A 57326-nucleotide genomic window follows, 5' to 3' on the forward strand; every position below is an offset into this window, starting at 1 on the left:
CCGCGCCAAGCAGGTCGGACAGGTGTCCGGAGGCAATCACCGCAACAAAAGTGCTGAGCATCGCCGCCGAAATCACGCTGCCGGCATCGTGCTCGTTACCCCCGCGCGAGCCGATCAGCAGGGACAGCAAAAAGGTCGAACCGTAGGACAGCGAGAGCAGGTAACTGGCCAGGCAAAACAGGCCGAACAACTTGCCGGAGACGGGGGGTGTTGCGGTAGACATGACGCGGTTCCTTGACCTGATAAATGCACAGGTCATCTATCTATCATGCAAGGCGCTTATGTTAGGTCCGAGGTTCACGATTTCAGGATTAGCGCAGGCCGGAGTATTCCCCCTGTAGGAGCCAGCCTGCTCGCGAAAAAACGCAAGGACACCGCGCTTGTTCAGGCTGCAACTGTAATCGTTGACGACCATCGCGAGCGAGCTCGCTCCTACAAATGCGGAGCCATCTCGCCACAGATCCCGCGCCGACTTAGTATGGCGTTTTCCATTTCTGACAAGGCACGTCCATGACGATCGAAATCCGCCCGGCGACCCCCAGTGATGCCCCGCAAATTCTCGCGTTCATCACCGAATTGGCCGACTACGAACGTGCCCGCCATGAAGTCATCGCCAGCGTGGCCGACATCGAACGCAGCCTGTTCAGCGAAGGTGCCACCGCCCATGGCTTGATCTGCCTGCGTGAAGGCGTGGCGATCGGTTTCGCGGTGTTCTTCTTCAGTTATTCCACGTGGCTTGGCAGCAACTGCCTGTACCTCGAAGACCTCTACATCACCCCTGAACAGCGCGGTGGCGGTGCGGGTAAAACCTTGTTGCGGCACCTGGCCAAGATCGCCTGTGCCAATGACTGCGGCCGTTTCGAATGGAGTGTGCTGGAGTGGAACACCCCGGCCATCGAATTCTACAAATCCCTGGGCGCGCAGCCGCAGGAAGAGTGGGTTCGCTATCGCATGGACGGGAAGGTGTTGCGCGAGTTCGCTGAAGGAAACTGATCGGCTTTAAAAGATCGCAGCCTTCGGCAGCTCCTACAGGGGAACGCATTCCAAATGTAGGAGCTGCCGTAGGCTGCGATCTTTTTTGTCTTTATCTCAATATATGGGATTGATATTTATATATTGAGATTTTTCTTTTTCGAGGTTTATAGTCCCCTTCACACACTGCCAAAAAAACAGAACAGGTGAAGCGATGCTGGCGCATTTGATCGCGCTCGATTGGGGGACAACCTCACTACGCGCTTACAAACTTGCCGCAGATGGCCAGGTGCTCGAACAGCGTTCGCTGTCGTCGGGGATCATGCAGTTGCCCAAGGCGCCGCGATTCATCGCCGGTCGTGAATGCACCGACGGTTTTGAATTGGCCTTCGATGAGGCCTGCGGTGACTGGCTCGACGCCCAACCCGATTTGCCGGTGATCGCCTGCGGCATGGTCGGCAGCGCCCAGGGCTGGCGCGAAGCGGCCTACCGCGATACACCGGCGAACGTCGCCAATCTCGGAACCTCCCTACAAATTGTTCGTAGCCTTCGCGGTGTCGATGTGCACATCGTGCCGGGGGTGATACAGCGTTCACACCTGCCCAATGTGATGCGCGGCGAAGAAACCCAGGTGCTCGGTGTGCTGCAAACCCTGTCGAGAGAGGCGGGTACCGATCTGTTGATCGGCCTGCCGGGCAGTCATTCGAAATGGGTGGAAGTGAGCGACGGCTGCATCGTGCACTTCGACACCTTCATGACCGGCGAAGTCTTCGCCGTCCTCAGTGAACATAGCATCCTGGGGCGCACCCAGCAGCGCGGCGGGTCGTTCGATGGCGAAGCTTTCGATCGTGGCGTGCAGGTCGCCTTGTCGGCGGACGGCGAAATCGGCGTGCTGTCGACCCTGTTCAGCGCCCGCAGTCTGGGCTTGACCGGTGAACTGAGCGCTACGGCGCAAGCGGATTATCTGTCCGGTCTGCTGCTCGGCCATGAGCTCTCGGCCCTGGCCAGCGTTCAACGCCGCCGACGCAACAGCATGCACCTGCCTTCAATCATCCTGATCGGCAATGCCCAACTGTGCAGCCGCTACAGCCGTGCCTTGGGCGCCTGCGGTTTTGCCCGGGTAACCTTGGCCGAGCAGGCCACCGAACGCGGGCTATGGCAACTGGCGGTCGCCGCCGGACTGGTCGCCGCAATGCCATCCCGTTAACCCTGACTGGAGTCCTGACATGCTCAAACAAGCACTGGCGCAAAACGGTCTGATCGCGATCCTGCGCGGCTTGCATCCGCAAGAAGCCGTCGCCATCGGAGAAGTCCTGTACGCGGCCGGATTTCGCGTCATCGAAGTACCGCTCAATTCCCCCGAGCCGTACGAAAGTATCCGCATCCTGCGCAGTACCTTGCCTGCCGATTGCCTGATCGGCGCGGGCACGGTGCTGACGCCGGAGCAGGTCGAGCAGGTGAAGGCGGCGGGTGGCCAGGTGATCGTCATGCCCCACAGCGATCCCAAGGTGCTGCGCGCGGCGAAAGCGGCCGGTCTGTACCTGTCGCCGGGTGTCGCCACGCCGACCGAAGCCTTCGCGGCTCTGGCCGAGGGCGCGGACGTGCTGAAGATGTTCCCGGCCGAGCAAATGGGGCCGGCGGTCGTCAAGGCCTGGCTCGCGGTGCTGCCGGCGGGAACGATCCTGGCGCCGGTCGGCGGCATCACCCCGGACAACATGCAGGCGTTTATCGACGCTGGCGTCAAAGGTTTCGGCCTCGGTTCCGGTCTGTTCAAGCCGGGCATGACACCGGAGCAAGTGGCGGCCAATGCCAAGGCCTACGTGGCTGCCTGGAAAGCCCTTCGCTAAGACTTTTCCGGCGATTACCTATGTCTCGGTTCTGGCATTGATCGGTGCGCTTTCCTACATCTTGTTGGTGGGCAAGGTCGAGCGTATCAAGTTGTAGTGGCAACGGTAGGCCGACCATAATGCCGCCCGTTCACTCGCTCAACGGTAAAGGCTGGATATGCAGGAAGACGCCCCAAAAATCGCCAAGGAGACCGCGCCGACCGGCACCCAGACCCTGCTTCGCGGCCTGGGTGTGGTTCAGGCCGTGGCCAGCGGCGCCCGCGATCTCAAGGAAATCGCCCGGCTGATCGGCACTACGCGCAGCACCACCCATCGCCTGGCCAGTTGCCTGGTGGATGAGCGTTACCTGCGGGTGGTGCCGCAAGTCGGCTATTTGTTGGGACCGAAGCTGATCGAACTGGGGTTTCAGGCGCGGGAGGAGTTACCGCTGGTGACCCTGGCCGGGCCGTACCTCGATGAGTTGTCGGCGTTGACCGGCGACACCATTCACCTGGCGATCCGCGAAGGCGATGAGGTGTTGTACCTGCACAAGAATCCGGGGCGCAACGGTCCGGAAATGCGTTCGCGGGTCGGCCATCGCATGCCGTTGGCGCGCACCGGGATCGGCAAGGCGCTGATGCTCGACGACACGCCGCAAGAGTGGCAGCGGTTGTACGAAATCAGTCTGCCTGCAGGTGGGAAAAATCAGTTCTGGCCACAGCACCTGGAGCAGTCCTGGGAGCAGTTTCAGCAGCGCATGCTCGAGTACGTGGCAGGTGGCTACGCTTTCGACCTGGAAGATAACGAACCCTCGATCCGCTGTGTGGCGGCGCCGATCCGCGACGCCAGCAAACGCATCGTCGCCGGCATCAGCATCGCCAGCACCGTGCCGTATATGCCGCTGGAAAAAATGGCCGAGCTGATTCCCTTGATCAAAGGGGTCACGGCCCGGCTGTCGGCGGAGCTTGGTTTGAAGGTGTAATCCTGGTCAGCTTTCGGTTTTCTTCTCTGCCGCTCCCAGCTCTTTCAGGCGCTGATCGATCAGCTGGCACTTGTCCGGCAGATCCTTGGAGGCAGTTTTCAGGTCCATCTTCTGTAACTCATCGTTGATCTCCTTGGCTTTAGCCGGGTTCTGTTCGGTGAGCTTGCTGACTTCCTGGGCCAGCTGTTCGCGCTTGGCGGTGGCTTCGTCTGGGGTACAGGCCCAAGCGGGCAGGGCACAGGCAAGGGTGGCGACGAGAGTGAGTTTCAGCAGGTTTTTCATTCTTCAGGCCTCAGTTCCGGTTAAGGCGGGTTAACCGGTTGAGGGTTCAAGGACTGAAAAAGTTCAGCGATCCTTGTAGGCGTGAGCCTGCTCGCGATAGCGGTGCATCAGTCGCAAACAATGTGCAGACACTCCGTTATCGCGAGCAGGCTCACTCCTGCAAAGGCCCGGCAGTGCGAAATATTATCCGCTATGGCAGCAACTGGATTTCACTGCTTCCTCATACTTATCGTGATGCCTCACCCACTCCATGATTTCCTCTTCATTCCTGCCCTTTGGCGTCAGATCAAGGTAGTTATAGGCGCCAACCAGGAGGTCCAGGCCACGGGCGTAGGTCGAGTAAGTGTGGAAAATCTCGCCGGCCTCGTTGCGATAAAACACGCTGAGGCCTGGGAGTTCTTCTTCGGAGCCGTCGGTTTTTTCGTAGTTGTAGGTAGCCTTGCCGGCAGCGACGTCCTCGGCGCGGGCGGTGACGCCAAAGTCGTAGTTGAAATCGCTTCCCGCCGATGACACCCAGTCGAATGTCCAGCCCATGCGCCGTTTGAAGGCCTGGAATTCGGCGAACGGTGCGTGGGAAACCGCCACCACGGCTACGTCGTGGTGGGCCAGATGCTGGTTGGCGCCGTCGATGTGATCGCTGAGGAACGAGCAACCAGGGCAACCCTCATCCCAGCCTTTTGCGAACATGAAGTGGTAAATGACCAGTTGGCTGCGGCCGCCGAACAAGTCAGCGAGTTTCAGTTCGCCCTGTGGGCCCTGGAAGCGGTAGTCCTTGTCGATTTTCACCCAGGGCAAGGCGCGGCGTTCGGCGCTCAGTCGATCTCGCTCCTTGGTGAACGCCTTTTCGTGGGCCAGGTGCTGTTTGCGGGCGGCGAGCCATTCTTCCCGGGACACGACGGGATGATTCTGAATGTTCATGATGATTTCTCCTGCGTGGGGCTGGGAGGTGATTTACACAGCCTAGTCGTTTGGTCACTGCGTAATTCGACATGCCGCCGGTCGGTATCAGTAAAAACCTGAGCTGAACGGCTGCCGGGTGCGCCGGTCACAATCTATGAAGGCCCTATCAATCACGGGCACCGGAGGTTGAATCAGGATGACGACTTATAACTGGGATTTGATTGAACGCTTGCTGCACGAAGTGCAGAACGGCGAAGCCAGCTTCACGCCACGACCTTATGCCGAACGATACGCGGCTGAAAAAGCTGCGCAGGGCGAGGTACCTGAAAACCTCGACCACTTGAAAGCGGTGGCCGGTGAGTACGAAAAATTACTGTTGGCACGAGGCTATATCGAACCCCGGCCCGAGGAGCAGGGCGGCACTGGCTCCAACTACATTCTGACCCTGCGTGGCTCGAGGCTGTTGAGCCTGATTGACAGCAGCATTCCCGGTAATGACCACCCGCGTCAGGTGCTCGATGAGCAGCAGGATGCGCTGGATGAAGTGACGTTTGATGAGGTGGCTTCGAAGGCGCAGATTGCCTGACTTCACGCAAATCCAATGTAGGAGCTGGCTTGCGAGCGAAGTCGGTGTCACTGACACACCGAGGTGTCTGGATTCGCTGGCAAGCCAGCTCCTACAAGTCATGTGAATTGCCATCAACCCTTTTTTGCCGCCTTCAGGCATTTCAAATCGCTGAAATCCTTCCTCACACCCTCGATTTTTATCAGCAATCGCTGACGCTGCTCCGGCGTGCTTTCGGCCATCAAATCCACAAACAGCGAACGCGCCTGCGCTTCAGTCTTGGCGAAAGCCTGGCGGTATTCCGGTGTCCACAAGCGCTCACGATTCACCAGAAGTGTCTCGATTCGCTGTGGGAATTCAGGGCCGTGACGTTGCGCCACCGCCGCACTGAACTGTTTCTGCCAGTGGACACGGTTGGCGATCCATTGCGTATTCTGGTCACCCAGGGCATTGGACCACGCGACGACACGCTGTTGTTGCGTGGGGCTGAGTGGCCCGAGCCAATCACCCAGGCGTTTCTCCATGCGCTCGCCACGGTCTTTGATCTGCTGCTCGAGGGGCGGCTTGAGGTATTGCGCCTGGCGTTTGCGCTGGTCCTTGGCGAAGGCCTCGTTCATTTCAGCGACCTGCCTGTCATCCAGTCCTTGCAGCAACTCGATGGCCGATGGGGTGATTTCCCGGGCGGTCTCGGCGATGGCCTGTTCGGCCTCTTCGGTGCGCGCTTGCAGGGCGGCATCGGTGACCTGGTTGGTTGCGACCATGGTCTGCAAGCGGTCCAGCCAATCCAGATAACCCGGCAATTGCGTGGTGCAGTGCCAGGTCAGGTGTTCCTTGAGACGTTCATTCAACCAGCTTTTTTGTTCGCCGTTCATGTCCAGGTAGTCGCTGAGCGTCCAGGGAATGATGACGTCGAGGTTGCGGTAAGCCAGGCCCATTCGACTGCATGCGCCGAGGGCGAGGATGAGTGTGAGCACGAAGGCAATGTGCCTTAACCAGCGAGACATGGGCGAATCCTTGCGAAAGCCTGGCTTCTGGATCTGATTCTCATGTGAACGCAGGATGAGCCCGGCAGTTCAGCCGATCAAGGGAAGGCGAGCAAGAAGAGCACGTGGCCTGATGGCTGAGCAGGTTTTTATGAGCGTTGGGGTATGGGGAGGGGGTATTGCGGGGAGGGTTCCAGTCCAAGCGCTTCGAAGCTCAAAGCGCTTGTGGACCAGGTGATGCCGAGGGTTGCTCTTATTTCTTGCCCAGGGTGATCTGCTTGGACGGGCCGAATGTCTGACCGCTGACGCCTTTGGCAATTTGCTGGATTTCACCGCCGGACTTGAGGAACGCAGCAATCTGGTTATTGATCGATTCGCTGGTTTCGACGGCTGGAGCTGGCTTTGCTTTGCTGGTGGATGCTTTTACGCGCATGGCGGCCATTAACCTGTAGAAAATTAACTTGGCCAGGCATCGTACAGGAATTACCTGCAATTTGCTTGGCAAATATCCCGTGGAGGTTTCACAGCGGGTGCAGGATAAATGGCGGATTATTATTGGAAAATATCCCCTAAGTCGCTGTTTTAAATAAAAACATGGATCGACAAAATAACGATTTTGACCGGGCCGAGAGCGTCGAAAATTGTCGGGGTGGTCAGACGAGCGGCCACTCGGGTGCGGCGAAATCCAGGAAAATTAAGGCCTTCGGAGGATTTTCTCGCGCCACCGGCCCGGCCGCCGAACGCGGCCGGCAAAAACGGGTAGAATGCCGCCCACGCAATGAGGGTATTGGACATGGCTTTAGTCGGGCGTTACAACAGTTTGCAAGTGGTTAAACACACTAACTTCGGTTTATATCTGGACGGTGGCGCGGATGGCGAAATACTTTTGCCTAATCGTTATATTCCAAAAGATATTCCCAGCGAAGATGAAGACTGGCTCAATGTTTTTGTTTATCTGGACAGTGATGACAAACTTATCGCGACGACAGAAAAACCGAAAGTTCAAGTCGGTGAATTCGCCAGCTTGAAAGTTGTTGAAGTCAACAGCATCGGTGTGTTCCTCGATTGGGGCCTGCCGAAGGATCTGTTGCTGCCGTTTTCGGAAGAAAAGCGCCAGATGACGGCCGGCGAATACGCCGTGGTGCATGTCTATCTCGACAAGCACACCCGCCGCATCACCGCGACGGCTCGCCTGGACCGCTATCTGGACAAGACCCCGGCCAACTACACCCCGGGCCAGGAAGTCGACCTGCTGGTTGCCGAAGCCACCGACATGGGGTTCAAGGCGATCATCAACAACAAGCACTGGGGCCTGATCCACAAGAACGAAATCTTCAAGTTCATGCGCGCGGGCAAAGAAGAGAAGGGCTTCATCAAGGAAGTTCGTGCCGACGGCAAGATCAGCCTGAGCCTGCAGCCGGTCGGCCAGGAAGCGGCCACCAGCCTGAACTCGAAGATCCTCGCCAAGTTGCGTGAGAACAATGGCACCCTGGCGGTCAGCGACAAGAGCGACCCGACGGTGATCAGCAGTATGTTCGGTGTCAGCAAAGGCAACTTCAAAAAGGCCATTGGTGCGTTGTACAAGAATGGCCAGATTGTCATTCATGCCGATCGCATTGAACTGAGCTGATAAGCTCGCTCCTACCGTGGGTAATTTCTGTACATCTGGTTAATAATCGATATTTTCGCCCCGACCTTGTGTCGGGGTTTTGCTTTTACTGCCGAGTCACTGCCATGGATCGTGTTGTTGTCGAGGTTTTCCGGTGAGCGCCACCCGGCGTAGCGCCGATGGATTCGCCTTGCAGGTGATGTTGGGGTTGTGCCTGGTCTGGGGCGTTCAGCAGGTCATGATCAAGTGGGCGGCGCCCGACATCGCGCCGGTCATGCAGGCGGCCGGGCGCTCGGGCATGTCTGCATTGCTGGTGGGATTGTTGATCTGCTGGAAGGGCGGTTGGAGTCAGGTTGGCAGCACCTGGCGCGGCGGGTTGTTGGCCGGTGCGTTGTTCGGTCTGGAGTTCTTCTTCATTTCTGAAGGCCTGCAATTGACCACGGCCGCGCATATGTCGGTGTTCCTCTACACTGCGCCGATTTTCACCGCACTGGGTGTGCACTGGCTGCTGCCGAGCGAGCGTTTGCGGCCTGTGCAGTGGCTGGGGATTTTCCTCGCATTCGTCGGGATTGCCATCGCATTTGCCGGTGGCGTGTCCTGGGACAATCTCGATTACCGCATGTTGATGGGCGATGCGCTGGGCGTGCTGGCCGGGGCGGCCTGGGGCGCGACCACCGTCGTGGTGCGGGCTTCGCGGTTGTCGGAGGCGCCGGTGACGTTGACACTGTTTTACCAACTGATCGTCGGCTTCTTCGGTTTGCTGTTGATCGCGCTGCTCAGTGGTCAGATCACCCACGTCAGCCTGACCCGCGTGGCGGTAGCCAGCGTGCTGTTCCAAGGCGTGGTGGTGTCGTTCTTCAGCTATCTGATCTGGTTCTGGTTGTTGCGCCGCTATCTGGCGGCGAACCTGGCGGTGTTTTCGTTCATGACGCCGTTGTTCGGCGTCACGTTCGGGGTGGTGTTGTTGGGCGAAAAACTGAGCCTGAACTTCGTCATTGGCGCGATTCTGGTGCTTTTGGGCATCACGTTTGTCAGCGCCGAGCAGTGGGTGCGTCGTCGTTTGCGCAGAGCGCTTGGGCAGTCCTGAGCACCGTCCAGCCTGGGTCGATTGACATTCTCTAGAAAAGAATAATAGTGGGTAACTTGTTCTTTTTTGGAGAATGCCATGGAATTCAGCCAATTGCGGATTTTCCAGGCGGTGGCGCAGGAAGAGTCCATCACCCGTGCCGCCGAGCGGCTGCACCGGGTGCCGTCCAATCTGTCGACCCGGCTCAAGCAGCTTGAAGAACAATTGGGCGTTGAACTGTTCGTTCGCGAGCGTCAGCGTTTGCAATTGTCGCCCGCGGGAAAAGTCCTGCTGGACTACACCGCCAGGCTGTTTGCCTTGCACGACGAAGCCCATGCAGCGGTCCAGGGTGGACAACCGGCCGGCGACTTCGTACTGGGCACCATGTACAGCACCGCCGCCATTCACCTCCCGGCGTTGCTGGCGCGCTATCACAAGCGTTACCCGGCGGTGAACCTGCAAGTGCAGTCCGGGCCCAGTGGTGAGTTGCTGGAAGGCTTGCTCACCGGCCGGCTCGATGCGGCGCTGGTGGACGGACCACCGGAACTGGCCGTGCTCGATGGCGTGTTGTTGTGCGAGGAGCGGTTGGTGCTGATCAGCGAGTCTGATCATCCTCCCGTGCTCAGTGCAAGGGATGTGGAAGGGCGCTCGGTGTTCACCTTTCGTCAGGGCTGTTCCTATCGCATGCGCCTGGAGTCCTGGTTTTCTCATGATCATGCGGCGATGGGCCGGGCGATTGAAATCGAATCCTATCCGGGAATGCTCGCCTGTGTGATTGCCGGATCGGGCGTGGCGTTGATGTCGGAGTCGATGCTTGCCAGCCTGCCGGGACGCGAAAGCGTGGCGGTCCATCCGTTGCCTGAACCGTTTGCCAGCGCGACCACCTGGCTGATGTGGCGCAAGGGCATGGTCGGCGCCAACCTGAACGCGTGGATCGAGGAGCAACAGGCGCTCTTTCCGTCGGCGCAAAGCCTGGTCCGCGCGATTGCATGATTTAATGCCATCGGATTGTGATCGATTCAGTAACAGATCATTGCCACTTTGGGCGAGCATTGCTCAGGACTTCGGACTATTATCAGTTCCAAGCGGCTACAGAATTCCGGTCGCTCGGCACTACCCTGAAGGGGGCATCATGAAAGAGAAAATCCAAAACTGGCTGCATGACCTGGGTGTCGCGCTCGGTTTGATCGAACCGCCTCTGCAACCTGTGCCCATTCGCACCGACGACGAGCAACGCCGACGCCAGCAGCGTCGCCGGTAAGCGAACAAACCGTTGAGAGGGTGCTTTTTTGTGGCGAGGGAGCTTGCTCCCGCTGGGCTGCGAAGCAGCCCCTCTTGATACCAAGGTTTCAGTCGTGGCGCTTTGAGAGGTTTTGCGAGGACTCCGCCCTCGAGCGGGAGCAAGCTCCCTCGCCACAAAGGGTATACCTGCTCTGGTGGCGTAAGTTTTCAATGCCGCCCAATCTTCATCAAAAACCGACTCAAGTCGTTCGCCGTCCTGGCTGTCTTGAGCATCCGGTCTTCCTCGGCGGTGAACGCCGTCAAGCCGAGTTCGTCTTCCAGATGGAAGATCAGCTCTTCGATATCCGATTTGTCCAATCCCAACTGCACCAGACTGGTGTTGTCGTCGAAGTCATCCTGACCTTCCAGCAGGCGGCTGATGTAGCGATGCACGGCGGCACGAACGGCAGCTTTTTTCATGGCGATCTTCGAGGGCGTTATTGTTTTGGTCGCCCCGGGCTTGAGTACAGCAGGCTTCAGCCGTGTGAGCGCTGCCACTCGTCAATCATGTGGCGCAGATGTTCCCCGGAAAAGCTGCCGAAATGCCCGCCATGCACCGTGCGGATCGGCAGGGCGCGCAAGCGTTGCAGGCTGCGTGCATAGTCGTCGAGGTTGGAGTGATAAGCGTCTTCGATCAGCGGCCCGTCGTAAATGATGTCGCCGCTGAACAGGGTCTCGGTGGCCGCTTCATACAGGCTGATGCCGCCCGGTGAGTGTCCCGGCGTGTGCAGCACTTGCAGCACCCGGTTGCCCAGGTCCAGTACATCACCTTCTTCGATCGTACCCGTGGCCGGCGCGGCCTTGACCCGATATTCGGCGTAGCACAACGGGCAATCGGGGTGCGCCTCGAACATGTCGTCGCCGACAAACATCCGGCTCAAATCGTTTTCACCGTCCGGTGCGGCCAGGATTTGCGCTTCGGCCGGGTGTACCAGGCGTTCGGAAAACTCGTGATGCCCGGCAATGTGGTCGAAATGGCAGTGACTGGCCACCGCCACCAGGGGGCGCTCGGTGATCCACGGCAATTGCTCGCGCAGGCTGACCAGCCCGGAACCGCTGTCCAGCAGCAGGTCCTTGTCGCGACCTTGCACATGCCAGAGATTGCAGCGGTAGAAAGGGCGAATGTAAGGCTCGTGAATCAAACGAATGCCGTCGCTGAGTTGTTTGACCTCGAACCACTGATCGCGGGAAACAATTTTCATCAAAGGTTTTCTCCAGGCGAAAAAAAACGGGTGTGGCAACCGACGCCACACCCGTCGAAGAAAAGCATCAAGTCGTTATGTTCAGCTTAGGCGGCGCTGGTCACCAGTGCCGGACGACGGGACATCAGGCTGACCACCACGAAGCTCACCAGACCTGCTACCAGGCTGTAGTAGATCGGGGTATTGGCGTCCAGACCGTCCTTGACCATGAACAGCAGGGCAGTGGCGAAGCCCACGCTCATGCTGGCGATGGCGCCGGCGGTGGTGGCGCGTTTCCAGAAAATCGCACCCATCAGCGGGATCAGCATGCCGCCAACCAACAGGTTGTAGGCCAGGGTCAGGGCGCTGATCACATCGTTCACTACCAGAGCGATGCCCAGTACGACAAGACCGGTCAACAGAGTCACCAGGCGGTTCAGGCCCAGGCTCGATGCTTTACCGCCGCGCAGTTTCGGCAGCAGGTCTTCGCTCAGGGTGGTGGCGGCAGCCAACAGGCCGGCGCTGGCGGTGGACATCATGGCGGCCAGTGCGGCAGCGATGACCAGGCCACGGATACCGTCCGGCAGGGACAGTTTCACGATGGCGGCGAATGCGTTGTTGACGTTGTCCAGATCCGGGATCAGTACGTGAGCGGCCATGCCGATCAGGGCGCACGCCAGACCGTAGATAATGCAGTAGATACCGGCAGCGGTACCGGCAACCTGAGCCACTTTAGCGGTCTTGACGGTGAACACCCGTTGCCAGATGTCCTGACCGATCAGGATGCCGAAGAAGTAGATCACGAAGTAGGTGATGATGGTGTCCCAGCCGATGGTGGTGAAGCTGAAGCTCGCCGCCGGCAGTTTGGCCACCAATTGATCCCAGCCGCCAACGCGGTACATGCAGATTGGCAGCAGGATGAACATCAGGCCAACGGTCTTGATCACGAACTGGACGATGTCGGTCAGGGTCAGCGACCACATGCCGCCGATGGCCGAGTAGATCACCACGACGCCACCACCGAGCAGTACCGAAATCCAGAACGGCAGGCCGAACAGCACTTGCAGCACGGTACCAATCGCCAGGATCGAAACGACGCCGATCATCAAGGCATAGGCCAGCATGATGACCGCGCTCGCGGAGCGGGCCATCGGGTTGTAGCGTTTTTCCAGCACCTGGGTAACGGTGTAGATCTTCAGTTTCAACAGCGGTTTGGCGAGGAACAGGTTCAGCGCCACGATTCCGCAACCCAGTGCGGCGCAGAGCCAGAAACCGGAGATGCCATGCACGTAGCCCAGGCGCACGGTGCCCACGGTGGACGCGCCGCCGAGGACGGTGGCAGCCATGGTGCCCATGTACAGGGTCGGGCCGAGGTTACGACCGGCGACCAAAAAGTCTTCGTTGGTCTTGGCCTTGCGCATGCCGTAGTAGCCGAGTATCAGCATCGCGGCGGCGTAGATGAGTACGACGAATAAATCCAAAGCCATTATGGCGTGTCTCCGATTGTCTTTTTTATGTGGAACTAAAAATCAATTCCTGAGCAAACATCGATCCCTGTGGGAGCGTGGCTTGCCCGCGAAGGGCGCGCCGCGGTCCGTCAGGCAAACCGCTTCATCGTTCATCGCGGGCAAGCCTCGCTCCCACAGGTCATGCGTTGACCACAGGTAATGCGTTTATCAGGCGACTTGTCGCATCGCCGGTTTAACGAGCGAATCCTTGCTCATGCTGCGTGGATCGTTCGGGCCGAACACCGCAGTCGGTTCCGGGAACAGACTCAGCAAGACCAGGTAAACCACCGAGGCCAGGCCCAGGGTCACCGGCAGACTGATATCGATACCGCCGGCCATTTCGCCCAGTGGTCCGACGAATTGCCCCGGCAGGTTCACGAAGCACAGGCCGACGGCCGCGCTCGGGATCCAGGCACCCAGGCCACGCCAGTTCCAGCCATGGGTGAACCAGTAACGGCCACCTTTCTCGCCACGGGTGAACACTTGCAGGTCATCCGGGCAGTAGAAACCGCGACGTACCAACAGGCCGATGATCATGATCACCATCCACGGAGTGGTGCAGGTGATGATCAGTACGGCGAAGGTCGACACGCTCTGCACCAGGTTCGCCGCGAAGCGTCCGATGAAGATGAAGGCAATCGACATCACCCCGATCAGCAGCGTGGCCTTGACCCGCGACAGCACCCGTGGGAACACGCTGGACATGTCCAGCCCGGTGCCATACAGCGAGGTGGTGCCGGTGGACATGCCGCCGATCACCGCAATCAGACACACCGGCAGGAAGAACCAGCTCGGCGATACCGCCAACAGGCCGCCCACATAGTTGTTGGCCGCGATGTAGTCCGGCGCCTTGACCGCGACGATGGTGGCAGTGACCAGGCCGAACAGGAACGGGATGAAGGTTGCGATCTGCGAAATCACCACAGCGGCCATGATGCGGCGCTTGGAGGTATCACGCGGAATGTAGCGCGACCAGTCGCCCAGGAACGCCCCGAAGGAAATCGGGTTGCTCATGGCCACCAGCGCAGCGCCGATGAACGCCGCCCAGAACCCCGGTTGCCCCATGTTCACGGTGCCGGCGTAGTTCACATCGAAGGGACCGGCAAAAGCGAAAGCCCCCAGCAGGAACAACAGGCTGGCGCTCCATACTGCGATCTTGTTGACCCACAGCAGGAAACGGAAGCCATAGATGCACACGGTCAGCACCAGAATCGCGAACAGACCGTAGGCCAGGCCCAGGGTCAGGTCGGTTTCCGGCAGGCCGATCAGGCGTTTGGCACCACCGATCAACGCATCGCCCGAACTCCACACCGAGAGGGAGAAGAAGGCGATAGCGGTCAACAGCGACAGGAACGAACCTACGATCCGCCCGTGCACGCCGAAGTGCGCACCGGAAGATACGGCGTTGTTGGTGCCGTTGATCGGGCCGAACAGGCCCATCGGCGCGAGGATCAGCGAACCGAGCAACACGCCCAGCACAATCGCCCAGGCGCCAGCCTGGAAAGACAGGCCGAACAGCACCGGGAAACTGCCGAGAACGGCGGTGGCAAAGGTGTTCGAACCACCGAAGATCATCCGGAACAGGTCCGTCGGGCCTGCGGTGCGTTCGTTGTCCGGGATCTGCTCGACCCCGTGGGTTTCAATTTGCGTAAGGCTTTGGTCTTTGTTGTTGTTATTCATGATCAGCTCCGATCATAAAGGCGCGCTCATCGTGCGTGAGCGTCACCCGTGTTGGCTAAGGGGTTGGCAGCCCTTCCGGCATCGCGGACAAATGTTCGTGGCAGGCCAGCCATAGGCCTTGTTGTTCTTGGCCAGACGCTTGTTTCTTGAAAACAATCGTCTCGCGCTCCTGGCTGAAGTGTTGCTCCCCTTGCATGCGCAGCTCGGTGGCCACGTCATGGATAAAAATCGCTACATCACCCTGCAGGCTGACGAAGGCGTTGCTCGAGGTGCATGACAGCACTTCGAAGCCGTCCTCGGCACGCCAGCTGTCCCACAAGGCCTGGTAGGCATCGCGCGACAGCAGTGGCTGTTCGAGGGTGTAGAAAACGAAGCTGGCATCGGCGCTGAACGCGCCGAAGTAGGCTTCGCGATCGTTGCGGGCGAAGGCGGACACCAGATCGGCGGCCGCTTTCAAGACCTGATCGCGTTCGGTCATGACCAATCCTCAGCGGTGGACTACGCCAGGCAGTACGCAGAGCATTTCGTACAGCAGGTTGGCGGCCAGCAGCGAGGTGTTGCCGGTGGTGTCATAAGCGGGCGAGACTTCTACCAGATCGCAACCGATCAGGTCGAGGCCTTGGCAGCCGCGAACGATCTCGATGGCCTGAATGGTGGTCAAGCCGCCGATTTCCGGGGTGCCGGTGCCAGGCGCCCAGGCCGGGTCGATACCGTCGATGTCGAAGCTCAGGTACACCGGACCGCCACCGACTTTCTCGCGAACTTCGGCCATCAGCGGTTCCAGGGACTTGTGCCAGCACTCTTCGGCCTGGACCACACGGAAGCCCTGGTTGCGGCTCCAGTTGAAGTCGTCAGCGGTGTAGCCCTGGGCGCGCAGACCGATTTGCACAACGCGGTCCGGATCGATCAGGCCTTCTTCGACGGCGCGACGGAAGGTGGTGCCGTGGGCGATTTTCTCGCCGAACATGTGATCGTTCACATCGGCGTGGGCATCGATGTGCACCAGGCCGACCTTGCCGTGCTTTTTATGGATGGCACGCAGGATCGGCAGGGTGATGGTGTGGTCGCCGCCCAGGGTCAGCGGGATCACATCGTGTTCGAGGATGTTGTCGTAGGACTCTTCGATGATCCGTACGGCATCCAGCAGGTTGAAGGTGTTGATCGCCACGTCGCCGATGTCGGCAACCGACAGCGAGTCGAACGGAGCAGCACCGGTGGCCATGTTGTACGGGCGGATCATCACCGATTCGGCGCGGATATCACGCGGCCCGAAACGGGTGCCAGGGCGCAGGGAAGTACCGATGTCCAGGGGCACGCCTACGAAGGCAGCGTCCAGGCCGGCAGCGGTAGGAACATGGGGGAGTCGCAGCATGGTGGCGATGCCGCCGAAACGCGGCATTTCGTTGCCGCCCAGTGGTTGGTGAAGAATCTTTTCCACGGGTAAGGCCTCATCGTCGTTGTTTTATTTATGCAGGCACGCCGTTCACGGAAGGTACGGGCGCCGCTTTGAGCCGATTCTGCGAAATGTAGTGGCCGGGAAGAATCGCTACGGGCAAATACTTAGTTCAGATTTTTCTAAACTAATGGTCCGGGGAGGATTAGACTTCACTCCGCAGCTGATGTGGTGTGTCGAATGGCCTTTTCGCTGGCAAGCCAGCTCCTACAGGTTTTGGGTCGTGCACAGCATCATCTGTAGGAGCTGGCTTGCCAGCGAAGGCGGCCGAATGGTTGCCACCAGACTGACCTTGCATCGAGCGGAGTTCGCAGATCCCATGGCCAACGCTTTACCCGACCTGAAACTATTGCGCATCTTCGTCAGCGTGGTGCGTCATCAGGGATTCGCCAACGCCCAACAAGAGCTCAACCTCTCGACGTCAGCCATCAGCACCTACATGAGCCAGCTCGAGTCGGCGCTGGGCCTGGTGCTGTGCCATCGCGGCCGTGGTGGTTTCAGCCTGACCAGCAAGGGCGAGTTGTTCCATCAGGAAACCCTGCGTCTGCTGGGCGAGTTGGAAGGGTTCGAACAATACGCCGCCGCGCTCAAGGGCGAATTGCGCGGCACGTTGAACCTGGGGGTGATCGACTCCACCGTCAGTGACAAGGCCTTGCCGTTCGCCGAAGCCATCGGCGCCTACAGCCAGGAACACCCGGCGGTGCATTTGCATTTGTCGGTGATGAGCCCCTATGAACTGCAACTGGGCGTGCAGGACAACCGTCTCGACCTGGCCATCGGCGCGTTTTCCACGCGCATGAGCGGCCTGGTGTACATGCCGCTGTACCGCGAGCAGCACTGGCTGTATTGCAGCACGCGGCATCCGCTGTTCAACGAGCGGCGCATTCCCGAGCAGGTCATCACCCAGCAGCGCATGGTCGGTCGCGGCTACTGGAGCCAGGCCGAACTGGCTCGCCATGGCTTCAAGCACAGCGCCGCGACGGTGGAGAGTATGGAGGCGCAGCTGATCCTGGTGCTGTCCGGCGCCTACATCGGCTACTTGCCGGAGCACTATGCCCAGGCCTGGGCCGACAAGGGCGACTTGCGTGTGCTGTTGCCGGCGACTTTCGGGTATCAGGCTCCATTCTCGATGATCGTGCGTCGGGGCCGCAGCCGCGAGCCGTTGATCCAGACGTTCCGCGATCTGCTCAAGGCGCAACTGAATCAGGCTGCCTGAGGGAATAAAATCGATGTCCAGAATTCAATGCCCGCGCTGCCTGCGTCCGCAAAGCCATTGCCTGTGCCCACTGATCCCCAGCCTCGACAGCCGCACCCGGCTGTTGCTGTTGCAACATCCGAGCGAGGTGAACCATGCGCTGAACACCGCGCGGCTGGCGGCGCTGGGCTTGAAAAATGCCGAGTTGATCGTCGGCGAGGTGTTCGAGGACTTGCCGAGGCTGTTGAATCAACCGGGTTATCAGGCGCGGTTGTTGTTTCCCGCCGACGATGCGCAGCCGATGCAGGCTTACAGCGCATCCGATGATCCGTTGCTGCTGGTGGTGCCGGACGGCACCTGGCGCAAGGCGCGCAAGATGCTGCACTTGAACCCGCTGCTGGCGGCATTGCCCCGAGTGGCCCTGGCCGAGGGCGGCGTGTCCCGTTATCGGCTGCGCAAGGCACCGGGGCCGGGAGCGCTGTCGACGGTGGAGGCGATTGTGCAGGCGTTGCAGGTGCTTGAAGCGCCGGCTTCATTCGAGCCGTTGTTGAAGCCGTTCGAGGCGTTGATCGAGGGGCAGATTGCGGCGATGGGGGAGGAGGTTTTTCAGCGTAATCATGGGCCGAAATAGTCGTTGTCTGCACTGGCCTCTTCGCGAGCAGGCTCGCTCCCACAGTTGACCGGGTTCTTCCAGTAGAAATGCGGTCCCTTGTGGGAGCGAGCCTGCTCGCGAAAGCGGCAGAACAATCACCAAAAATCCCTGAAAGAAACTACCTTTCCCGCATCGCCTCAGTCCGCGCCTTGAGCACCGGTTTAAGCAGGTAATCCAGCACCGTCTTCTCCCCGGTAATGATGTCCACCGTCGCCACCATCCCCGGAATGATCAGCAAGGGTTTCACATCCCCGCCCAAATGGTTTTTATCAGTGCGCACCTGGATCAGGTAGAAGCTGTTGCCCTTCTCATCGGTGATGGTGTCGGCACCGATCAGTTCAAGCTTGGCACTCAAGCCGCCATAGATCGTGTAGTCGTAGGCACTGAACTTGACCATGGCTTTCTGCCCCGGATGCAGGAAGGCGACGTCCTGTGGCCGCACCTTGGCCTCGATCAGCAGGTTGTCTTCCAGGGGCACGATTTCCACCATGTCGCTGCCCGGCTGGACCACGCCGCCAATGGTGTTGACCTTCAGTACCTTGATGATGCCCTTGACCGGCGACATCACCGTGGTGCGGGTCACGCGGTCGTCGATGGCGATGCTCGATGCGGTGATTTTCGACAGGTCGGTGCGTTTCTCATTCAGCTCCTTGGCCGCCTCCGAGCGGAAGGTCTGTTCCGACTCGTCGATCTTGCTCTTGATCTCGGCCATCGCCGATTCCGCCCGGGGAATCGCCAGGGTGGTGGCGTTCAGCGAGCCGCGGATTTCCACGGCGCTGCGTCTGAGGCGCAGGATCTCCACCGGTGACACGGCACCGGTCTTGACCAGTGGCTCGGACATGGCCATCTCCTGGTTGACCAGGGCCAGGCTTGAACCGTATTGCCCCGCCTTGGAGCGGAACTCCGCCAGCTCCTGGGTTTTTTGCCGCAGTTGTTCGGTCAGTGTGCGTTGTTCGCTGGCCAGTCGACGTTGCCGTTGTTCGTACAGCGAGCGTTCGTCCTCGGCCACTTGCGGGGCCTTGGCGATCACTTCTTCCGACAGTTTGAAGGGGCGGCCTTCGGCTTCCGCCGACAACCGTTCGACCTGCGCGGTCAGTGCATAACGATCGGCCTCGCTTTCGCCCTTGTTCGACAGGTAGCGCGTGTCATCCAGGCGCAACAGGGTGTCGCCCTTGTTCACCATTTGCCCTTCGCGCACGAAGATCTCGGTGACGATGCCGCCCTCGAGGTTCTGGATCACCTGCACCTTGCTCGATGGAATGGCCTTGCCTTCGCCCATGGTGACTTCCTGCAACACGGCGAACCTGGCCCAGACCAGTGCGCTGATCAGCAGCGCCGCCGCCAGCCACACCGTGATCCGCGACCAGCGTGGCGAGTCTTGCAATGAAGCGCCGGCGGTTTCCGGCATGAATTCGACTTCAGCGCTTTTTGAAAAGCTGTTGAAGTAGCCACGCTCTTTCGACGTTACAGGCAGATCCGCAGACATGGGCAACTCCTAGACCGCCGCCGAGCCGACACGGCCCTTGCGCAGTGCATCGATGACCGCTTCTTTCGGTCCGTCGGCGACGATCCGCCCGTTGTCCAGCACCACCAACCGATCCACCAGGCTGAGCATCGAGGTACGGTGGGTCACCAGCAGCACGGTTTTGCCCTGGACCCAGCCGTGGAGCTTTTGCCGCAGAACGTCTTCGCTGCTGTTGTCCATGGCGCTGGTGGGTTCGTCCAGCAGCATGATCGGCGGGTCCAGCAACAGCGCCCGGGCCAGCAGCACGGCCTGGCGTTGACCGCCGGACAGCAATTGCCCGCGCTCGCCGACGGGCCGGTCGAAGCCTTGCGGGTGTTGTCGGGCCAGTTCGGTGACGCCGGTCAGTTCCGCCACTTCGAGCATGCGCGCATCGCTGATGTAGCGCGCACCGAGGGTCAGGTTGTCGCGCAGGCTGCCGGCCAGCAGTGGCAGGTCGTGGGCGACATAACCGATCTGATGGCGCAGGTCGGCGACGTCCAGTTGTCGCAGATCCAGGCCATCGAGCAGCAACTGCCCTTCGGCAGGTTCGTAGAAGCCCATCATCAGTCGCGCGAGGGTACTTTTGCCCGAGCCGCTACGACCGATGATGCCGATCCGTTCGCCGGGTTTCACGCTGAAGCCGACATTGGCCAGCGCCGGTGCACTCTGGCCGTTGTAGTGGAACGTCACGCCGACCACATCCAGCGCGCCTTGCAGTTGCGTACGTTCCAGTGGCCGTTGCCGGGCATCCCTTTCCTGGGGCAGCGACATCAGCGCATCGGTGCTTTTCATGGTCAGTTGCGCTTGCTGGTAACGGGTGATCAACCCGGCGATTTGCCCCAGCGGCGCCAGTACCCGGCTGCCGAGCATGTAGGTCGCGACCAGTGCGCCGACGCTCAGGTTGCCGGCGATGATGCTGTAGACCCCGGCGACGATGGTTGCCATCCCGGAAAATTGCTGGATGAACAGCGTGCCGTTGGTGGCCAGCGCTGCCAGGTTGCGTGCGTGGCTGTCGAGGCGGGTAAGGGCGCCGTGGGTGCTTTCCCATTTGTGCTGGCGTTCGCTTTCGGCGCTGCAGGCCTTGAGGGTTTCCAGGCCGCCGAGGGTTTCGATCAGCAGGGCCTGGCGTTCAGCCCCCAGGGTCAGGCTTTTTTGCACGGTGTCGCGCAGGCGTGCCTGGATCACCATGGCGAAAATGATCGTGATCGGGAACGCCAGGACCGGTATCACCACCAGCCAGCCGCCGAGCAGGCCGATCACCAGCAGCATCAGCAAGGCGAAGGGCAGGTCGATCAGGCTGGTGAGGGTCACAGCGGTGAGAAATTCGCGCAGGCCCTGGAAGTCATGAATGCTCTGGGCAAAACCGCCGATGGTCGCCGGACGCGCTTTCATCGCCATGCCGGTGATGCGTTCGAACAAGGTCGCCGACAGGATCACGTCGGTTTTCTTCCCGGCGGTGTCCAGCAAATGCGCGCGCACCACGCGCAGTACCAATTCGAAAACGGTGCCGATCAGCAAGCCGATGGACAACACCCACAGGGTCGATGTGGCCTGGTTCGGCACCACGCGGTCGTAGGTCTGCATCACGAACAGCGGCACCATCAGGCCCAGCAGGTTGATCAGGAAACTGGCGAGGATCGCGTCGCTGTACAGCCATTTCGACAGCTTCAGGGTGTCGCGAAACCAGGCCTGCACCCGCGGCACCAAGGGTGAGCGCAGGTCTTCGAGTTCATGCCGTGGCCGGGCGAACAGGGTCTGGCCAGAGTAATGCTCTGCAAGTTCTTCAGGGCTGATCCACTGTTCGCCGCCGTCGGCTTCGCTGGGCAGGATCAGCACCTTGCCGTCATCGCCGATGCGGCGTAGCACCGCTGTACGGCCGTTGTTCAGCAACAGCAGCACCGGCAGGTTGAGCGGGGAGATGTCCTTGAGGTCGCGGCGCAACAGGCGCGCCTGCAAACCGGCCCGGGCCGCTGCGCGGGGCAGCAGGTCCAGGCTCAGGCGTTGGTGTGCCATTGGCAGCCCGGCACTGAGGCTGGCACGACTGACCGTCGCGCCATGGAGTTTGCAGAGGATCAACAGACCGTCCAGCAGCGGGTCATCGAAGCTCAGGCGCGGATCGACACCAGTGTTGCCGGGTTCCATGCTGGTCACATTGATCGCTCCCGTATTTGCACAACTGACTGTAGGAGCGAGCTTGCTCCGGGCGGCGTTCCGACGATGAACCTGAGAGCGCCGCGGGGTGTCAGGCTTCCCGCGTCATCATTAACGATCATCGCGAGCAGGCTCGCTCCTACAGAGGGCCCTATTTGAGTTCCGGCAGACGAGCTTCACTTTTGACTTCGGCCTGGGCAATCGCATCGGCAGGCAATACAACCCGCTGTTTGCTCAACAGCTGGCCCATGTTGGCCAGGACCCGGTACATCGAAAACTCCTCGGTGTAGCGCACTTCGGTGTAGCGGCGGTTGGCGTTGTAGAGTTCGTTTTCACTGTCCAGCAAGTCGAGCAGGGTGCGTTGGCCGAGGCCGAATTGATCCTGATAGGCCATGCGCACACGTTTACTGGTATCGGCGTATTCACGGGCGGTCGGGGTCTGCTTCTTGGCGTTGACCATGGCGTTCCAGGCCAGGTGGATGTTTTCGTTGAGCTGGCGCAGGGCATTGTTGCGGATGTCCATTGCCTGATTGATCTTGTGCGCGTCGGATTGCAGGCGAGCCTTGTCGCTGCCGCCACGGAACAGGTTGTAGTTCATCACCACGCCGACTCGCCATTCGTTGTCATGGCCCTTGTCGCCCTGAATATTGTTGTTGGCGCCTACGGCGGCTTCGGCGTCGAAGCGTGGGTAGAACGGCGACTTGGCGACCTCGTACTGGCTCTCGGCCGATTGCACGTCGGCCTGCGCGGACTTCAGGTAGGGGTTGTTTTCCACCATGCTTTGCTGGGCTTCCAGCAGGGTGGCCGGCAGTTCGCCTCGCGTCGAAGGCGGGGCTTCCAGTTCATCGGGCAGGCGACCTACGACAGCGGCAAAATTGGCTTCCGCATCCGCCAGGTCCACTTCGGCGGTGTCGAGGTTGTTCTCCGCCAGTGCCCGGCGAGCGGTGGACTGGTCGGCGTCGGCATTACTGCCGATACCGCGTTGGGTGCGCAGGCCGATCTGGTCGTTGACTCGCAAGTGGGCTTGCAGGTTGTTCTTGGCCAGTGTCACCAGTTCACGGCGCTTGAGCACTTCGAGGTAGACCTCGATGGTGCGCAGGGCCAGATCCTGGGCGGTGCCCTGGGCGTAATAGGCCCGGGAGTTGACCACGCCTTTGGTGCGCTCGACTTCATTGGCAGTATTGAAGCCATCGAAGAGCATCTGGCGCAGGCGCAGTTCCGACTGGGTGTAGTTGAGGATCGACGTGTGGTGATCGCCGAACGCCCGGGTATTGGTGTTATCGCTGTACCCGCGCCCGTAGGCGGCATTCAGGTCAACCGATGGATAAAAGCCCCCCTTGGCGACCTTCACGTCCTCATCAGCCGACAGACGGCTGTCCACCCGCGACGCCAGTTCAGGGTGGGTCGCAATAGTGCTCTGGATCGCTTCGGTCAATGACATGGAATGAGCCTGAGAGGTCCAGGCCATGGCCAGTAAAACGGCAGTGCAGAGGGGGCTTAATCGGCGCATGGATGTATCTCCCTGATTCCTGATGGTGCTTTATCAGTCGCCAATTATTTGACGACTTTTATAGGTAAACCGTTTCATGCTTTTAACATCAGAGCTAAGAACATTCTGGGGACAAGCTAAGAAGAATTTTTCATAGCGGTTATGCCGAAAAAAACTTATGCGCTCTGCAAAATCCAGCACATTGTTCACTGGCGAAGCCCTTGATTTATGAGCTTTAGGGCGCTCATTCGGGCTCGTGAAAAGTTTCGATTCACTTATCGACATAGGGCGGAGAAGTGCTGGAGGGGAGGGATGTGTAGCGGAATTGAGTGACGGTTTTTTGTCACACTGGTGGTTCAGGACCGTTACGCTTCGCTTGCAGGGCACCTGTTTGTGATTTGGATTCCAATGCCATTGATTGCAAAGGGATTACTTCAAACCGCTACGTGACCTGCGGGCAACACGCCGGGCGAGATCGTCGCCAGGGCAGCGGCTTACTCAAGTAACCCCGCTGACCGGTAGACGATCCGCCGGGCAACCCGTTTGAGCCATCCATGAGCATGTTCTTCGCAACAAAAAAGTGCCGACAGCATGTTGGCAGCGGAGGAGATGCACATGGCTACGCTCATCGGTATCGTCAGTAAGGTCATCGGTCAGGTGTTCGCAGTGGCGGGCGACGGCACTCGTCGCGTTCTGATCGAGGGCGACCGATTGTTCGCCGGTGAACAACTCAATACCGGGGCCGAAGGTGCCGTGGCGGTGCATCTGGAAAATGGCAAGGAGCTGACCCTCGGACGGGGCAGCAGCCTGCAAATGAACGCTCAGTTGCTCGCCCATGAATCGCCCCACGTCAACACGGCCGAAGCGGTGACGCCGAGCCAGACGCAACTGAGCGATGTCGAGCAACTGCAAAAAGCCATTGCTGCCGGTGATGACCCGACGCAGACCGCCGAAGCCACGGCGGCCGGGCCGGGTTCGACCGGGCCTGGCGGTGGCGCACTGGGCGGCGGCCACAGTTTTGTATTGCTTGAGGAAGTGGGCGGGCGGGTCGATCCGATCATCGGCTTCCCTACAGCCGGTTTCAATGGCATTCCCGAACTTCCCGAAGAGCGGCACGATGCCGCTATCAACACTGGGGATGACACCCCGGCGCCAGTGATCACGCCTGCCGTGAACAACCCGGTGACCCTCAACGGGCTGTCGGTGGCGGGGGGCGAACTGACCGTCAACGAAGCCAATCTCGCCGGTGGCTCGGCCAGCAATCCCGCGGCATTGACCCAGAACGGCACGTTCACCATCACGGCGCTCGACGGGCTGAACAACCTGAGCATCGGCGGGATCAGCGTCATCAGCGGCGGTATCGCCGCAGGCTTCCCGCAGTCAATCACCACGCCGCTGGGTAGTACCCTGACCATCACCGGTTACAACCCGGCCACGGGCGTGGTTAGTTACAGCTACACCCTCAACGGCAACGAGCCCCATACATCCGGTGACGGCACCACCCTCAGCGAACACTTCACCGTGGTGGCTGGCGACAGCAATGGCGACACCGCCACCGGTTCACTGGACGTCAACATCACCGATGATGTGCCCAAAGCGTACGACGACCACAATGGCACGGCATCGGAAACTCACCTTGTCCTCAATGGCAACGTGCTGACCAACGATGTGCAAGGCGCGGACCGCGTGCCGGTCGGCCCGAGCAGCGGCCCGATCACCCCCGGCACGTTCGTCGGTACCTACGGCACCCTGGTGCTCAATGCCAACGGCACCTACACCTACACCCTGAACACCAGCGATGCCGATTTCAAAGCGCTGCATGGCGGCGGCAGCGGCACCGAAAATTTCACCTACACCCTCACCGATGCCGACGGCGACACCAGCACCGCCCACCTGATACTGAACATTCACAACAACGACGATGGCGTGACCCTCAATGGCCTCGATGCGCAGGGCGGCGAACTGACGGTCTATGAAAAGAACCTCAGCGACGGCACCAGCCCCAATGCCCCGGCCCTGACCCAGAGCGGTACCTTCACCGTCAGCGCGCTGGATGGCCTGCAAACCCTGACCGTGGGTGGCATCACCGTGGTCAGCGGTGGCGTGGCCGCAGGTTTTCCGCAAACCATCACCACCCCCTTGGGCAGCACCTTTACCATCACCGGCTATAACCCGGCGACCGGCGTGGTCAGCTACAGCTACACCCTGGTGGATAACGAAGCGCATCCGAACGCCAATGGCGCCAACAGCCTCACCGAGCACTTCAATGTCGTTGCCACCGACACCGATGGCAGCACCGCCACCGGGCAAATCAACGTCAACATCGTCGACGATTTGCCGACCGCCAAACCCGACGCCGACTCCGTGCAGGAGGGCGGTACGGTCAGCGGCAACGTGCTGGACAACGACATCGGCGGCGCCGACGGCCCGGCGGCCAGTGGCGCGGTGGTGGGCGTGCGCGCCGGTTCGGACACCTCGACCTCGGCCATCGGCGGCTTGAACAGCCAGATCAACGGCACCTACGGCTACCTGACCCTCGATGCCCACGGCAATGCGGTCTATCACAGCAACCCGAACAGCGTGAGCGGCCCCGGCGCGACCGACGTTTTCACCTACACCGTGCGCGATGCCGATGGTGATGAAAGCACCACGACCATTACGATCGACGTGTACAACAGCGGCCTGAAAGCCGTCAGCGACAGCGACGTCACCGTGTACGAAAAAGCCCTGGACCTGAACAAGGACGGCCAGGACCTGGCCGCCGGCAGCGTCATCGGCAGCCAGCCGGGCAGCACCGGCGAAACCGCCAGCGGCACGCTGGTCGGCTCGGTCACCGGGGCTGTCGGGGCGATCACCTACACCCTGGTCGGCAGCGCCACCGGAACGTACGGGCAAATTCACCTCAACCCGAACGGCACCTACACCTACACCCTGACGTCACCACCGAGCACGACGCCGCACGCCAATGACGGCGCCAACGTCACCCATGAAAGTTTCACCTATCAGGCCACCGATTCCCTGGGCAACACCGTCACCAGCACCATCGTGGTGAACATCGTCGATGACGTACCGACCGCCAAGGCGGATCACGATTCCGTGGTAGAAGGCGGCACCGTCAGCGGCAACGTGCTGGACAACGACATCGGCGGCGCCGACGGCCCGGCGGCCAGTGGCGCGGTGGTGGGCGTGCGCGCCGGTTCGGACACCTCGACCTCGGCCATCGGCGGCTTGAACAGCCAGATCAACGGCACCTACGGCTACCTGACCCTCGATGCCCACGGCAACGCGGTCTATCACAGCAACCCGAACAGCGTGAGCGGCCCCGGGGCGACCGACGTTTTCACCTACACCGTGCGCGATGCCGATGGCGACGAGAGCACCACCACCATCACCATCGACGTGTACAACAGTTGCCTGAAAGCGGTCAGCGACAGCGACGTCACCGTGTACGAAAAAGCCCTGGACCTGAACAAGGACGGCCAGGACCTGGCCGCCGGCAGCGTCATCGGCAGCCAGCCGGGCAGCACCGGTGAAACCGCCAGTGGCACGCTGGTCGGCTCGGTGACCGGGGCTGTCGGGGCGATCACCTACACCCTGGTCGGCAGCGCCACCGGAACGTACGGGCAAATTCACCTCAACCCGAACGGCACCTACACCTACACCCTGACGTCACCACCGAGCACGACGCCGCACGCCAATGACGGCGCCAACGTCACCCATGAAAGTTTCACCTATCAGGCCACCGATTCCCTGGGCAACACCGTCACCAGCACCATCGTGGTGAACATCGTCGATGACGTGCCGACTGCCAAGGCGGATCACGATTCCGTGGTAGAAGGCGGCACCGTCAGCGGCAACGTGCTGGACAACGACATCGGCGGCGCCGACGGCCCGGCGGCCAGTGGCGCGGTGGTGGGCGTGCGCGCCGGTTCGGACACCTCGACCTCGGCCATCGGCGGCTTGAACAGCCAGATCAACGGCACCTACGGCTACCTGACCCTCGATGCCCACGGCAACGCGGTCTATCACAGCAACCCGAACAGCGTGAGCGGCCCCGGGGCGACCGACGTTTTCACCTACACCGTGCGCGATGCCGATGGCGACGAGAGCACCACCACCATCACCATCGACGTGTACAACAGTTGCCTGAAAGCCGTCAGCGACAGCGACGTCACCGTGTACGAAAAAGCCCTCGACCTGAACAAGGACGGCCAGGACCTGGCCGCCGGCAGCGTCATCGGCAGCCAGCCGGGCAGCACCGGCGAAACCGCCAGCGGCACGCTGGTCGGCTCGGTGACCGGGGCTGTCGGGGCGATCACCTACACCCTGGTCGGCAGCGCCACCGGAACGTACGGGCAAATCCACCTCAACCCGAACGGCACCTACACCTACACCCTGACGTCACCACCGAGCACGACCCCCCACGCCAACGATGGCGCCAATGTCACCCATGAAAGTTTCACCTATCAGGCCACCGACGCCCTGGGCAACACCGTCACCAGCACCATCGTGGTGAACATCGTCGATGACGTGCCGACTGCCAAGGCGGATCACGATTCCGTGGTAGAAGGCGGCACCGTCAGCGGCAACGTGCTGGACAACGACATCAGCGGCGCCGACGGCCCGGCGGCCAGTGGCGCGGTGGTGGGCGTGCGCGCCGGTTCGGACACCTCGACCTCGGCCATCGGCGGCTTGAACAGCCAGATCAACGGCACCTACGGCTACCTGACCCTCGATGCCCACGGCAACGCGGTCTATCACAGCAACCCGAACAGCGTGAGCGGCCCCGGGGCGACCGACGTTTTCACCTACACCGTGCGCGATGCCGATGGCGACGAGAGCACCACCACCATCACCATCGACGTGTACAACAGTTGCCTGAAAGCCGTCAGCGACAGCGACGTCACCGTGTACGAAAAAGCCCTCGACCTGAACAAGGACGGCCAGGACCTGGCCGCCGGCAGCGTCATCGGCAGCCAGCCGGGCAGCACCGGCGAAACCGCCAGCGGCACGCTGGTCGGCTCGGTGACCGGGGCTGTCGGGGCGATCACCTACACCCTGGTCGGCAGCGCCACCGGAACGTATGGGCAGATCCTGCTCAACCCCGATGGCACCTACACCTACACCCTGACCTCGGCGCCGAAAACCGCGCCGGGCGCCAACGATGGTCCGAACACCCTGAGCGAAAGCTTTACCTACAAAGCCACCGATGCGCTGGGCAACAGCACCACCAGCACCATCGTGGTGAACATCGTCGATGACGTGCCCAAAGCCGTGGCCTCGGAGCGGTCGGTGTCAGCGGTCGAGATCGACTCCAACCTGCTGCTGATCATTGACGTGTCCGGCAGCATGGCCGACTCATCGGGTGTACCGGGCCTCTCGCGGCTGGAGCTGGCCAAGCAGGCGATCAGTGCATTGCTCGACAAGTACGACGACCTTGGCGATGTCAAAGTGCAGATCGTGACGTTCAGCAGCAACGCCACCGACAAAACCTCGGTATGGGTGGATGTGGCCACGGCCAAGTCGATCATCTCCGGCCTGTCGGCGGGCGGCGGTACCAACTACGACGCGGCGGTGGCTGTGGCGCAAGACGCGTTCAACACCAACGGCAAACTGACAGGGGCACAGAACGTCGGCTATTTCTTCTCCGACGGCAAACCCAACGAAGGCTCCATTGGCGGAGGGGACGAGGCGAACTGGAAAGATTTCCTCACCGAGAATCAGATCAAGAGCTACGCGATCGGCCTGGGTAAAGGCGTCGACAACGATGCCCTCGATCCGCTGGCCTATGACGGTACCGGCGCAGGCACCAATACCAACGCGGTGATCGTCACCGACCTCGGGCAGCTCAACTCGGTGCTCTCGGGCACCGTTATCGGTGTGCCTGTCACCGGTTCGTTGCTGGGCGAGGGCGGTACGTTCGGGGCCGATGGCGGCTTCGTCAAAACCATCACCGTCGACGGCACCACTTACACCTATGACCCGAAAGGCAACAGCAACCAGGGTTCGCTGAACTTCAGCGGCGGCGCCAACCATGGCACCTTCAACACCATCAACAACACCTTGAGCATCGCCACCGACAACAAAGGCACCCTGGTGGTGAACCTCGATACGGGCGAATACAGTTACGTATCGCAGAAAACCACCTCGGTGGTGTTCACCGAAAACATCGGCTTCACCGTCAGCGACAACGATGGCGATCTCGCCAGTTCGAGCCTGGTAGTCAAAGTCATTCCGAATGCGCCACCGGTGGCCACCGATGATCACATCATCACCAACGTGCTCTCGGGCAACATAACGGTGCCGGGCGAGTTGCTGCTGGCCAATGACACCGATCCTGATGGCGATTCGCTTAACGCATCGCCAACCACCTTCACTACGGGCTGGTTGGCCAAAGGCGCGGACTTCACCGGTACCGGTGCGATCAACTTCTCCGGCAGCGGTGTCAAACCGAGCAACCAGAACCTGGCCGATGTGCGCGGTGCATTCGCGGCCAATACCGCCACGATGACGGCATTGCTGGTGATCAGTGGTTATCTGGGGCCGGTCACCGCGGCCAATACCAACGATGAGGACCGTATCACCGTCAACCTCAAACAGGGCGAGACCCTCAACCTGGACCACAACCTGGCCGCCGGCCATATCACCATGGAGTACTCCATCAACGGCGGCGCCTGGATTGCGCTCGCCGATGGCCAGACCATCACGGCGGCGTCGGACGGCGTGTACCAGATCCACGTCACCAACATCACCAACACCAGTGGCAGCGGCGTCAACAACTCGGAAAGCTACCAGCTGACGATGAAACTCGACTACTCCGGTGCGCATGACATCACCCCGGACTACCACGGCACCTACACCGCCAGCGACAGCCATGGCGGCAGTGACAGCGCCAACGTGACGATCAGCTACCAGGATGGGCACACCCTCACCGGGACCGCCGGCAACGACACGCTGGTGGCGGGCAGCGGCGACAACATCCTCAATGCCGGTGACGGCAACGACATCCTCATCGCCGGCACCGGCAACAACGAGTTGCACGGCGGTGCCGGCAATGACTTGCTGTTCAGCGGGCCGGGCAATGACCTGCTCGACGGCGGCTCAGGCAACGATACCGCCAGCTATGCCCATGCCACGGCTGGCGTCACGGTCAATCTGGGGCTGACCGGGGCGCAGAATACCTTCGGTGCCGGCACCGACACCCTGACGGGCATCGAGAATCTCGTGGGTTCGAACTACAACGACAACCTGACCGGTGACAACAACAGCAACATCATCACCGGCGGCCTGGGCAACGACGTGCTCAATGGCGGCGGCGGGGACGACTTGCTGATCGGTGGCCTGGGCAACAACACCCTGACCGGCGGCAGCGGCGCCGACACCTTCCAGTGGCTCAAGGGCAACAGCGGCCATGACGTGATCACCGACTTCACGCCGGGCACCGACAAACTCGACCTGTCGCAACTGCTGCAAGGGGAAAACGGCACGGCGGCCTCGCTGGATGACTACCTGCACTTCACCGTCAGTGGCAGCGGTGCATCACTGGTGACCAGCATCGACGTCAGCGCCATGGCCGGCGCGGCACCGAACCAGACCATCGACCTGGCCGGCGTCAACCTGGCCAGCCATTACGGCGTCACGCCAGGGGCGGGCGGGGTGATCTCCGGTGCAGACTCGGCAACCATCATCAACGGCATGCTCAATGATCATTCGTTGAAGGTGGATACCGTGTGATCTGAAGGCCTGGTTCACACAAATCCCCTGTGGGAGCGAGCCTGCTCGCGAATGCGGACTCACATTCAACAGTGATGTTGACTGAGCCACCGCTTTCGCGAGCAGGCTCGCTCCCACAGGGTTACATGGAGTTATTCACATCGGCTCCGGCGGCCCGATCAATCTGCCCATCACCCCGAATACCCCCAACGCCTTGATCGTCTCCAGCTCTCCCTGGGTCTCGACCATTTCTGCAATCAATGGCAAATCAATGTTGTTGGTGGCCCTGAAGATCGCCTCGATAAACAGCCGTTTATCCTGTTGTTCATCGATATGCCGGATGTAGGCACCATCGATTTTCAGATACGCCAGGCCCAATTGGGTGAGGTTACCGATCTGGCTGAAGCTGCCTCCGAAATGCTGCAGGCCGATGCGGTAGCCGGTGTCGAGCAGGCTATGGCTCAATCGCTGCAGCTCCTCGGGAGGCGGCAGTTGGCGTTCATCGATTTCCAGGGTCAGCAACGGTGCCAGTTCCGGCAGTGATTCGAGCATGTCGAGGATCAGTTGCAGCTGCGGCTGATCGCGCAAGGTGCTGCCGGACAGGCTCAGTGCCAACGGCCAGCGATTGACGGCAAGGTATTCGAGGGTCGCTTCGAGCATGGCCAGGTCGAAACGCGCGGACCAGCCGAGACGCTCGATCCACGGCAGGAAATGTCCGGCAGCAATCGCCTGGCCCTGCGGATCGAGCAGGCGTGCCAGGACTTTGTGGTGCAGCACTTCACTGGTGTCGGCACATTGCACTACCGGCTGAAAATACAGCACTAACTGACCTTGGGTCAGGGCGTCGTCGATCCAGCTGCGCCAATCGTATTGGGACAGGTTCGGTGGGGTCTCGACGTGGCTCAGTTGTACCCAGGGGCGCTCGGGGTGTTGTCGAGCCTGGGTCAGCGCCTGATCAAGTCGCATGAGCACCTCGCTGGCCGGTTCACCGGGGTGGTAGGCGACGATACCCAGATGCGCAACTGGCATGCAGTCACTCGCACCGGTCTGACGCAGGTTTTCCAGGGTGGCACTGATTTCGGCGGCGAGGCGTGCGGCGTCCTCGGTACTCAGACCCTGCGTCAGCAGACTGAATTCGCCTCCGCGGTTGCGCGCCGCCAGCCAGGTGCGTCGTTCAGGCAGTTGGGTCAGACGCTTGAGCAGTTCGCCGACCGTGCCGATCAACGCATCGGTGCGTTGTCCGCCCAGGCGTTGATTGAGACCGGTCAAGTCATTGATCCGCAACATCAGCAAATGACCGTCGCAATGTTGCTCGGCGACCAGCAAGTGGTCTGCCAGTTGTTCATCCAGCAAGCGTCGGTTGGCCAGCCCGGTCAGGCTGTCCTGATAGGATTCGCTGCGCAGCTTTTCACTGCGCGCCGCCTCTTCAGTGAACAACGCCTTGAGCTTCTCGACCATCTGGTTCATTGCCAGCACGACGCGTTTCAATTCCGGTGTGCGGGGCAGTTTCGGCAGGCTCAGGAACTCGCGTTTACTGATGGCTTCGGCCTGCTTGACCAAACTTTCGAGTGGACGGAGTTGCCGACGTAACAGCCAACCCCCGAACACGGCGCTGAGTAATCCGCACACGACCAGCCAGATCAGGCTGCCGAGGGTACTGTCCCAGAGTTTGGCCAGGGCAAATTGCGGATTACTGAGCACTTCGACCCGTGCCGCCTGTTCCCAGCCGCGCATGATCAACGCGTCACCGCCCTGATGATGCAGATTGACCAGACTGACAAACCAGCCTGGCACGCCCTCGATCCGTGCCGGTGCGTTGCGCTCCACCAGCACCTGTTCACCCTCGACGTCGATGATGCGAATGCTGCTGAAGTAGCCACTGTCAAAAATTGAACTGACCATCAGTTCCATCATCGCCGGATCATCGATCTGCGCGGTCAGCGACAGACCCAGTGCCGTGGCTGCGTCCTGGGCGTGGGAGCGCAACTGACCGAGCATCTGTTCGCGTGAGCTTTCCAGACTGACAAAAAAGCTGCCGCTGAAGGCCACCAGCAGGAACAGGCATATGGCGAGAAACAATTGGTTGCGCAGTTTCATGGAGCGCTCCTTGCGGCAGCTTCAACCATCACCTACGGCGAAGCCTTCAGTCTGCATCTTTTGCAATACATCTTGCCAGCGCGACAACTTTTTCGAGTCGCTGCTGCGTTTGCCGCCATTGCTCCCCGGCAGGTACAGGCCCTCGGCATTGAAGGCGTACACCGGCAGCAGGTCTTTGCGTTGCGAAGCCGGGCGGATGTCGCCGATCAGGTTGTCGAGCACCAGCGGGTCGGCGCTGGGACTGCTATAGAACGTTAGCACCATATGCGCCTGGTTCTGGGTCAGCGCCTTGACGTAGGTGATGCGCAGCTTTTCGCTGGGAATCCCGAGATGGCGCAAGCTGAAATATTTCGCCAGGGCGTAGTCCTCGCAGTCGGCGGCCCCCTTGCTCAGGGACTCGACGGGCGTGGCCCAGTAATCGGTTTGATGCCAGATGCGCGTGTCGTCCTGAAAACTCAGTTGCTGATTGAAGAAGCGATTGACCGCATCCAGCTGTTCTTGCACGGGTGCATTGCGTTCGTCATGCAGCATTCGACCCCAGGCCTCGATTCGTCCCCGCGCCGGGTCGAGGGTGCCGTAGTGATGTTCGGCGGCCAGCAGGATCTGCGCAAAATCCCAGTCGGCCCAGGCACTGCCAAGCATGCTCAGCAGAAAACCGCTCAGCAGCAGCCAGCCGCCGAACCGAAGCCGGGGCGTTGGCCATCCTGGACTACGCGGACTGCGGGGCATGGCGGGCGGCTCGGATGCAGAGTTGTGAAGTCTAGGTGGTGTTTGGTGTGGGGGAGGGCTGGTCGTCGGCGAACAAGTATGCGTCCCCCTGTAGGAGCCGGCTTGCTGGCGAAAGCGGCAGTCCACTCAACAATGCAGTACCTGATACAACGCATTCGCCAGCAAGCCGGCTCCTACAGGTTCGCGTGTTCCCAATACCTTGAGTAGGGGTCGTAGAAATGGATATGCCCCCCTTTCAAAGGTCGGCAATCAGGGTGTGCGCAGGGTCTTCTGCCGAAGGATGTAAACCGTCACCAACACCGCACTGGTCAGCATGAACCCGCGTGCCCAGGGCATTGGCACCAGATAGCAGGAAAACAGAATGCTCGCCCACATCAAGCCGATGGCGTAGACCTTGCCCTTGAGCGGAATGCCGTTGCCGTCGAGGTAGTCGCGAATCCATGGGCCGAGCCGTGGATGATCGACCAGCCATTGATAGAAGCGTGGCGAGCTGCGGGCGAAACAGGCGGCCGCCAGCAACAGGAAAGGCGTGGTGGGCAACACCGGCAGGAAAATCCCGATCACCCCCAGCGCTACGCTCAGCCAGCCGATGGCCAGCAGCATGTAGCGCAACATCAGGGGGCGGTTGCCTATGGGGTTGTCCATAGGCCGGACCTTAGTGGTGGCGAGGCTTGAGGATCGCCGGCTTTTCGTCTGGTGCGTTGCACAGCAGGTACAGCGCAGTCAGGGCTTCCGGGATCTGCACGATCATGTCGTCCATCAGATTGGCGTCGGCGGCAATGTCGGAGAACTCCGGTTGCTCGTCGAACAGGCCCGAACCAACCATGATCGGCAGCAGCATTTCGCTGACTTCGTCTTCGGCGGTTTCGAACCAGGCTTCTTCGCGCAGGAACACGCCTTCCATGAAACCGATGCACCAGCCGCGCAGTTCGGAGTCATCGGGGTCGTCGCCCAGATCCAGGTCGCATGGCAGCTCGAACTCTTCATCCGAAGCCAGTTGACGGGCGATGTGGGCCTTGAGGCCGATCAGCGTGGCTTCGATCTCTTCGCGCTGGGCTTCGCCGCTGTAATGTGGCTCTTCGGCGAACAAAGCGTCGATCCACTCACGATCGGGTACGACTTCGGAACAGATCGACAGGGCGGTGAGGTAGCCGTGGGCGGCCACGTAGTCCAGCGCCTCGTCATGCAGTTCATCGGCGTCGAGGAAGACTTGCAGGCGGGTTAGTTGCTCAGCGAAGGACATTAAAGGGCTACCTTGGGGAATATTCGATGCGGGAATTCTAGGCCTTCTTGAGCGCTTGGGCCAGCCGCGCGGCATATTTGCCCCCTTGTGGCCTTGCACAACACCGTAATCCTTGTGGGAGCGAGCCTGCTCGCGAAGGCGGCATTACATTCAATATCAATGTTTACTGACCCACCGCTTTCGCGAGCAGGCTCGCTCCCACAGGTTTTGCATGGTAATGGCATTCAGGTGTCTTCTCAGCGGCGCCCTTTGCCGGACGGGGCTCGGGTATACTCGCGCGTTTTGTGATGCCCTGCTGGCGTCATGGCTGAAATGTGAAGCGTCATGCAATGCGCACTTACGATTTGTCGGTGCAGCATTGCGCGTTCTGCACCAGCCTTGGCAGGGATGTTTCGGTGATTTTTGGAGTTTTTATGCTCGAACAGGCTCAACGCGTCCTCAAGGACATCTTCGGCTACGACAGTTTCCGTGGCCGTCAGGGTGCAATCATTGAGCGCGTGGCCAGTGGCGGCGATGCCCTGGTTCTGATGCCTACCGGTGGCGGCAAATCCCTGTGCTTCCAGGTGCCTGCGCTGTTGCGCGAAGGCCTGGCGGTGGTGGTGTCGCCGCTGATCGCCTTGATGGACGATCAGGTCGCCACCCTCGAAGAGCTCGGTGTGGCCGCCGCTGCATTGAACTCCACCCTCAGCGCCGAGCAACAACGCGATCTGGCGGCCCGCATTCGGCGCGGTGAGGTGAAAATGCTTTACCTTGCGCCGGAACGCCTGGTCCAGCCGCGCATGCTGGCCTTTCTGCAAGGGCTGAACATCGCCCTGTTCGCCATCGACGAAGCACACTGCGTGTCACAGTGGGGCCACGACTTCCGCCCGGAATACCTGCAACTGGGCCAGTTGGCGGAAATGTTTCCCGACGTGCCGCGTATCGCCCTGACCGCAACCGCGGACAAACGCACCCGCGAGGAAATCGTCACTCGACTGCACCTGCAAAACGCCGAGCGTTTTCTGTCGAGCTTTGATCGGCCGAACATTTTTTACCGCATCGTGCCCAAGGAACAGCCGCGCAAACAACTGCTGGCGTTCCTCGCCGAGCGGCGCAGCGATGCCGGCATCGTCTATTGCCTGTCGCGCAAGAAAGTCGAGGAAGTCGCTGCGTTCCTCACCGAACAGGGCTTCCCGGCGCTGCCGTACCACGCCGGCCTGCCCAACGATTTGCGCGCCTATCATCAGAAGCGCTTCCTCAACGAGGAAGGCCTGATCATGGTCGCCACCGTAGCCTTCGGCATGGGCATCGACAAACCCAACGTGCGTTTCGTCGCACACCTGGATTTGCCGAAGTCCCTTGAGGCCTATTACCAGGAAACCGGGCGCGGCGGCCGTGACGGTCTGCCGGCGGATGCCTGGATGGCTTACGGCCTGCAAGATGTGGTGATGCTCAAGCAGATGCTGCAGAACTCCGAGGGTGACGAACGTCACAAGCGCCTGGAACAGCACAAGCTCGACGCGATGCTTTCGTTGTGCGAAGAGACCCGCTGCCGCCGCCAGACCCTGCTGGCCTATTTCGACGAAGACATGCCGCAGCCCTGTGGCCACTGCGACAACTGCATTGATGGCGTGCAAACCTGGGATGCCACCGAGCCAGCACGTCAGGCGTTATCGGCGATCTTCCGCACCGGTCAGCGCTACGGTGTGGGCCATCTCGTGGATGTGCTGCTGGGCAAGGATAACGAAAAGGTACGCAGCTTCGGACATCAGCATCTGTCGGTATACGGTGTTGGCAAGGCGCTTGGCGAAAGCGAATGGCGCTCGCTGTTCCGCCAGTTGGTGGCCCGTGGCCTGGCCGACGTTGATCATGAGGGCTACGGCGGCCTGCGCCTGAGCGACACGTGCCGGCCGCTGCTCAAGGGGGAAGTGACCCTGGAGCTGCGCCGCGACCTCAAGGCGCAAACCACCGTGAAAACCAGCAAGAGCCAGGCCAGCCAACTGGTCCGTGGCGAAGAGCGCGAACAATGGGAAGCCTTGCGCGCCCTGCGTCGCAAACTCGCCGAAGAGCATGGCGTGCCGCCGTACGTCATCTTCCCTGACTCGACCTTGCTGGAAATGCTGCGCAGCCAACCGACCTCGCTGGCGGAAATGGCCAGGGTCAGCGGTGTCGGCGCCCGCAAGCTGGAACGTTATGGCGAGGCCTTCCTCGAAGTCCTCGGCGGTCAGGTCGAGGCACCGAAGCCGGTGGCCGATGTGCGCCACGAGCTGATCACCCTGGCGCGAGCCGGCATGACACCGATGCAGATCGCCGGCCAGCTGCAATGCTCGGAAAAGAACGTCTACACCATGCTCGCCGAAGCCATTGGCAAGCAGCAGTTGTCCCTGGAACAGGCGCTGGATCTGCCCGAGGACTTGATGGGCGAAGTTCAGGATGCGTTTCTCGATGGAGAGGGTGAGCTACCGCCCGTGTCGGAGATTTCCGCCCTGTTTGCGGGTCGAGTGCCGGAGGGTGTTTTGTACTGTGTCCGGGCGGCGCTACAGTCCGAATTCGAGATTTAAGTGACTGGATTCACTGATGTAACGATTCAGTACAGAACAAGCCTTGCCTCAAATCGAGGCTCATGCTTAGCTGACTAATAATTAGTTTTTCTCTATTTCAGTCTAACCATGAGTGTTTTATGCCGTTAACCGAACAACACCGCTTTGGCATGCAACTGGCCCAGATGTCGCGTGGCTGGCGTGCCGAACTGGACCGCCGTCTGGCTGGCCTTGGACTGTCCCAGGCACGCTGGCTGGTGCTGTTGCACCTGGCGCGTTTCGACGAAGCCCCGACCCAACGAGAGCTGGCGCAAAGCGTCGGCGTCGAGGGACCTACCCTGGCCCGGCTGCTCGACAGTCTGGAGAGCCAGGGGCTGGTGCAACGTCAATCGGTTCTGGAAGACCGTCGTGCGAAGAAAATTGTCCTGTGTGCTCCGGCGCGCCCTCTGATCGAACAAATTGAAACCATCGCCAACCAACTGCGCCACGAATTGTTCGAAGGCGTCGATGAGGAGGATTTGAAGGTCTGCATGCGGGTTCACGGGCACATTCTGGCGAACCTGGAAAAATCTTGAGGCATAACCCCGGGCCAGACTTTTGAGATAGCGCTTTTAGCCGACTATAAGAACTACTGCGCAATATCGTGTTCGTACCGGATGTGCGAACACGTGCAAGGTGGTTCTGGTTATCTAAGGGATGCTCATGCTTGAGAGTCGGCTATTCGTTGTACGTTGTTGCGCCAGAGGGTTGCTGGCCGGTGCTGCTGTCACCTGGTCGGCCCTGGCGTCGGCGTTGGGCCTGGGTGAAATCACCCTGCATTCGGCGCTCAATCAGCCGCTACGCGCCGACATTGCCCTGGTGGATGCCGCCGGTCTGGAGGAGGGCGAACTTTCGGTCAGTCTGGCAACGGCGGACGAATTCAACCGCGCGGGTGTCGAGCGGGTATTTTTCCTCAATGACCTGAAATTCACACCGAACCTGCGGGGCAACCGCAGCTTGATTCAGGTGACTTCCAACAAGCCGGTCAATGAACCCTTTCTGAATTTCCTGGTGCAGCTCAACCAGCCCAATGGCCGTGTGCTGCGAGAATACACAGTCTTGATCGATCCTCCGGGTACGCCGGGGATTGTGCCCGCCGGTGATGAACCGCTGTCCAGTCGCCCGGCTTCGGCATTTCCGAGCGTCCAGCCCGCCGTTGCGCCCACGCCTGCGCCCAGGGAATCGCTGCCAGAACCTGCTGCCGTACCCACATCGGACCCTCTTGCCGAACAACTGGCTGCCAGCGCTCTGCAGAACCAGCAGTTACAGGCCACCATTGATGAACTCAATGCGAAGCTTCAGGCTCAGGAAGAGCGGATCGCTGTCGAGAAACAGCAGGTGGCTTCGCTGCAAACCCAATTGGCCGAGATCAGGCAAACGCCTGCGGAACCTGTCGCCCCGGTCGCTGTGGCGCCAACACCAGTCATTGTTGAAACGTCCAGTCCTGACTGGCTGTTGATCGGCGGATTGTTGGTATTGGTGGCGTTGGTATTGCTGGCTGTTTTGGTTCGCCGTCAACGGCAGCAGAGGCAGGCAACGTTCGGAGTGGAAGAGGGGCAGCCGTCCCGGCATGAACCACCGCTCAATCGCGCAGTAGAACCCGTGGCGCACACTAGTGTGCTGCGACCGGCACACGCTCATCCTGAAGAGACGCCTGCAAACGATGTGATGGAAGTGGTCGCGATCTATCTGACTTACGGCCGTTATGGCGAAGCCGTCAGTCTTTTGCGAGAGGCGATGGTCAAGGAGCCGCAACGCACCGAAGTGGGCGTGCAACTGTTGGAGGTGCTGGGCAAGCAAGGTGACGTCGCGGCCTATGAGGCACAAGAAACCAGCCTGCGAAACGCCGGGTTTGATACGCATAAGCTTCAGGGCATACGGGCGCACCATCCGAAGCTGGATCTGGTCGCACCGATCGCCCTCGCCACGACTATCGCACCGCCCATCGTCGCGGCACCTCAAGCCATCCCTGGAGACGAGTTCCATTTGAACCTCGATGAGCTGTCGATGGATACGAGCTGGGACCTGGCCGGCCCGTACGAAGACTCGCCAACCCGACCATCGAGTGAGCCGGTGCTGAGCGAACCCGGAATTGACTGGGAAGTCGAGTCGGTCTCTCAGTCCCTGGGTGACAGCTTTCTTGACGAATTCAGTGAGCCGGATCCATCGCTGGAGCTTGAACCGGTCGAACCGAGTCATGCAGGCAAACTGGCGCGAGCCCAGACCTGCATCGATGACGGCGACCTGGACAGCGCTATTGAGCTGCTCAACGAGTTGCTCAAGGAAGGCGATGAGCCGCTGAAGCAGACGGCCCAGAGTCTATTGGCCGGTATTCGATAGAATAGCGACAACGACCCAATGCGGGGCTTGCCCGCTCCCGCATTGGTTATCATTGTGGCGCCTACTGCCCTCAGGAATTCCACCCCCCATGACTACTCTCAAACCCGAAATCGTCATCACCTATTGCACCCAGTGCCAGTGGCTGCTGCGAGCAGCCTGGCTGGCCCAGGAGTTGCTCAGTACGTTTGGCGACGACCTTGGCAAAGTGTCCCTGGTGCCGGGAACCGGTGGGGTTTTTCACATTTTCTGCGACGAGGTGCAGATCTGGGAGCGCAAGGCCGACGGCGGTTTTCCGGAAGCGAAGGTGCTCAAGCAGCGGGTTCGCGACCGGATCGATCCGGACCGCGACCTGGGGCACAACGACCGCACTCAGTGAGATGCCGCTTCAGCGGCAACGGCTTTCTTGCTCGAGCTACTTGAGAGCCTGCTGGATACCACGATCGCGACGATGATCAGCGCGCCGCCGAGCAGCATGCGCAGGGTCGGGTTTTCATCGAACAACACCCAGGCCACGGTGATGCCATAAACCGGCTCCAGGGCGAAGACCACGGCGGCGGTCCGGGCCTTGATCACCGCCAGACTGGCAACGAACAGGCTATGGGCAACGCCGGTGCAAAATACCCCCAGCAGGCCGATCCACAGCCAGTCGATGGGACGCACTTCGCTCAATTGCGGTGCCGCCACCGGCAGCAGGCACAAAGCGACCACCACGTTCTGACACAGCGCCGCCTGCACCGGCGGGATGCGTGCAGAACTGGCGCGGTTGGTCAGCGACAGCAGGGCGAACAGCAAGCCGGACGCCACCGCCCAGAGCAGGCCGGTGGTGGCACCGCTGGCCAGGTCGAAATCAGGCGTCACCAACACCAGCCCGGCACTGACCAGCGCCACCAGCAAAATTTCATTGGTCCGAATCCGCTCGCGGAAAACCAGCCCTTCGAGGATCACGGTAAAGGCCGGGAAACTGGCAAAGCCCAGGGTCGCGATGGCCACGCCGGCAACCTTGACCGCAATGAAGAAACTGACCCAGTGCCCTGCCAGCAACAAGCCGCTGAGCAGCAGGCGGCGCCAATCCACGGCTTCGAGTTTTTGCCAGCGGGTGTTGCTGGCCAATCGCGCAAAGAACGCCAGCGCCAACACCGCGAATGCCGCTCGGCCAAAGACGATGATGGCCGGTGAAGCGGCTGCGAGTTTGCCGAACACGCCGGTGAGGCCGAACATCAGTGCGCCGATATGCAGGGCGCCAAGGGCGGTACGGGGAGTCATGGCAATCCTTGGTAAACGTAATGAACCCGGCCATTTAACCGCGCCCGTTGCCGTTGTGTCTGTCGCCAGACTCGCGTTATTTGTCGCCAGCCTCGCGCCGCAACTTGCCGGGCGATGCACCGAACTCACGCAGCACCGCGGCGGCAAAGGCACTCTGGGAGCTGTAACCGACGCGAGAGGCGATCTCGCCGATGGGCAGAGCAGAATCACGCAGCAAGGCCACGGCCTTGTGCAGGCGTCGGCTGCGGATGTAATCCATTGGCGTCTGCCCGCATTCGGCCACGAACCGCGCATGCAAGCGAGCGCTGGAGAGACCGGCGACGCGGGCCAGATCGGCGACTTGCAGCGGGTAGGCGGCGTATTGGTCGATGTGTGCATTCAGCGCAGCATAGGGCAGGCGCCGACCACCCACACTGTCGGGCCTGGCGTTGTTGAGGCTGGCCAGCAACAGCACCGCGCCTTGTTGCGCAATCACCGGGTCATCGACCGGGCTGTTGGCCAGCCAATTGACCAATTGGCTTTGCCCGGCATCCAGTGATAATCGGCCGGCGTTGTCGAGCAGGCGGCGACTGGCCTCGGCATGATCGCCCAAGGACCGGCAAAGCCATTGATCATCGGGTACATCCAGCACCAGGCAACGACTGCCATTGGTGCTGCCGCACGCATGATGAAAGCCCGAAGGAACCACCACGAAACTCTGTTGAACCACCTGGCTGCCACGTCCGTCGACTTCGAAATCCAGCGCACCCGACAGCCCGAACACCAGTTGGGCGTGCTCGTGGCTGTGGACGATCAGGTCTTCGGTGTACTGGCGAAGTGTGAGGATCGGTCTCATCGCGGGTCTCATGGCAGGTTTGATGAGTCAGGAGGCAGTCTACACCGACCCGGCGGGCTCGCGTTGTCACAGGACTGACTTGTCGCTGTCATGGGCAATTAACCCGGCTGGCGCAAGCTTGCCAAAACCAGTCTTGAGGGTTATCCATGACCAGCGCCGAGCTCGCCAAACCCAGTCGTAAGCAACGTGTGCGGACCTTGTGGATATCCGACGTGCATTTGGGCACGCGCGATTGCCAGGCGGAGCACTTGTCGCAATTTCTTAAGGGTTATCACGCGGATAAAATCTATCTGGTCGGCGACATCATCGACGGCTGGAAACTGCGCGGCGGCATGTACTGGCCGCAGGCTCACACCAATGTGATCCGGCGCCTGTTGACCATGAGCAAGCGCGGCACCGAGGTGATTTACGTCACGGGTAACCACGACGAATTCCTGCGCCGCTATTCCAAGCTGATCCTGGGCAACATCCAGTTGGTGGACGAAGCAGTGCACGTCACCGCCGATGGCCGGCATCTGCTGGTGATCCACGGCGATCAGTTCGACGTGATTACCCGCTACCACCGCTGGCTGGCATTTCTCGGTGATTCAGCCTACGAATTCACCCTGACCCTCAATCGCTGGCTCAACCATTGGCGCGCCCGTTATGGCTACGGCTACTGGTCGCTGTCGGCGTACCTCAAGCACAAGGTGAAAACCGCGGTCAGCTTCATCAGCGACTTTGAAGAGGCCATTGCCCATGAATGCGTCAAGCGCGAACTGCATGGCGTGGTGTGCGGGCACATTCACCATGCAGAGATTCGCAAAGTGGGTGGGGTCGATTACCTCAATTGCGGCGATTGGGTGGAATCGTGCACGGCGCTGATCGAGCATTGGGATGGCACGATCGAGCTGTATCGATTGGCCGATGCTCAGGCGCGCGAGGCGCAGTTGAAGGCGGCGAAGGTCGCAGAGTTGGCTTGAAAGTCGCGGTGTATGGACGGGCCTCTTCGCGAGCAGGCTCGCTCCCACAATGATTTGCGATGCACCGCAGATCCCCCTGTGGGAGCGAGCCTGCTCGCGATGGACCGCGAAGCGGTCCCACTGGATCTATCAGGCTGGCGCGCGCTCTTCCATCGCCGCCTTGTAGATCGAATTCTTCGGCTGGGCAAACAACCGTTCCATCATCGGTTCAAAAAAGCTCAGCGGCAGCGTGTCATACGCCGGGTCGAACGCCGCCGCATCGTATTTCGCGCAGAACTCGATGGTCGCCTGATACTGCGGATGACCTTTGAATTGCTCGCGCAAGTGCCGGTCCATGCCCAGGTGATGGAAAAAATAGTAGCCCTGGAAGATCCCGTGCTTTTCCACCATCCACAAATTCTCGGCGCTGACGAACGGCTTGAGAATCGCCGCCGCGATGTCCGGGTGATTGTAGGAGCCCAGGGTGTCGCCGATATCATGGAGCAGGGCGCAGATGACATATTCTTCATCGCGGCCATCACGCCAGGCGCGGGTGGCGGTTTGCAGGGAGTGGGTCAGGCGATCCACCGGAAATCCACCGAAATCACCTTCCAGCAGCTTCAGGTGCGCCACGATCCGGGTCGGCAATTGCCGGGCATAGGCACTGAAATCCGCGGCGATGATCGCCCAGTCTTCCTGTGTGCCATCTTTCATGTGGGTGAAACGGGCGTTGGCATTCATCGGCAATCCTCTTGTCTAGAACGATACGCGTCCCAGAATCATGTCCCGATACATGACGAAATCGCCAAGCAGGCTGTAGAAGGGATGCTGGAAGGTCGCAGGACGGTTCTTTTCAAAGAAGAAATGCCCGACCCAGGCGAAGCTGTAACCCGCCAGCGGCAAGGCCCACAACAGCATCCAGGCGCCTCGGCCAATGGTCAGCGCCAAAATGAAAATGACCAGTGTGGTGCCGATGAAGTGTAATCGGCGGCAGGTACTGTTGCTGTGTTCGCTGAGGTAATACGGGTAGAACTCGGCGAAGCTGTTGAACCGTCTGATGTTTTCCACGACTGCGATCTCTGTGGTTATTGTTCTGACTGCAAGTTGTTCGGCGGGTAGCTTATTTAAGTCTAGAGTGATCATTGGCGGCAGCCAGTGACAATCGGCGCCACTTTAGTATCCTTCGGAAATTGGCCGTGATTGGCGGCTCATCATGTAAGAACCCGACATGAGCGAACGAACGACTTCTGCAAGCTGGGCGATGGGGATTGTCAAGGCACTGGAAATGGACGGCCTGGATTGCCGGGTTCTGTTCAAACAACTGGGGCTCGACTACGCGGCACTGGATGATCCGGATGCACGCTTCCCGCAAGATTCCATGACACGACTGTGGCAACGTGCGGTCGAGCTGTCCGGCAACCCGGCGATTGGCCTGAACATGGGCAAGGTGGTGCGACCGGCGCAGTTTCATGTGGCGGGTTACGCATTGATGTCCAGCCAGACCCTGGCCGAGGGCTTTCAGCGCCTGGTGCGTTATCAGCGGATCATTGCCGAAAGCGCCGACCTGAGTTTCCGGCTGCTGGATGAGGGCTACGGGCTGATTCTGACGGTGCACGGCGATCATCTGCCGCCGACCCGGCAAAGCGCCGAAGCTTCACTGGCCTGCGCCCTGGCGCTGTGCGGCTGGCTGACCGGACGCACGCTGCAACCGCGCAAGGTGTTGGTGCAGGGCGACCAACCCGTCAATCTCGAACCCTACAAACAAGCCTTCCATGCGCCGTTGGTGTTCAACGCGCCTTACGATGCGTTGATTTTCGAACGCGCCGACATGGAAGCACCGCTACCGACCGCCAACGAGGCCATGGCGCTGCTGCATGACCGGTTCGCCGGCGAGTACCTGGCGCGGTTTTCCGAGAGTCGTGTGACCCACAAGGCACGCCAGGTGCTGTGCCGTTTGTTGCCCCAGGGCGAACCCAAACGCGATGCCGTGGCGCAGACGCTGCACCTGTCCCAACGCACGTTGCAGCGACGCTTGCAGGAAGAGGGCACGAGTTTCCAGACGTTACTCGACGACACCCGGCGAGAGCTGGCCGAGCAGTACCTGGCGCAACCGACCATGACCCTGTTGGAGATTGCTTACCTGCTGGGGTTTGCCGATCCGAGCAACTTCTTCCGCGCCTTCCGTCGCTGGTTCGACACCACGCCCGGTGAGTACCGTTCGCGGCTGGTGCAAGTGCCTGTGCCGGTCAGTGACGCCAGAACGCCGGTATACACAGCACAAACACCGTAATGATCTCCAGTCGGCCCAGCAGCATGCCGAACGAAAGAATCCACTTGGCGGCGTCCGGCAGCGAGGCGAAGTTGCCGGCCGGGCCAATGGTTTCACCCAGGCCGGGGCCGACACCGGATACGGTGCTGGCCGCGCCGGTAAGGGCGGTCATCCAGTCCACGCCGAGCAGCGACAACAGCAGCGCGATCACACAGATGGTGATGGCGAAGAAGAACGAAAAAGTCAGGATCGAACGCACAATCTCTTCATCGAGGCGATGACCGTTGTACTTCTGCTTGATCACCGCACGGGGGTGAATCAACTGGTTAAGGTTGGCCTTGAGCAGGATATAGGCCACCTGGAAGCGAAAGATCTTGATCCCGCCCGCAGTCGAGCCTGAACAGCCGCCTACGAAGCCCAGATAGAAGAACAGCATCAGCGAGAAATTGCCCCACAGGCTGTAGTCCCCCAGGGCAAAACCGGTCGTGGTCACCACCGATGTCACGTTCAGCGCCACATGCCGCAGCGCGTCCAGCCAATGCAGTTGGGTGGTCCACCAGTACCAGGTGCCGAGGACCAGCCAGGTCACCAGCAACATGCCGAGCAGGCCTTGAACCTGCTCATCCTTGATCAGCGCCCGGCGGTTGCCGCGCAGGGTCGCCACGTACAGGGTGAACGGCAGGCTGCCGAGAATCATGATGACAACGGCCACCCAGTGCACGGCCGGTTGCGTCCACTTGGCCAGGGACTGGTCCGAGGTGGAAAACCCACCGGTTGAAATCGCTGACATCGCATGGTTGATCGCATCGAACGGACTCATCCCTGCCCACCAGAACGCCAGGCTGCCGAGGATGGTGATGCCGACGTAGGCCGCCACGATCAGCCGCGCCACCATGTGCGAACGGGGCATGACTTTTTCGGAACGGTCCGACGACTCGGTCTGAAACAGCCGCATGCCACCAATGCGCAGCAGCGGCAGGATCGCCACCGCCATGCCGATGAAGCCGATGCCGCCGATCCAGTGCAGCAACGAGCGCCACATCAGGATGCCGGGAGACATGTCATCGAGGTGGTTCAGCACGGTCGAACCCGTGGCGGTGATGCCGGACATGCTTTCGAAGAACGAGTCGGTGTAGCTGATGTGTTGGGTCAACAAAAATGGCAGCGCGGCGAAGATGCACACCACCAGCCAGCTGCTGACGGTCAGCAGGTACATGTCCCGTGGCCGCAAATGGATATGCTCGGGGCGTCCCGGAATGATCAGGGCCAGGCCGGCGACAAAGGTGATCATACTGGCCCAGAGAAACGACGGCAGGTCGCCGGTGCGATCGAAGATCACCAGCGTGGCCATGGGCACGACCATGGCGATGGCCAGGGTTATCAGGAAGATGCCGATGATGAAACCAATGAGACGCAGGGTCGGCAACGCCATGAAATCCGCTCGGCTGAAATAAGAAAGGCGCCATTCTACCTGCGGGGCAGGGCATGTAAACCGGCACTCCGGTAGTACTTGCAGCTAGAATAGCCGCACATTTTTTTCAGGAGGTGGCCGATGCAGGCTCTCGACGTTTTGCTCAACCGTGTTTCCGTTCCGCGCCTGGTCGAGCCGGCACCTACCCAAGAACAGCGCGAAGTGCTGTTTGGCGCTGCCATGCGTGCACCGGATCACGGTCATTTACAGCCGTGGCGTTTTCTGACGGTCGAAGGCGCAGCGCGCGAGCAAATGGGCGAGTTGTTGGCCGAAGCGGCGAAGCTGCAGGACGGCGAAGTCACTGAAGCGGCCATCGACAAGGCGCGCAACGGCCCACTGCGCGCGCCTTTGGTGGTCGTGGTGATTGCCCGGTTGCAGGATCACGTCAAATATCCGAAATCCGAGCAGTTGCTGGCGGCTGGATGTGCGGCACACGGCATCTTGCTGGCGGCCTATGCACAAGGCATTGGCGCAGTGTGGCGTACCGGTGACCTGGCCTATTCGCCGCATGTGGCCAAAGGGCTGGGACTGGCCGAGGGGGAAGAGGTGATTGCGTTTCTGTACCTTGGCACACCGCTGAAGGAGCCGCGCGTGGCAGAGAAGGTGGATCTGGCTGAGTTCGTCAGCGCCTGGCCGGGCAAGGCCTGACCCCACCGATTCCTGTGGGAGCGAGCCTGCTCGCGAAGGCGGAGTGTCAGTCAATCTTTCTTCTTCTGACACACTGCTTTCGCGAGCAAGCTCGCTCCTACAAGGTTTCAGGGTTGGACGACCGCCCCTGGTACCAACGGCAATTCCAGGCTGGCAATGAATCCGCCCTCCGGATGATTGGCCAGCACCAGACTCCCGCCGTGCCGCTCCGCCGCGCGGCGGGCAATGGCCAGCCCCAGGCCGTGTCCAGCCGCGGTCTGCCCTGGGGCCCGGTAGAACGGCTCGCCGAGCTGATTCAAATGTTCAGTATCAACGCCCGGACCATGGTCGCGTACGGTCACTACAATCCGCTCGCCTTGGCGCAGCGCCTGCATTTCAATCGGTTGCCCGCCCACCGGATTGAAGCGCTGGGCATTGCGCAGCAGATTATCCACGGCGCGCTCGATCATGGTCGGCCACCCCCTGAGGTTCAGTTGCGGCTCGGCCTCAAGTCGAACGTTCTGCTCCGGTGATCCCAGCTGTGCATCCCGTTGCAGCGTCGTGAGCAGCGCGTTCAGGTCTACCTCTTCGGCGCTGGCGTTGTCGGCATCGACCCGCGCCAGTACCAGGATTTCACTGATCAGTGCTTCAAGCCGGTCACACTCCCGGGTAAGGCGCGGCCAGAGTTTTTGCCGTTCTTCCGGCGTGGCCCGTTCCGCCAGGGCCAGCGCAATACGCAGGCGGGCAAGGGGCGAGCGCAGTTCGTGGGAGACGTCCCGCAACAGTTGTCGCTGGCTGCCGATCAGGCTCTGCAGGCGCGCGCCCATGCGGTTGAAATCGTTGGCCAGCACGCCGAATTCGTCTCGACGATTGGCCAGTTTGACCAGGCTGTTCTGTTGGTAAGTGGTTTGCCCCAGATCATGCACTGCACCGCGCAAGCGGCTGAGAGGGCGGGTGATGGAAAAGGTCACCAGCAAGCTGAACAGGGTCAGCACCACCAGCGCAATGCCCAGTGCACTCAGTGGCCAGAGCAGGCTTTCGCGATGCCAGGCATCGAGTTCCGGGTGGGGGATGCGATAGATCAGCAGGTAGGTGTCGCCGGTCTTTTCACTGGTGTATTCAACGGTCAGGCGACGCCATGGCAGGCGCCGGTCATCATTGTTCTGGCGCGCTTCGAAAGCCGCCGCGCGTCGCGGAAAGGTGCCGTGTACCACCGGGTCGCCACTCTCGTTGAGTACCTGAACGTCGATGTGATATTGGCGTTTGCGCTGCTCCAGAATGTCCTGGGCTGCTTCTTCACCTTCGGATTCGTAGGTTTGCGTCCATTGCTCGGCCAAGGTGTTGAGGCCTGGGTGGCGACTGAGAATCCACGCATCCTGGTTGAGCATGTGGCCGAGCAAAATGGACAGGCCTGCAACCAGAGCGATGGCCAGCCAGAAACTGGCCAGGATACGCCAGAACAATGAGCGCACAGAAAATCCTCAAGCAAACACAAATCCATGTGGGAGCGAGCCTGCTCGCGAAGAGGGCGTGACAGACGACATCACTGCTGCCTGACATACCGCCTTCGCGAGCAGGCTCGCTCCCACATTAGATCAAAAGTTTCAGACCCAACGGTGTTCAGCCGCTGGGCTGGGGGGTTATCGCATTATTGCGCTTTTTGCGCCTGTTGCGCTTTCCAAGCCTTGAACTCCGCCCATTCAGCGCGACGCTCAGCCTGTTTTTTCTGGATCTCGTCGAATTTCTTCTGTTGATCCGGTTTCAGCAGGGCACGCACGTCGGCTTCGGCTTTTTTATGGTTGGCGGCCATTTCGTCTTTCATCGCTTTCTGGTCGGCTGGCGAAAGTTTCTCCAGGTATTTTTCGACCACTTGCTTACGCTCATGCATCTGCTCGCCCATGATTTTACGGATCTGCTCGCGTTGTTCGCGGCTCAGGTCCAGCTGGCTGTACGGGCCTTTGCCGTGCATGCCGTGCATCTGACCGCCGTGGTGCGAGCCGTCCATCGGGCCACCCATGGGGCCAGAGCCTTCAGGCATGGCCATGGCAACGGTCGGCAGGGCGGCGGCGAACATCAGAGCGATAAGAGTCTTGCGCATGGTGAATCTCCTTGTCTCATTCCCGGTACGTTCCGGATGAGTACAGATTACGGAGATCAAGGTCAGCGGCGGTCAGCGGAGCGTAAAGCTTGGGTAAAGATGAATTTGTGCCTTCCTGACAAACCCCTGGTCAGGCCTTGCAGGAGCCGGCTTGCTGGCGAAAATGGCGACGCGGTATGTCTGTCGCACCGCTTTCGCTGGCAAGTCAGCGCCTACAGGAGGTTAGAGGCTGTAGTAGTAGCCGCGGCTGCGCAGGGCCACGATGCGCGGACGGCCATCGGGATGCGGGCCGATTTTCTTGCGCAGGTTGCTCACGTGCATGTCGAGGCTGCGGTCGTACAGCGTCAGCTTGCGGCCGAGCGCTATTTGCGCCAGTTCCTGTTTGTCCAGTGGCTCGCCAGGTTGCTTGAGCAGGGCTTCCAGCAACCGGCTTTCGGAAACGGTGAGGGAGAATTCCTGTTCATCGATGCTGACCACGCCGCGTACCGGGCTGAAACACAGGTCGCCCAGTTCCATCTGGCTGGATGTCGCCGCCGGATGACTGCGGCGCAACACGGCGCGCAGGCGGGCAGTCAGTTCCCGGGGGTCGCAGGGCTTGGCCAGGTAATCGTCGGCACCCAGTTCCAGGCCGAGGATGCGGTCCAGTGGTTCGCCGCGCGCCGAAAGCATCAGCACCGGCAGGTCCGGATGATCACTGCGCAACTGCTTGAGCAGTTCCAGGCCGCTGCCGTCCGGCAACATCACATCCAGCACCACGGCTGCCGGGGAGGACTCAGCCAGCGCACGACGGGCACTCTGGCCATCGTGACAGGCACGCACCTGAAAGCCCTCCTGGCTCAGCCAACTGCTCAGAAGCTCACACAGCTCCTGGTCATCATCAATCAGTAACAACTCGCTCATGACTCACTCAATTTAGCCATTGTCGACGTTTTCGACTTGCGCCACTGGCGAAGATACCGCAGAGCAGGGCCAATAGCGCAACTCCGGCGCCGATGACGAACCACTGTTGCTGATCGGTCAGCAAGCGTGGAGTCGAACTGCCGGCCTGGGTTTCCCTGAGTTGCAGCTTCAAACGCTGGTTCTCCTGACGCAGCCGGGCCAATTGGGCGCTCTCGCGTTCACCATCGGTATTTTGCAATTGTTTGCTCAACTCTTCCCGTTGCCGCTCGCTTTCTTTCAAGCGCTGCTGCAACTCGTTGATCTGGCTACCGGCGCTCAAGGACAGCGGCGTAGAGTTTGCGCCCTGAGCATTTTCTTCACCGTGGGCGGGGGCCACGATCGACAACGTGACCAACATCAGACACAACGGACCTATGCGCATCGCGACTCCTGGTTCCAATACGAGTATTGGGCAGGTTGTCGGCCGGCAAACGAGAATAATGAGCGATTGAGAGCGCGATGAACCGACAAGGTTCACCGCGTGGGGGCATTGCGAGAAGAAAATTATGGCAGGACTTGCTTGAACGGCTTGACCACAACGTTGGCGTAGACGCCGGCAGCGATGTACGGGTCGGCATCGGCCCAGGCCTGGGCGGCGCTCAGGGAGTCGAACTCGGCGACAATCAGGCTGCCGGTGAAGCCCGCTGCGCCCGGATCATTACTGTCGACCGCCGGGTGCGGACCGGCCAGTACAATGCGACCTTCGCCCTTGAGCACCTGCAGGCGCTCAAGGTGTGCAGGCCGTGCGGCCAGGCGGGCTTCCAGGGAGTTGGCGACGTCTGTGGCAATGATTGCGTAAAGCATGTCAGTCCTCGGTTTTAGGCGATGTGGTATCGGCGTCATGCAGGTGGCGGGACAGGTAGATGCCCTGGCCGACCAGGAACAGCAACGTCATGCCCAGGCTGCCGAAGACCTTGAAGTCGACCCAGTAGCTCTGGAAGGTGAACGCGACGAACAGGTTGGCGGCCCCGCAAAACAGGAAAAAGACGATCCAGGCGATGTTCAGGCGGGCCCAGATCACATCCGGCAGTGTCAGCGCGTGGCCCATGATGCGTTTGATCAGCAACTGGTCCCCGATGAAGTGGCTGCCGATGAAGGCAAGGGCAAACAGCCAGTTGACCACCGGGGCTTTCCATTTAAGGAAGGTCTCGCTGTGGAAGGCCAGGGTCAGGCTACCGAAGACCAGGCAGGCGATGAGCGTCAGCCACTGGCTCTTCTCCAGCTTGCGCTGTTTGATGAACAGCGTGCCGTAGACCACCAGCGAACTGATGATCAGCATCGCGGTGGCGCTGTAAATACCACCTACAGTTACCTCGTGGCCGGCAATGTCGACGACCCGTGGATCGATCTTGAAGACGATGAAAAACAGCAGGAGCGGGATGAAATCGATGAATTGTTTCACAGTGGCAGCCAGAAGCAGGATGTGGCGGCATAATAACAAACATATGGGCGCGCGATAGCGCCAGCTGATTTGAGGTTACAAAGCCCTGTGAATGTTGATTTGCACTGCCATAGCACGGCCTCCGATGGCGCCCTGGCGCCTAAGGTTCTGGTTGCGCGTGCGTTCGAGAAAGGCGTGCGAGTCCTGGCCTTGACCGATCACGACACCCTGGAGGGCCTCGACGAGGCGCGCCACGCGGCGGATTCGCTGGGGATGCAACTGGTCAATGGCGTCGAATTGTCCTGTACCTGGGGCGGCGCGACCATACATGTGCTCGGCTACGGTTTCGACGTCAATGCCGCACCATTGGTCGAGGCCATTGCCAAATTGCACGACGGCCGCTGGCTACGGTCCGAAGAAATAAGTCGCAAGCTGGCGCTCAAGGGCATGCCCGGCGCACTGGACGGTGCCCGGGAAATCCAGCAGGAGCTGGGGGATAGCGGCAATGCGCCAGCCCGGCCGCACTTTGCCGACTGGATGGTGCGCGAGGGTTTCGTCAAGGATCGCGCCGAAGCGTTTCGCAAATGGTTGGGTGCCGGCAAGCTGGGGGACGTCAAGCAACACTGGCCGACCCTGGAAGAAACGGTCGAAACCCTGCGCGCGGCCAAGGCCTGGGTCAGTCTGGCGCACCCCTGGCACTATGATTTCACCCGCAGCAAGCGTCGCCGCCTGATTGCCGACTATATTCAAGCAGGGGGCCACGCGATCGAGGTGGTCAATGGCCATCAGCCTGCCGAGCAAGTGGGCAGCCTGGCCATTCTGGCCCGCGAATTCGGTCTGCTGGTCAGCGCCGGCAGTGACTTTCATGGCCCTGGAGGCTGGTCCGAGATCGGTGAATACCGCCCGCTCCCGGAGGATCTGCCACCACTGTGGTGTCGGTTCAAACATGACCCAACTATTGCCGTCGTCTGAACAGGTAGAGAATGTGAGTCAATTTTTCCAGATTCATCCGGAAAACCCGCAAGCGCGCCTGATCAAACAGGCTGTCGAGATCATCCGCAACGGCGGGGTGGTGATTTATCCCACAGACTCCTCCTACGCAATCGGTTGCCAGATCGGCGACAAGGTCGCCGTGGAGCGCGTTCGGCGCCTGCGTCAGCTGGATGAAAAGCACAACTTCGCGCTGATCTGCAGCGATCTGTCGCAACTGGGCCTGTTTGCCAAGATCGACACCGGGACCTTTCGCATTCTCAAGGCCCATTTGCCGGGGCCTTACACCTTCATTCTCAACGCCACACGCGAAGTCCCGCGGCTGCTGTTGCACCCGAAAAAGCGCACCATCGGCCTGCGGGTGCCGAGCCATCCGATCGCGTTGGCGCTGCTCGCCGAGCTGGGTGAGCCGCTGATGAGCGTGACCCTGATCATGCCCGGTGAAACCGACCCCATGACCGATCCTTACGAAATGCGCCAGTTGCTCGAGCATCAGGTCGACCTGATCATCGATGGCGGTTTTGGCGGCATCAAGGCCTCCACCGTGATCAGCCTCGCCGACGGCGAGCCGGAAGTGATCCGCGTCGGTTGCGGCGACCCTGCGCCGTTCATGGCCGAGGCCTAGATGTCCGCAGTAGAACCCGTCGACAGTCAGGCCGGAGCCCAGCAAGAGCTGCCCTTCGCCATGGTCTATGGCCAGGCGGTCATGGAAATGCCGCTGGACCTGTACATTCCGCCGGATGCGCTGGAAGTCTTTCTCGAAGCCTTCGAAGGCCCGCTCGACCTGCTGCTGTACCTGATCCGCAAGCAGAACATCAACATTCTCGACATCCCGGTGGCGGAAATCACCCGCCAATACATGGGCTATGTCGAGTTGATGCAGTCGGTGCGCCTGGAGCTGGCCGCCGAGTACCTGGTGATGGCCGCGATGCTGGCCGAAATCAAGTCGCGGATGCTGCTGCCCCGGGCGGAAACCGTCGAGGACGAGGAAGAAGACCCGCGCGCCGAACTGATCCGCCGCTTGCAGGAGTACGAGCGTTTCAAGGCTGCCGCCGAAGGCATCGATGGCTTGAGCCGCGTCGGTCGTGATGTGGTGGTGCCCAAGCTCGACGCACCGGAAGCCCGGGCGCGCAAGCTGTTGCCGGACGTGCGTCTGTCAGAGCTGTTGCTGTCCATGGCCGAGGTGTTGCGCCGTGGCGACATGTTCGAAAGCCACCAGGTCAGCCGCGAGGCGCTGTCCACCCGCGAACGCATGAGCGACGTGCTGGAACGGCTCAAGGGCGGCGGTTTTGTGCCGTTTGTCGAGCTGTTCACCGCTGAAGAAGGGCGGCTGGGCGTGGTAGTGACCTTTATGGCAATCCTCGAGCTGGTCAAGGAATCCTTGGTCGAGCTGGTGCAGAATGAGCCGTTCGCAGCGATCCACGTGCGAGCCCGAGCCGAATAACGAGTTGAATCATGAACCTGAGTGAACCCCGCGAGCTGGCGCCACTGCTTGAAGCCTTTCTGTTGGCCTCGGGAAAACCGCAATCCCTGGAGCGCCTGTTCGAACTCTTCGAAGAAGCCGAGCGGCCTGAGCCGGCGGTTTTCAAGAAAGCCCTGACCATTTTGGGCAAGTCCTGCGAGGGGCGCGCATTCGAGTTGAAGGAAGTCGCCTCCGGCTATCGCCTGCAAATCCGCGAAAAGTTTTCGCCATGGGTCGGTCGTTTGTGGGAAGAGCGTCCGCAGCGTTACTCCCGGGCTATGCTCGAAACCATTGCCCTGATTGCCTATCGTCAGCCAATCACCCGGGGGGAGATCGAAGACGTGCGGGGCGTGGCGGTCAACAGCCAGATTGTCAAGACGCTGATGGAGCGCGAGTGGATTCGCATCGTCGGTTACCGCGACGTACCGGGAAAACCGGCGATGTTCGCCACGACCAAGGCGTTTCTCGATCACTTCAACCTGAAAAACCTCGACGACTTGCCGCCATTGGCGGAATTACGGGAGCTGGAACCTGATCCGGTGCTCGACTTCGACGACGCACCCGTACCTGCTTCGTTGCAGGAACTGGCCGATGCCAGCGCCGAACCGGAAGAGCCCAAGGAGGAAACCAGTTTCCACACGCTGTTGCTGGAGCTGGATAGCATGGAGGAGGGGATCAAGACGGATTTCGATGATTTGTTGCGTGATGGTGAGGTGAAAGAGGCTGATCCTGAATTCGCTGATATACCGCCGGAAACCGATGGCGTCCAGGTCGGATTAGTGCCTGAACCTGAAGACGAGCCCGAACCAGAAAGCGAGCCTGAGCAGGAAGAGGACATTCTGGGCGTTGCCGCCGCTCGCGAAAAACTGCTGGCCGCTGTTGCTGCCCTTGAGCAGCCGAAGCCTGAGCTTAGTGATGAAGAAGCGGAAGCATTGGCCTTGGCCGAAGCCATCGAGGCCGAACGCCGCCAATTTGACGATTGACCCATCTTATGTGGGAGTGAGCCTGCTCGCGATAGCGGACCGTCAGTCACTTAGAAGTTGAATGTGCTGCCGTCATCGCGAGCAGGCTCGCTCCCACAGGGTTTTGTTTTGCTCAGGTTGATTCATATGCGCACCACCGGTCGGCGGAAAAGCCAGTAACCTTGCATTGATCAGCTAGTCTCTGATGCGCAAACGCCCTCATGCGCGTATGATTCGCGACCCTTCGGCGATCCCTTCGCCCAAGTACACAGTTTTCAGACCACACCGGGAGGTGCCCAGATGAGTATCAACGACCAGAAAGACGACCAGCCAATTGGCCCAGCAGGCGAGAAACTGCAGAAAGTCCTCGCCCGTATCGGCGTCGGCTCGCGCCGTGACGTGGAGGCCTGGATCAGCCACGGCCGTATCAAGGTCAACGGCAAAGACGCCACCCTCGGGCAGCGCGTCGATATGCATGACGCCATCACCATCGATGGCAAGGTGATCAAGCGCGAAGAAGCCGCCGAGTCGGTACGCCGCGTGATCATGTACAACAAGCCCGATGGCGAAATCTGCACCCGTGTCGACCCGGAAGGTCGTCCAACCGTGTTCGACAAGATGCCGCGCCCGAAAGAAGGTCGCTGGATCAACATCGGTCGCCTGGACATCAACACCACCGGTCTGCTGATGTTCACCACCGACGGTGAGTTGGCCAACCGCCTGATGCACCCATCCTACGAAATGGACCGTGAATACGCGGTGCGTGTGCGTGGTGAAGTGGACGACGAGATGATCGAGCGCCTGAAAGCGGGCGTCGTGCTCGAAGACGGCCCGGCCAAGTTCACCGACATCAAGCAGGCACCCGGCGGCGAAGGTTTCAACCACTGGTATCACTGCGTGGTGATGGAAGGCCGTAACCGTGAGGTTCGTCGCCTGTGGGAATCCCAGGGCCTGGTGGTCAGCCGTCTGAAGCGCGTGCGTTTCGGTCCGGTGTTCCTCAACTCCGACCTGCCGATGGGCCGCTGGCGTGAAATGAGCCAGTACGAAGTCGACATCCTGAGTGCTGAAGTAGGCCTGACCCCGGTGGCCATGCCGCAAATGACCGCCAAGAGCAAAGACAAGCTTGAGCGTATGCAGCGCAAATCGTCGCGGCCAATGGCCAAGACCGACCGCGTGCGCACCCTGCGTCCAGCCACCGGCGAGCCGGCCACCAGCCCGCGAGTCAATCGTGAGCCGCAGATCGAAGGCGAGCGTCCAGGTCGCAAGCCTGCTGCACGCCAGGACGGTGAGCGCGGCCCACGCACTCCGCGTCCGGCCAACGGTCGCACCGAGCGTGGCGAAGGTCGTGGTGCTCCGGCAGGTCGCGGTACACCAGTGGCGGATCGTCCGGCCGAGACCAAGCGCCCGGCCAAGCCGGCGCCGAAGCGTCCGGGGATCAAGCTGGTCGACGGTGACAAGCCGTCGGGCAAGCGTCGCGGTGCGCCGGCCGGTTCCGGTCAGCGTCCGGGTTTTGGTCGTCGCAAGCCGGAGTGAAGCAGCGGTAAGCTTTGAGCTGCAAGTGAGAAACGCCAGCCTTCGGGTTGGCGTTTTTTTTCGTCTGGCTTAATTGATGTTGTGTCTGTCAGCTCGCTTTCGCGGGCAGGATCACTGCATTGCTCAGGATGGAAAGACAGTTTTACGATCCGTAAAGAAAACCTGACGAATTCTGCCGATTGGCCCCGTGAAATCTTCATCGCGCAGAAGCTGTAAGAAATTTCTTCCGCTTCATAACCCTTTCGATCTCTATTCACCGCTCTATCCCGCTTGTTTCCCCACCCCAGGCAAGGTGTCATGCGCCCCATGCCTGTCGTGCAGGTGAAGAACAAAAAGGAGGCGCAATGAACGCCGCAATCCGTTTTCAGCTCTCAGCGTGGGCCGGTTTTTCAACCGTCCCCTTCAAAGGTCCGCAAAGGCCTGACCCCCTTTTTGCAGCCGCCCGAGCCTCTCGGGGTGGACACAGGCAATCCCGGCAACCAACACACTGATCCAGTGGTGTCTGGCAGCAGGGGGTTAGCGGTGTACAATGCGCCGCGTTTTACCTGTGACCTCCTGCGCATCTGCGCAAACCTCAAGGCTATCCGCCTTGTTCA

54 protein-coding genes (1 of these 54 cut by a window edge) are annotated in these 57326 nt (G+C 60.5%); 24 read left to right on the forward strand and 30 right to left on the reverse strand.

From position 1 onward, the window contains the following. Positions 1 to 223, reverse strand: partial view of an MFS transporter gene (locus tag LAB08_RS07000; RefSeq protein ID WP_096512900.1) — the beginning only. It extends 983 nt beyond the left edge of the window; the window shows 223 of its 1206 coding nt (coding positions 1–223); its start codon is at positions 221 to 223; its stop codon lies beyond the left edge, outside the window. A gap of 287 nt (positions 224 to 510) precedes the next feature. On the opposite strand from LAB08_RS07000, the gene LAB08_RS07005 reads away from it, so the two are divergent. The 4 genes from LAB08_RS07005 (at position 511) to LAB08_RS07020 (ending at position 3780) form a co-directional block, all read left to right on the forward strand. Continuing rightward, the gene (locus tag LAB08_RS07005) at positions 511 to 993 is read left to right on the forward strand and encodes a GNAT family N-acetyltransferase (RefSeq protein WP_096512899.1); all 483 of its coding nucleotides are present in this window, start codon (positions 511 to 513) and stop codon (positions 991 to 993) included. Between the two features lie 193 nt (positions 994 to 1186). Next, on the forward strand, positions 1187 to 2179 hold the full coding sequence (locus tag LAB08_RS07010; protein ID WP_096512898.1) for a 2-dehydro-3-deoxygalactonokinase: 993 nt from the start codon (positions 1187 to 1189) through the stop codon (positions 2177 to 2179). Positions 2180 to 2198: 19 nt separating this feature from the next. Then, the gene (locus LAB08_RS07015; protein WP_096512897.1) at positions 2199 to 2819 is read left to right on the forward strand and encodes a 2-dehydro-3-deoxy-6-phosphogalactonate aldolase; all 621 of its coding nucleotides are present in this window, start codon (positions 2199 to 2201) and stop codon (positions 2817 to 2819) included. 157 nt (positions 2820 to 2976) lie between these two features. Then, complete coding sequence (locus tag LAB08_RS07020) at positions 2977 to 3780, forward strand: IclR family transcriptional regulator (protein ID WP_096512896.1); 804 nt, start codon at positions 2977 to 2979, stop codon at positions 3778 to 3780. Positions 3781 to 3786: 6 nt separating this feature from the next. On the opposite strand, the gene LAB08_RS07025 is transcribed toward LAB08_RS07020, so the two are convergent. Both LAB08_RS07025 and LAB08_RS07030 read right to left on the reverse strand, forming a co-directional pair. Beyond that, complete coding sequence (locus LAB08_RS07025) at positions 3787 to 4062, reverse strand: hypothetical protein (protein WP_096512895.1); 276 nt, start codon at positions 4060 to 4062, stop codon at positions 3787 to 3789. A gap of 183 nt (positions 4063 to 4245) precedes the next feature. Next, complete coding sequence (locus LAB08_RS07030; protein ID WP_096512894.1) at positions 4246 to 4980, reverse strand: DUF899 domain-containing protein; 735 nt, start codon at positions 4978 to 4980, stop codon at positions 4246 to 4248. 178 nt (positions 4981 to 5158) lie between these two features. On the opposite strand from LAB08_RS07030, the gene LAB08_RS07035 reads away from it, so the two are divergent. Continuing rightward, the gene (locus LAB08_RS07035) at positions 5159 to 5548 is read left to right on the forward strand and encodes a transcriptional regulator (RefSeq protein WP_096512893.1); all 390 of its coding nucleotides are present in this window, start codon (positions 5159 to 5161) and stop codon (positions 5546 to 5548) included. Positions 5549 to 5661: 113 nt separating this feature from the next. Here the strand turns inward: LAB08_RS07035 and LAB08_RS07040 are convergent, their stop codons facing one another. From LAB08_RS07040 to LAB08_RS07050, 3 genes are all read right to left on the reverse strand, one after another. Next, a complete protein-coding gene (locus LAB08_RS07040; protein WP_096512892.1) occupies positions 5662 to 6531 on the reverse strand; it encodes a DUF6279 family lipoprotein in 870 nt (289 codons plus the stop codon). 232 nt (positions 6532 to 6763) lie between these two features. Continuing rightward, a complete protein-coding gene (locus LAB08_RS07045; RefSeq protein WP_028621608.1) occupies positions 6764 to 6952 on the reverse strand; it encodes a PFL_1563 family small protein in 189 nt (62 codons plus the stop codon). Between the two features lie 140 nt (positions 6953 to 7092). Then, entirely contained in the window at positions 7093 to 7305 is a 213-nt protein-coding gene (locus LAB08_RS07050) for a hypothetical protein (RefSeq protein ID WP_147432573.1), read from the reverse strand. On the opposite strand from LAB08_RS07050, the gene LAB08_RS07055 reads away from it, so the two are divergent. From LAB08_RS07055 to LAB08_RS30520, 4 genes are all read left to right on the forward strand, one after another. Continuing rightward, a complete protein-coding gene (locus LAB08_RS07055) occupies positions 7304 to 8140 on the forward strand; it encodes a CvfB family protein (RefSeq protein ID WP_096512891.1) in 837 nt (278 codons plus the stop codon). The genes LAB08_RS07050 and LAB08_RS07055 overlap by 2 nt on opposite strands. 133 nt (positions 8141 to 8273) lie before the next feature. Then, entirely contained in the window at positions 8274 to 9206 is a 933-nt protein-coding gene (locus LAB08_RS07060) for a DMT family transporter (RefSeq protein ID WP_096512890.1), read from the forward strand. A gap of 78 nt (positions 9207 to 9284) precedes the next feature. Next, entirely contained in the window at positions 9285 to 10178 is an 894-nt protein-coding gene (gene ptrR / locus LAB08_RS07065; RefSeq protein WP_096512889.1) for a putrescine utilization regulator PtrR, read from the forward strand. Between the two features lie 139 nt (positions 10179 to 10317). Next, on the forward strand, positions 10318 to 10446 hold the full coding sequence (locus LAB08_RS30520; RefSeq protein ID WP_007914492.1) for a PA1414 family protein: 129 nt from the start codon (positions 10318 to 10320) through the stop codon (positions 10444 to 10446). A 188-nt stretch (positions 10447 to 10634) separates the two neighbouring features. Here the strand turns inward: LAB08_RS30520 and LAB08_RS07070 are convergent, their stop codons facing one another. From LAB08_RS07070 to speB, 6 genes are all read right to left on the reverse strand, one after another. Further along, entirely contained in the window at positions 10635 to 10886 is a 252-nt protein-coding gene (locus LAB08_RS07070) for an acyl carrier protein (protein ID WP_096512888.1), read from the reverse strand. 56 nt (positions 10887 to 10942) lie between these two features. Further along, on the reverse strand, positions 10943 to 11668 hold the full coding sequence (locus LAB08_RS07075; RefSeq protein WP_096512887.1) for an MBL fold metallo-hydrolase: 726 nt from the start codon (positions 11666 to 11668) through the stop codon (positions 10943 to 10945). Positions 11669 to 11754: 86 nt separating this feature from the next. After that, the gene (locus tag LAB08_RS07080; protein WP_096512886.1) at positions 11755 to 13134 is read right to left on the reverse strand and encodes a sodium:solute symporter family protein; all 1380 of its coding nucleotides are present in this window, start codon (positions 13132 to 13134) and stop codon (positions 11755 to 11757) included. Positions 13135 to 13323: 189 nt separating this feature from the next. Then, on the reverse strand, positions 13324 to 14835 hold the full coding sequence (locus tag LAB08_RS07085) for a purine-cytosine permease family protein (RefSeq protein ID WP_096512885.1): 1512 nt from the start codon (positions 14833 to 14835) through the stop codon (positions 13324 to 13326). A 55-nt stretch (positions 14836 to 14890) separates the two neighbouring features. After that, a complete protein-coding gene (locus tag LAB08_RS07090; protein WP_096512884.1) occupies positions 14891 to 15313 on the reverse strand; it encodes a YybH family protein in 423 nt (140 codons plus the stop codon). 9 nt (positions 15314 to 15322) lie between these two features. Next, the gene (gene speB, locus LAB08_RS07095; protein WP_096512883.1) at positions 15323 to 16273 is read right to left on the reverse strand and encodes an agmatinase; all 951 of its coding nucleotides are present in this window, start codon (positions 16271 to 16273) and stop codon (positions 15323 to 15325) included. Positions 16274 to 16607: 334 nt separating this feature from the next. Between speB and LAB08_RS07100 the strand changes: the two genes are divergently transcribed. Beyond that, positions 16608 to 17504, forward strand: coding sequence for a LysR family transcriptional regulator (locus tag LAB08_RS07100; RefSeq protein ID WP_096515527.1), 897 nt, complete (start codon positions 16608 to 16610; stop codon positions 17502 to 17504). A 13-nt stretch (positions 17505 to 17517) separates the two neighbouring features. Next, complete coding sequence (locus LAB08_RS07105; protein ID WP_096512882.1) at positions 17518 to 18114, forward strand: tRNA-uridine aminocarboxypropyltransferase; 597 nt, start codon at positions 17518 to 17520, stop codon at positions 18112 to 18114. Between the two features lie 139 nt (positions 18115 to 18253). Here LAB08_RS07105 and LAB08_RS07110 read toward each other — a convergent pair whose 3' ends face one another. The 3 genes from LAB08_RS07110 to LAB08_RS07120 form a co-directional block, all read right to left on the reverse strand. Continuing rightward, a complete protein-coding gene (locus tag LAB08_RS07110; RefSeq protein ID WP_096512881.1) occupies positions 18254 to 19621 on the reverse strand; it encodes an HlyD family type I secretion periplasmic adaptor subunit in 1368 nt (455 codons plus the stop codon). A 9-nt stretch (positions 19622 to 19630) separates the two neighbouring features. Continuing rightward, the gene (locus LAB08_RS07115; protein WP_096512880.1) at positions 19631 to 21790 is read right to left on the reverse strand and encodes a type I secretion system permease/ATPase; all 2160 of its coding nucleotides are present in this window, start codon (positions 21788 to 21790) and stop codon (positions 19631 to 19633) included. Positions 21791 to 21941: 151 nt separating this feature from the next. Then, positions 21942 to 23300, reverse strand: coding sequence for a TolC family outer membrane protein (locus LAB08_RS07120; RefSeq protein ID WP_096512879.1), 1359 nt, complete (start codon positions 23298 to 23300; stop codon positions 21942 to 21944). A 594-nt stretch (positions 23301 to 23894) separates the two neighbouring features. Here LAB08_RS07120 and LAB08_RS07125 point away from each other — a divergent pair. Further along, entirely contained in the window at positions 23895 to 31013 is a 7119-nt protein-coding gene (locus tag LAB08_RS07125) for a retention module-containing protein (RefSeq protein ID WP_217910641.1), read from the forward strand. A gap of 135 nt (positions 31014 to 31148) precedes the next feature. On the opposite strand, the gene lapD is transcribed toward LAB08_RS07125, so the two are convergent. The 4 genes from lapD to LAB08_RS07145 all read right to left on the reverse strand — a co-directional run bounded on the left by lapD (position 31149) and on the right by LAB08_RS07145 (position 35061). Further along, positions 31149 to 33089 (reverse strand): cyclic di-GMP receptor LapD, encoded by a 1941-nt coding sequence (gene lapD / locus LAB08_RS07130; protein WP_096512878.1) that lies wholly within the window; start codon positions 33087 to 33089, stop codon positions 31149 to 31151. A gap of 21 nt (positions 33090 to 33110) precedes the next feature. Next, positions 33111 to 33818, reverse strand: a complete 708-nt coding sequence (gene lapG, locus LAB08_RS07135; RefSeq protein ID WP_096512877.1) for a cysteine protease LapG — start codon at positions 33816 to 33818, stop codon at positions 33111 to 33113. Between the two features lie 249 nt (positions 33819 to 34067). Continuing rightward, positions 34068 to 34463, reverse strand: a complete 396-nt coding sequence (locus LAB08_RS07140; RefSeq protein WP_096512876.1) for a YbaN family protein — start codon at positions 34461 to 34463, stop codon at positions 34068 to 34070. Between the two features lie 10 nt (positions 34464 to 34473). After that, positions 34474 to 35061, reverse strand: coding sequence for a UPF0149 family protein (locus LAB08_RS07145; RefSeq protein ID WP_007975277.1), 588 nt, complete (start codon positions 35059 to 35061; stop codon positions 34474 to 34476). A 413-nt stretch (positions 35062 to 35474) separates the two neighbouring features. Between LAB08_RS07145 and recQ the strand changes: the two genes are divergently transcribed. The 4 genes from recQ (at position 35475) to LAB08_RS07165 (ending at position 40335) form a co-directional block, all read left to right on the forward strand. Next, positions 35475 to 37601: a DNA helicase RecQ gene (gene recQ, locus LAB08_RS07150; RefSeq protein ID WP_096512874.1), complete on the forward strand. Its 2127-nt coding sequence runs from the start codon at positions 35475 to 35477 to the stop codon at positions 37599 to 37601. Between the two features lie 119 nt (positions 37602 to 37720). Further along, on the forward strand, positions 37721 to 38155 hold the full coding sequence (locus LAB08_RS07155) for a MarR family transcriptional regulator (protein WP_096512873.1): 435 nt from the start codon (positions 37721 to 37723) through the stop codon (positions 38153 to 38155). Between the two features lie 127 nt (positions 38156 to 38282). Beyond that, entirely contained in the window at positions 38283 to 39959 is a 1677-nt protein-coding gene (locus LAB08_RS07160) for a motility hub landmark protein FimV (protein WP_096515525.1), read from the forward strand. An 88-nt stretch (positions 39960 to 40047) separates the two neighbouring features. Then, a complete protein-coding gene (locus tag LAB08_RS07165) occupies positions 40048 to 40335 on the forward strand; it encodes an Rdx family protein (protein WP_096512872.1) in 288 nt (95 codons plus the stop codon). Here LAB08_RS07165 and LAB08_RS07170 read toward each other — a convergent pair. Next, positions 40329 to 41222, reverse strand: coding sequence for a DMT family transporter (locus LAB08_RS07170; RefSeq protein ID WP_096512871.1), 894 nt, complete (start codon positions 41220 to 41222; stop codon positions 40329 to 40331). The two genes, LAB08_RS07165 and LAB08_RS07170, sit on opposite strands and share 7 nt — an antisense overlap. A gap of 76 nt (positions 41223 to 41298) precedes the next feature. After that, on the reverse strand, positions 41299 to 42057 hold the full coding sequence (locus tag LAB08_RS07175) for a helix-turn-helix transcriptional regulator (protein WP_096512870.1): 759 nt from the start codon (positions 42055 to 42057) through the stop codon (positions 41299 to 41301). A 146-nt stretch (positions 42058 to 42203) separates the two neighbouring features. Between LAB08_RS07175 and LAB08_RS07180 the strand changes: the two genes are divergently transcribed. Further along, a complete protein-coding gene (locus LAB08_RS07180) occupies positions 42204 to 43019 on the forward strand; it encodes a UDP-2,3-diacylglucosamine diphosphatase (protein WP_096512869.1) in 816 nt (271 codons plus the stop codon). Positions 43020 to 43148: 129 nt separating this feature from the next. Here the strand turns inward: LAB08_RS07180 and LAB08_RS07185 are convergent, their stop codons facing one another. After that, positions 43149 to 43739: an HD domain-containing protein gene (locus tag LAB08_RS07185; protein ID WP_096512868.1), complete on the reverse strand. Its 591-nt coding sequence runs from the start codon at positions 43737 to 43739 to the stop codon at positions 43149 to 43151. A gap of 15 nt (positions 43740 to 43754) precedes the next feature. Further along, positions 43755 to 44066: an Mpo1-like protein gene (locus LAB08_RS07190; RefSeq protein ID WP_096512867.1), complete on the reverse strand. Its 312-nt coding sequence runs from the start codon at positions 44064 to 44066 to the stop codon at positions 43755 to 43757. Between the two features lie 160 nt (positions 44067 to 44226). On the opposite strand from LAB08_RS07190, the gene LAB08_RS07195 reads away from it, so the two are divergent. Further along, the gene (locus tag LAB08_RS07195; protein ID WP_217910642.1) at positions 44227 to 45288 is read left to right on the forward strand and encodes an AraC family transcriptional regulator; all 1062 of its coding nucleotides are present in this window, start codon (positions 44227 to 44229) and stop codon (positions 45286 to 45288) included. Here LAB08_RS07195 and LAB08_RS07200 read toward each other — a convergent pair. Beyond that, positions 45245 to 46699, reverse strand: coding sequence for a TrkH family potassium uptake protein (locus LAB08_RS07200; RefSeq protein ID WP_096512865.1), 1455 nt, complete (start codon positions 46697 to 46699; stop codon positions 45245 to 45247). The two genes, LAB08_RS07195 and LAB08_RS07200, sit on opposite strands and share 44 nt — an antisense overlap. A gap of 120 nt (positions 46700 to 46819) precedes the next feature. On the opposite strand from LAB08_RS07200, the gene LAB08_RS07205 reads away from it, so the two are divergent. After that, positions 46820 to 47386 carry an NAD(P)H nitroreductase gene (locus tag LAB08_RS07205; protein WP_096512864.1) on the forward strand — a complete coding sequence of 189 codons (567 nt, stop codon included), beginning with the start codon at positions 46820 to 46822 and terminating at the stop codon, positions 47384 to 47386. A gap of 107 nt (positions 47387 to 47493) precedes the next feature. On the opposite strand, the gene LAB08_RS07210 is transcribed toward LAB08_RS07205, so the two are convergent. The 6 genes from LAB08_RS07210 to LAB08_RS07235 all read right to left on the reverse strand — a co-directional run bounded on the left by LAB08_RS07210 (position 47494) and on the right by LAB08_RS07235 (position 51804). Beyond that, positions 47494 to 48837: a sensor histidine kinase gene (locus tag LAB08_RS07210; protein ID WP_096512863.1), complete on the reverse strand. Its 1344-nt coding sequence runs from the start codon at positions 48835 to 48837 to the stop codon at positions 47494 to 47496. Positions 48838 to 49013: 176 nt separating this feature from the next. Beyond that, positions 49014 to 49463, reverse strand: coding sequence for a Spy/CpxP family protein refolding chaperone (locus tag LAB08_RS07215; protein ID WP_096512862.1), 450 nt, complete (start codon positions 49461 to 49463; stop codon positions 49014 to 49016). Between the two features lie 222 nt (positions 49464 to 49685). Continuing rightward, a complete protein-coding gene (locus tag LAB08_RS07220; protein WP_096512861.1) occupies positions 49686 to 50363 on the reverse strand; it encodes a response regulator transcription factor in 678 nt (225 codons plus the stop codon). Between the two features lie 7 nt (positions 50364 to 50370). Next, the gene (locus tag LAB08_RS07225) at positions 50371 to 50784 is read right to left on the reverse strand and encodes an SH3 domain-containing protein (RefSeq protein ID WP_096512860.1); all 414 of its coding nucleotides are present in this window, start codon (positions 50782 to 50784) and stop codon (positions 50371 to 50373) included. A 122-nt stretch (positions 50785 to 50906) separates the two neighbouring features. Beyond that, a complete protein-coding gene (locus LAB08_RS07230) occupies positions 50907 to 51206 on the reverse strand; it encodes a YciI family protein (RefSeq protein ID WP_096512859.1) in 300 nt (99 codons plus the stop codon). Between the two features lies 1 nt (position 51207). After that, the gene (locus LAB08_RS07235; RefSeq protein WP_096512858.1) at positions 51208 to 51804 is read right to left on the reverse strand and encodes a septation protein A; all 597 of its coding nucleotides are present in this window, start codon (positions 51802 to 51804) and stop codon (positions 51208 to 51210) included. Between the two features lie 87 nt (positions 51805 to 51891). Here LAB08_RS07235 and LAB08_RS07240 point away from each other — a divergent pair, with 87 nt between their 5' ends. The 5 genes from LAB08_RS07240 (at position 51892) to rluB (ending at position 56730) form a co-directional block, all read left to right on the forward strand. After that, entirely contained in the window at positions 51892 to 52755 is an 864-nt protein-coding gene (locus LAB08_RS07240) for a PHP domain-containing protein (protein ID WP_096512857.1), read from the forward strand. Positions 52756 to 52768: 13 nt separating this feature from the next. Further along, a complete protein-coding gene (locus LAB08_RS07245; RefSeq protein WP_096512856.1) occupies positions 52769 to 53398 on the forward strand; it encodes an L-threonylcarbamoyladenylate synthase in 630 nt (209 codons plus the stop codon). Beyond that, positions 53399 to 54217 (forward strand): segregation and condensation protein A, encoded by an 819-nt coding sequence (locus LAB08_RS07250; RefSeq protein ID WP_007984128.1) that lies wholly within the window; start codon positions 53399 to 53401, stop codon positions 54215 to 54217. An 11-nt stretch (positions 54218 to 54228) separates the two neighbouring features. Further along, positions 54229 to 55218: an SMC-Scp complex subunit ScpB gene (gene scpB, locus LAB08_RS07255; RefSeq protein WP_096512855.1), complete on the forward strand. Its 990-nt coding sequence runs from the start codon at positions 54229 to 54231 to the stop codon at positions 55216 to 55218. Positions 55219 to 55497: 279 nt separating this feature from the next. After that, on the forward strand, positions 55498 to 56730 hold the full coding sequence (gene rluB, locus LAB08_RS07260; protein ID WP_096512854.1) for a 23S rRNA pseudouridine(2605) synthase RluB: 1233 nt from the start codon (positions 55498 to 55500) through the stop codon (positions 56728 to 56730). Positions 56731 to 57326: the final 596 nt, after the last annotated feature.

The organism is Pseudomonas izuensis (assembly GCF_002356535.2).
Classification (GTDB): Bacteria; Pseudomonadota; Gammaproteobacteria; order Pseudomonadales; family Pseudomonadaceae; genus Aquipseudomonas; species Aquipseudomonas izuensis.

Coding starts and splice junctions, on each gene's coding strand:
- LAB08_RS07205 (WP_096512864.1), top strand. CDS start 46,820: ATGCAGGCTCTCGACGTTTTGCTCAACCGTGTTTCCGTTCCGCGCCTG.
- LAB08_RS07170 (WP_096512871.1), bottom strand. CDS start 41,222: ATGACTCCCCGTACCGCCCTTGGCGCCCTGCATATCGGCGCACTGATG.
- recQ (WP_096512874.1), top strand. CDS start 35,475: ATGCTCGAACAGGCTCAACGCGTCCTCAAGGACATCTTCGGCTACGAC.
- LAB08_RS07045 (WP_028621608.1), bottom strand. CDS start 6,952: ATGGCCGCCATGCGCGTAAAAGCATCCACCAGCAAAGCAAAGCCAGCT.
- LAB08_RS07085 (WP_096512885.1), bottom strand. CDS start 14,835: ATGAATAACAACAACAAAGACCAAAGCCTTACGCAAATTGAAACCCAC.
- LAB08_RS07070 (WP_096512888.1), bottom strand. CDS start 10,886: ATGAAAAAAGCTGCCGTTCGTGCCGCCGTGCATCGCTACATCAGCCGC.
- LAB08_RS07110 (WP_096512881.1), bottom strand. CDS start 19,621: ATGTCTGCGGATCTGCCTGTAACGTCGAAAGAGCGTGGCTACTTCAAC.
- LAB08_RS07105 (WP_096512882.1), top strand. CDS start 17,518: ATGTCCAGAATTCAATGCCCGCGCTGCCTGCGTCCGCAAAGCCATTGC.
- LAB08_RS07120 (WP_096512879.1), bottom strand. CDS start 23,300: ATGCGCCGATTAAGCCCCCTCTGCACTGCCGTTTTACTGGCCATGGCC.
- LAB08_RS07005 (WP_096512899.1), top strand. CDS start 511: ATGACGATCGAAATCCGCCCGGCGACCCCCAGTGATGCCCCGCAAATT.
- LAB08_RS07220 (WP_096512861.1), bottom strand. CDS start 50,363: ATGAGCGAGTTGTTACTGATTGATGATGACCAGGAGCTGTGTGAGCTT.
- LAB08_RS07225 (WP_096512860.1), bottom strand. CDS start 50,784: ATGCGCATAGGTCCGTTGTGTCTGATGTTGGTCACGTTGTCGATCGTG.
- LAB08_RS07055 (WP_096512891.1), top strand. CDS start 7,304: ATGGCTTTAGTCGGGCGTTACAACAGTTTGCAAGTGGTTAAACACACT.
- LAB08_RS07100 (WP_096515527.1), top strand. CDS start 16,608: ATGGCCAACGCTTTACCCGACCTGAAACTATTGCGCATCTTCGTCAGC.
- LAB08_RS07075 (WP_096512887.1), bottom strand. CDS start 11,668: ATGAAAATTGTTTCCCGCGATCAGTGGTTCGAGGTCAAACAACTCAGC.
- LAB08_RS07025 (WP_096512895.1), bottom strand. CDS start 4,062: ATGAAAAACCTGCTGAAACTCACTCTCGTCGCCACCCTTGCCTGTGCC.
- LAB08_RS07175 (WP_096512870.1), bottom strand. CDS start 42,057: ATGAGACCGATCCTCACACTTCGCCAGTACACCGAAGACCTGATCGTC.
- LAB08_RS07015 (WP_096512897.1), top strand. CDS start 2,199: ATGCTCAAACAAGCACTGGCGCAAAACGGTCTGATCGCGATCCTGCGC.
- LAB08_RS07155 (WP_096512873.1), top strand. CDS start 37,721: ATGCCGTTAACCGAACAACACCGCTTTGGCATGCAACTGGCCCAGATG.
- scpB (WP_096512855.1), top strand. CDS start 54,229: ATGAACCTGAGTGAACCCCGCGAGCTGGCGCCACTGCTTGAAGCCTTT.
- LAB08_RS07125 (WP_217910641.1), top strand. CDS start 23,895: ATGGCTACGCTCATCGGTATCGTCAGTAAGGTCATCGGTCAGGTGTTC.
- LAB08_RS30520 (WP_007914492.1), top strand. CDS start 10,318: ATGAAAGAGAAAATCCAAAACTGGCTGCATGACCTGGGTGTCGCGCTC.
- LAB08_RS07035 (WP_096512893.1), top strand. CDS start 5,159: ATGACGACTTATAACTGGGATTTGATTGAACGCTTGCTGCACGAAGTG.
- LAB08_RS07030 (WP_096512894.1), bottom strand. CDS start 4,980: ATGAACATTCAGAATCATCCCGTCGTGTCCCGGGAAGAATGGCTCGCC.
- LAB08_RS07160 (WP_096515525.1), top strand. CDS start 38,283: ATGCTTGAGAGTCGGCTATTCGTTGTACGTTGTTGCGCCAGAGGGTTG.
- LAB08_RS07145 (WP_007975277.1), bottom strand. CDS start 35,061: ATGTCCTTCGCTGAGCAACTAACCCGCCTGCAAGTCTTCCTCGACGCC.
- LAB08_RS07080 (WP_096512886.1), bottom strand. CDS start 13,134: ATGGCTTTGGATTTATTCGTCGTACTCATCTACGCCGCCGCGATGCTG.
- ptrR (WP_096512889.1), top strand. CDS start 9,285: ATGGAATTCAGCCAATTGCGGATTTTCCAGGCGGTGGCGCAGGAAGAG.
- LAB08_RS07010 (WP_096512898.1), top strand. CDS start 1,187: ATGCTGGCGCATTTGATCGCGCTCGATTGGGGGACAACCTCACTACGC.
- LAB08_RS07250 (WP_007984128.1), top strand. CDS start 53,399: ATGTCCGCAGTAGAACCCGTCGACAGTCAGGCCGGAGCCCAGCAAGAG.
- LAB08_RS07230 (WP_096512859.1), bottom strand. CDS start 51,206: ATGCTTTACGCAATCATTGCCACAGACGTCGCCAACTCCCTGGAAGCC.
- LAB08_RS07040 (WP_096512892.1), bottom strand. CDS start 6,531: ATGTCTCGCTGGTTAAGGCACATTGCCTTCGTGCTCACACTCATCCTC.
- lapG (WP_096512877.1), bottom strand. CDS start 33,818: ATGCCCCGCAGTCCGCGTAGTCCAGGATGGCCAACGCCCCGGCTTCGG.
- rluB (WP_096512854.1), top strand. CDS start 55,498: ATGAGTATCAACGACCAGAAAGACGACCAGCCAATTGGCCCAGCAGGC.
- LAB08_RS07165 (WP_096512872.1), top strand. CDS start 40,048: ATGACTACTCTCAAACCCGAAATCGTCATCACCTATTGCACCCAGTGC.
- LAB08_RS07200 (WP_096512865.1), bottom strand. CDS start 46,699: ATGGCGTTGCCGACCCTGCGTCTCATTGGTTTCATCATCGGCATCTTC.
- LAB08_RS07020 (WP_096512896.1), top strand. CDS start 2,977: ATGCAGGAAGACGCCCCAAAAATCGCCAAGGAGACCGCGCCGACCGGC.
- LAB08_RS07180 (WP_096512869.1), top strand. CDS start 42,204: ATGACCAGCGCCGAGCTCGCCAAACCCAGTCGTAAGCAACGTGTGCGG.
- LAB08_RS07140 (WP_096512876.1), bottom strand. CDS start 34,463: ATGGACAACCCCATAGGCAACCGCCCCCTGATGTTGCGCTACATGCTG.
- LAB08_RS07090 (WP_096512884.1), bottom strand. CDS start 15,313: ATGACCGAACGCGATCAGGTCTTGAAAGCGGCCGCCGATCTGGTGTCC.
- LAB08_RS07050 (WP_147432573.1), bottom strand. CDS start 7,305: ATGTCCAATACCCTCATTGCGTGGGCGGCATTCTACCCGTTTTTGCCG.
- lapD (WP_096512878.1), bottom strand. CDS start 33,089: ATGAAACTGCGCAACCAATTGTTTCTCGCCATATGCCTGTTCCTGCTG.
- LAB08_RS07195 (WP_217910642.1), top strand. CDS start 44,227: ATGAGCGAACGAACGACTTCTGCAAGCTGGGCGATGGGGATTGTCAAG.
- LAB08_RS07215 (WP_096512862.1), bottom strand. CDS start 49,463: ATGCGCAAGACTCTTATCGCTCTGATGTTCGCCGCCGCCCTGCCGACC.
- LAB08_RS07185 (WP_096512868.1), bottom strand. CDS start 43,739: ATGAATGCCAACGCCCGTTTCACCCACATGAAAGATGGCACACAGGAA.